The 57,671-nt window shown below is 57.4% G+C and carries 51 protein-coding genes and 1 pseudogene (1 of these 52 running past the window's edge); 27 read left to right on the forward strand and 25 right to left on the reverse strand.

From position 1 onward, the window contains the following. Positions 1-277 precede the first annotated feature (277 nt). The 11 genes and pseudogenes from AC1DKH_RS03700 to AC1DKH_RS03750 all read right to left on the reverse strand — a co-directional run. Positions 278-1,207 (reverse strand): DMT family transporter, encoded by a 930-nt coding sequence (locus AC1DKH_RS03700; protein ID WP_477797444.1) that lies wholly within the window; start codon positions 1,205-1,207, stop codon positions 278-280. A 102-nt stretch (positions 1,208-1,309) separates the two neighbouring features. Continuing rightward, on the reverse strand, positions 1,310-2,323 hold the full coding sequence (locus tag AC1DKH_RS03705) for a GlxA family transcriptional regulator (protein ID WP_477755857.1): 1,014 nt from the start codon (positions 2,321-2,323) through the stop codon (positions 1,310-1,312). Positions 2,324-2,427: 104 nt separating this feature from the next. Then, entirely contained in the window at positions 2,428-3,426 is a 999-nt protein-coding gene (locus tag AC1DKH_RS03710) for a 4-hydroxyproline epimerase (protein ID WP_477797445.1), read from the reverse strand. Between the two features lie 12 nt (positions 3,427-3,438). Next, positions 3,439-4,287 carry an ABC transporter permease gene (locus AC1DKH_RS03715; RefSeq protein WP_477797446.1) on the reverse strand — a complete coding sequence of 283 codons (849 nt, stop codon included), beginning with the start codon at positions 4,285-4,287 and terminating at the stop codon, positions 3,439-3,441. Next, positions 4,284-5,132 carry an ABC transporter permease gene (locus tag AC1DKH_RS03720; RefSeq protein WP_477761936.1) on the reverse strand — a complete coding sequence of 283 codons (849 nt, stop codon included), beginning with the start codon at positions 5,130-5,132 and terminating at the stop codon, positions 4,284-4,286. Before AC1DKH_RS03720 ends, AC1DKH_RS03715 begins: the two co-directional genes overlap by 4 nt. Next, the gene (locus tag AC1DKH_RS03725) at positions 5,129-6,247 is read right to left on the reverse strand and encodes a quaternary amine ABC transporter ATP-binding protein (RefSeq protein WP_477797447.1); all 1,119 of its coding nucleotides are present in this window, start codon (positions 6,245-6,247) and stop codon (positions 5,129-5,131) included. The genes AC1DKH_RS03720 and AC1DKH_RS03725 overlap by 4 nt, the downstream gene beginning before the upstream one ends. A gap of 74 nt (positions 6,248-6,321) precedes the next feature. After that, entirely contained in the window at positions 6,322-7,173 is an 852-nt protein-coding gene (locus AC1DKH_RS03730) for a glycine betaine ABC transporter substrate-binding protein (RefSeq protein WP_477797448.1), read from the reverse strand. Positions 7,174-7,240: 67 nt separating this feature from the next. Beyond that, complete coding sequence (locus AC1DKH_RS03735) at positions 7,241-8,587, reverse strand: NAD(P)/FAD-dependent oxidoreductase (protein ID WP_477761938.1); 1,347 nt, start codon at positions 8,585-8,587, stop codon at positions 7,241-7,243. Beyond that, positions 8,584-10,101, reverse strand: coding sequence for an aldehyde dehydrogenase (locus AC1DKH_RS03740; protein WP_477797449.1), 1,518 nt, complete (start codon positions 10,099-10,101; stop codon positions 8,584-8,586). Before AC1DKH_RS03740 ends, AC1DKH_RS03735 begins: the two co-directional genes overlap by 4 nt. Further along, on the reverse strand, positions 10,094-11,005 hold the full coding sequence (locus AC1DKH_RS03745) for a dihydrodipicolinate synthase family protein (protein WP_477797450.1): 912 nt from the start codon (positions 11,003-11,005) through the stop codon (positions 10,094-10,096). The genes AC1DKH_RS03740 and AC1DKH_RS03745 overlap by 8 nt, the downstream gene beginning before the upstream one ends. Beyond that, positions 11,002-11,145, reverse strand: a pseudogene (locus tag AC1DKH_RS03750) (GntR family transcriptional regulator); the annotation flags it as partial. The pseudogene AC1DKH_RS03750 and the gene AC1DKH_RS03745, both read right to left, overlap by 4 nt. A 607-nt stretch (positions 11,146-11,752) precedes the next feature. Between AC1DKH_RS03750 and AC1DKH_RS03755 the strand changes: the two are divergent. Further along, a complete protein-coding gene (locus AC1DKH_RS03755) occupies positions 11,753-12,988 on the forward strand; it encodes an aromatic ring-hydroxylating oxygenase subunit alpha (protein ID WP_477797451.1) in 1,236 nt (411 codons plus the stop codon). Between the two features lie 114 nt (positions 12,989-13,102). Here the strand turns inward: AC1DKH_RS03755 and AC1DKH_RS03760 are convergent, their stop codons facing one another. After that, positions 13,103-14,056 carry a LysR family transcriptional regulator gene (locus AC1DKH_RS03760; RefSeq protein ID WP_477761942.1) on the reverse strand — a complete coding sequence of 318 codons (954 nt, stop codon included), beginning with the start codon at positions 14,054-14,056 and terminating at the stop codon, positions 13,103-13,105. Positions 14,057-14,506: 450 nt separating this feature from the next. Here AC1DKH_RS03760 and AC1DKH_RS03765 point away from each other — a divergent pair, with 450 nt between their 5' ends. The 7 genes from AC1DKH_RS03765 to AC1DKH_RS03795 all read left to right on the forward strand — a co-directional run bounded on the left by AC1DKH_RS03765 (position 14,507) and on the right by AC1DKH_RS03795 (position 22,290). Next, positions 14,507-15,544, forward strand: coding sequence for a quaternary amine ABC transporter ATP-binding protein (locus tag AC1DKH_RS03765; protein WP_477760210.1), 1,038 nt, complete (start codon positions 14,507-14,509; stop codon positions 15,542-15,544). Positions 15,545-15,592: 48 nt separating this feature from the next. After that, a complete protein-coding gene (gene proW / locus AC1DKH_RS03770; protein WP_477761943.1) occupies positions 15,593-16,561 on the forward strand; it encodes a glycine betaine/L-proline ABC transporter permease ProW in 969 nt (322 codons plus the stop codon). A gap of 114 nt (positions 16,562-16,675) precedes the next feature. Further along, complete coding sequence (gene proX, locus AC1DKH_RS03775) at positions 16,676-17,674, forward strand: glycine betaine/L-proline ABC transporter substrate-binding protein ProX (RefSeq protein WP_477797676.1); 999 nt, start codon at positions 16,676-16,678, stop codon at positions 17,672-17,674. A gap of 86 nt (positions 17,675-17,760) precedes the next feature. Next, a complete protein-coding gene (locus tag AC1DKH_RS03780) occupies positions 17,761-19,110 on the forward strand; it encodes an MmgE/PrpD family protein (RefSeq protein WP_477797452.1) in 1,350 nt (449 codons plus the stop codon). A 48-nt stretch (positions 19,111-19,158) separates the two neighbouring features. Continuing rightward, complete coding sequence (locus tag AC1DKH_RS03785) at positions 19,159-20,193, forward strand: GlxA family transcriptional regulator (RefSeq protein WP_477797453.1); 1,035 nt, start codon at positions 19,159-19,161, stop codon at positions 20,191-20,193. A gap of 97 nt (positions 20,194-20,290) precedes the next feature. Then, positions 20,291-21,442, forward strand: coding sequence for an MFS transporter (locus AC1DKH_RS03790; RefSeq protein WP_477797454.1), 1,152 nt, complete (start codon positions 20,291-20,293; stop codon positions 21,440-21,442). A gap of 140 nt (positions 21,443-21,582) precedes the next feature. Continuing rightward, positions 21,583-22,290, forward strand: a complete 708-nt coding sequence (locus AC1DKH_RS03795; RefSeq protein ID WP_477797455.1) for a dimethylsulfonioproprionate lyase family protein — start codon at positions 21,583-21,585, stop codon at positions 22,288-22,290. A gap of 46 nt (positions 22,291-22,336) precedes the next feature. Here the strand turns inward: AC1DKH_RS03795 and AC1DKH_RS03800 are convergent, their stop codons facing one another. Together AC1DKH_RS03800 and AC1DKH_RS03805 are read right to left on the reverse strand one after the other, a co-directional pair. After that, positions 22,337-22,828 carry an SDR family NAD(P)-dependent oxidoreductase gene (locus tag AC1DKH_RS03800; protein ID WP_477797456.1) on the reverse strand — a complete coding sequence of 164 codons (492 nt, stop codon included), beginning with the start codon at positions 22,826-22,828 and terminating at the stop codon, positions 22,337-22,339. A 54-nt stretch (positions 22,829-22,882) separates the two neighbouring features. Further along, entirely contained in the window at positions 22,883-23,023 is a 141-nt protein-coding gene (locus tag AC1DKH_RS03805; RefSeq protein WP_477761948.1) for a hypothetical protein, read from the reverse strand. A gap of 10 nt (positions 23,024-23,033) precedes the next feature. Between AC1DKH_RS03805 and AC1DKH_RS03810 the strand changes: the two genes are divergently transcribed. Further along, positions 23,034-23,354 carry a helix-turn-helix transcriptional regulator gene (locus AC1DKH_RS03810; protein ID WP_477797677.1) on the forward strand — a complete coding sequence of 107 codons (321 nt, stop codon included), beginning with the start codon at positions 23,034-23,036 and terminating at the stop codon, positions 23,352-23,354. A 291-nt stretch (positions 23,355-23,645) separates the two neighbouring features. Here AC1DKH_RS03810 and AC1DKH_RS03815 read toward each other — a convergent pair whose 3' ends face one another. Then, on the reverse strand, positions 23,646-24,905 hold the full coding sequence (locus AC1DKH_RS03815) for a type II toxin-antitoxin system HipA family toxin (protein ID WP_477797457.1): 1,260 nt from the start codon (positions 24,903-24,905) through the stop codon (positions 23,646-23,648). After that, a complete protein-coding gene (locus tag AC1DKH_RS03820) occupies positions 24,898-25,215 on the reverse strand; it encodes a helix-turn-helix transcriptional regulator (RefSeq protein WP_477788259.1) in 318 nt (105 codons plus the stop codon). The genes AC1DKH_RS03815 and AC1DKH_RS03820 overlap by 8 nt, the downstream gene beginning before the upstream one ends. 373 nt (positions 25,216-25,588) lie before the next feature. Between AC1DKH_RS03820 and mexE the strand changes: the two genes are divergently transcribed. Genes mexE through AC1DKH_RS03835 form a run of 3 tightly spaced genes read left to right on the forward strand, consistent with a single transcriptional unit; the run spans position 25,589 to position 31,454 of the window. Then, a complete protein-coding gene (gene mexE, locus AC1DKH_RS03825) occupies positions 25,589-26,842 on the forward strand; it encodes a multidrug efflux RND transporter periplasmic adaptor subunit MexE (RefSeq protein ID WP_477797458.1) in 1,254 nt (417 codons plus the stop codon). An 11-nt stretch (positions 26,843-26,853) separates the two neighbouring features. Then, complete coding sequence (locus tag AC1DKH_RS03830) at positions 26,854-30,033, forward strand: efflux RND transporter permease subunit (protein WP_223453878.1); 3,180 nt, start codon at positions 26,854-26,856, stop codon at positions 30,031-30,033. Further along, positions 30,033-31,454 carry an efflux transporter outer membrane subunit gene (locus AC1DKH_RS03835; RefSeq protein ID WP_477797459.1) on the forward strand — a complete coding sequence of 474 codons (1,422 nt, stop codon included), beginning with the start codon at positions 30,033-30,035 and terminating at the stop codon, positions 31,452-31,454. Before AC1DKH_RS03830 ends, AC1DKH_RS03835 begins: the two co-directional genes overlap by 1 nt. Before the next feature lie 206 nt (positions 31,455-31,660). On the opposite strand, the gene AC1DKH_RS03840 is transcribed toward AC1DKH_RS03835, so the two are convergent. From AC1DKH_RS03840 to AC1DKH_RS03850, 3 genes are read right to left on the reverse strand one after another with little or no spacing between them, the layout of a single operon-like run. After that, positions 31,661-32,608: an HlyD family secretion protein gene (locus tag AC1DKH_RS03840; protein WP_477797460.1), complete on the reverse strand. Its 948-nt coding sequence runs from the start codon at positions 32,606-32,608 to the stop codon at positions 31,661-31,663. 4 nt (positions 32,609-32,612) lie between these two features. Then, entirely contained in the window at positions 32,613-32,813 is a 201-nt protein-coding gene (locus tag AC1DKH_RS03845) for a DUF1656 domain-containing protein (RefSeq protein WP_108217534.1), read from the reverse strand. Continuing rightward, complete coding sequence (locus AC1DKH_RS03850; RefSeq protein WP_477797461.1) at positions 32,803-34,938, reverse strand: FUSC family protein; 2,136 nt, start codon at positions 34,936-34,938, stop codon at positions 32,803-32,805. Before AC1DKH_RS03850 ends, AC1DKH_RS03845 begins: the two co-directional genes overlap by 11 nt. Before the next feature lie 185 nt (positions 34,939-35,123). Here AC1DKH_RS03850 and AC1DKH_RS03855 point away from each other — a divergent pair, with 185 nt between their 5' ends. Together AC1DKH_RS03855 and AC1DKH_RS03860 are read left to right on the forward strand one after the other, a co-directional pair. After that, positions 35,124-36,179, forward strand: coding sequence for a tetratricopeptide repeat protein (locus AC1DKH_RS03855; RefSeq protein ID WP_477797462.1), 1,056 nt, complete (start codon positions 35,124-35,126; stop codon positions 36,177-36,179). 45 nt (positions 36,180-36,224) lie between these two features. Next, the gene (locus AC1DKH_RS03860; RefSeq protein ID WP_477756357.1) at positions 36,225-36,347 is read left to right on the forward strand and encodes a hypothetical protein; all 123 of its coding nucleotides are present in this window, start codon (positions 36,225-36,227) and stop codon (positions 36,345-36,347) included. 4 nt (positions 36,348-36,351) lie between these two features. On the opposite strand, the gene AC1DKH_RS03865 is transcribed toward AC1DKH_RS03860, so the two are convergent. The 4 genes from AC1DKH_RS03865 to AC1DKH_RS03880 all read right to left on the reverse strand — a co-directional run bounded on the left by AC1DKH_RS03865 (position 36,352) and on the right by AC1DKH_RS03880 (position 42,407). Further along, a complete protein-coding gene (locus tag AC1DKH_RS03865; protein WP_223458099.1) occupies positions 36,352-36,729 on the reverse strand; it encodes a response regulator in 378 nt (125 codons plus the stop codon). Further along, on the reverse strand, positions 36,726-37,988 hold the full coding sequence (locus AC1DKH_RS03870; RefSeq protein ID WP_477797463.1) for a hybrid sensor histidine kinase/response regulator: 1,263 nt from the start codon (positions 37,986-37,988) through the stop codon (positions 36,726-36,728). The genes AC1DKH_RS03865 and AC1DKH_RS03870 overlap by 4 nt, the downstream gene beginning before the upstream one ends. A 94-nt stretch (positions 37,989-38,082) precedes the next feature. Continuing rightward, positions 38,083-38,898: a CheR family methyltransferase gene (locus tag AC1DKH_RS03875; RefSeq protein WP_477755935.1), complete on the reverse strand. Its 816-nt coding sequence runs from the start codon at positions 38,896-38,898 to the stop codon at positions 38,083-38,085. A 17-nt stretch (positions 38,899-38,915) separates the two neighbouring features. Then, a complete protein-coding gene (locus AC1DKH_RS03880; protein WP_477797464.1) occupies positions 38,916-42,407 on the reverse strand; it encodes a response regulator in 3,492 nt (1,163 codons plus the stop codon). 256 nt (positions 42,408-42,663) lie between these two features. Between AC1DKH_RS03880 and AC1DKH_RS03885 the strand changes: the two genes are divergently transcribed. From AC1DKH_RS03885 to AC1DKH_RS03940, 12 genes are all read left to right on the forward strand, one after another. Next, positions 42,664-43,026 carry a response regulator gene (locus AC1DKH_RS03885; RefSeq protein ID WP_477797465.1) on the forward strand — a complete coding sequence of 121 codons (363 nt, stop codon included), beginning with the start codon at positions 42,664-42,666 and terminating at the stop codon, positions 43,024-43,026. 74 nt (positions 43,027-43,100) lie between these two features. After that, on the forward strand, positions 43,101-44,393 hold the full coding sequence (locus AC1DKH_RS03890) for a glycosyltransferase (RefSeq protein WP_477797466.1): 1,293 nt from the start codon (positions 43,101-43,103) through the stop codon (positions 44,391-44,393). Positions 44,394-44,583: 190 nt separating this feature from the next. Then, on the forward strand, positions 44,584-45,501 hold the full coding sequence (locus tag AC1DKH_RS03895; protein WP_477797467.1) for a phosphatidylinositol-specific phospholipase C domain-containing protein: 918 nt from the start codon (positions 44,584-44,586) through the stop codon (positions 45,499-45,501). Between the two features lie 116 nt (positions 45,502-45,617). Further along, positions 45,618-46,523 carry a helix-turn-helix domain-containing protein gene (locus tag AC1DKH_RS03900; protein WP_477797468.1) on the forward strand — a complete coding sequence of 302 codons (906 nt, stop codon included), beginning with the start codon at positions 45,618-45,620 and terminating at the stop codon, positions 46,521-46,523. A gap of 319 nt (positions 46,524-46,842) precedes the next feature. Further along, entirely contained in the window at positions 46,843-48,153 is a 1,311-nt protein-coding gene (locus AC1DKH_RS03905) for an ABC transporter substrate-binding protein (RefSeq protein ID WP_477797469.1), read from the forward strand. A gap of 157 nt (positions 48,154-48,310) precedes the next feature. Further along, positions 48,311-49,237 carry a carbohydrate ABC transporter permease gene (locus AC1DKH_RS03910; protein WP_477797470.1) on the forward strand — a complete coding sequence of 309 codons (927 nt, stop codon included), beginning with the start codon at positions 48,311-48,313 and terminating at the stop codon, positions 49,235-49,237. Positions 49,238-49,245: 8 nt separating this feature from the next. Next, positions 49,246-50,076: a carbohydrate ABC transporter permease gene (locus tag AC1DKH_RS03915; RefSeq protein WP_477797471.1), complete on the forward strand. Its 831-nt coding sequence runs from the start codon at positions 49,246-49,248 to the stop codon at positions 50,074-50,076. A 130-nt stretch (positions 50,077-50,206) separates the two neighbouring features. After that, positions 50,207-51,310 carry an ABC transporter ATP-binding protein gene (locus AC1DKH_RS03920; protein ID WP_477797472.1) on the forward strand — a complete coding sequence of 368 codons (1,104 nt, stop codon included), beginning with the start codon at positions 50,207-50,209 and terminating at the stop codon, positions 51,308-51,310. Positions 51,311-51,326: 16 nt separating this feature from the next. After that, the gene (locus tag AC1DKH_RS03925) at positions 51,327-52,799 is read left to right on the forward strand and encodes a mannitol dehydrogenase family protein (protein WP_477797473.1); all 1,473 of its coding nucleotides are present in this window, start codon (positions 51,327-51,329) and stop codon (positions 52,797-52,799) included. A 75-nt stretch (positions 52,800-52,874) separates the two neighbouring features. Further along, positions 52,875-54,371 (forward strand): xylulokinase, encoded by a 1,497-nt coding sequence (xylB, locus tag AC1DKH_RS03930; protein ID WP_477797474.1) that lies wholly within the window; start codon positions 52,875-52,877, stop codon positions 54,369-54,371. A gap of 13 nt (positions 54,372-54,384) precedes the next feature. Further along, positions 54,385-55,329, forward strand: a complete 945-nt coding sequence (locus AC1DKH_RS03935; protein WP_477797475.1) for a carbohydrate kinase family protein — start codon at positions 54,385-54,387, stop codon at positions 55,327-55,329. A 295-nt stretch (positions 55,330-55,624) separates the two neighbouring features. Further along, a complete protein-coding gene (locus AC1DKH_RS03940; protein ID WP_477753813.1) occupies positions 55,625-55,891 on the forward strand; it encodes a DUF2790 domain-containing protein in 267 nt (88 codons plus the stop codon). 97 nt (positions 55,892-55,988) lie between these two features. Here the strand turns inward: AC1DKH_RS03940 and AC1DKH_RS03945 are convergent, their stop codons facing one another. Next, a complete protein-coding gene (locus tag AC1DKH_RS03945; RefSeq protein WP_477797476.1) occupies positions 55,989-56,255 on the reverse strand; it encodes a DUF1652 domain-containing protein in 267 nt (88 codons plus the stop codon). A 281-nt stretch (positions 56,256-56,536) separates the two neighbouring features. Between AC1DKH_RS03945 and eco the strand changes: the two genes are divergently transcribed. Next, complete coding sequence (eco, locus tag AC1DKH_RS03950; RefSeq protein ID WP_477797477.1) at positions 56,537-57,019, forward strand: serine protease inhibitor ecotin; 483 nt, start codon at positions 56,537-56,539, stop codon at positions 57,017-57,019. A 51-nt stretch (positions 57,020-57,070) separates the two neighbouring features. Here eco and ilvA read toward each other — a convergent pair whose 3' ends face one another. Then, on the reverse strand, positions 57,071-57,671 hold the 3' portion of the coding sequence (gene ilvA / locus AC1DKH_RS03955) for a threonine ammonia-lyase, biosynthetic (RefSeq protein ID WP_477797478.1). It continues 413 nt past the right edge of the window; the window shows 601 of its 1,014 coding nt (coding positions 414-1,014); its start codon lies off the right edge, out of view — the gene reads right to left on this strand; its stop codon occupies positions 57,071-57,073.

Below are 57,671 nucleotides of genomic sequence, written 5' to 3' on the forward strand. Positions count from 1 at the left end.
AGATTCGCAGTCACCCGCGACACCCTTGCCTCTGGCTAACACTTCCCCTTGCCGGGTGTGTAGAGGACTTTCACCTCCAAGTCACCAGCGTGGCCACCACAGCCAAACTGGTTGCGCTTATGCGCAACGCGCCATGCCTGGCGCACAATACAAAACGCCCGATGCGGTGCATCGGGCGTTTTGAGGCTGAAACAGGTGTAAACCTATTTCAGGACTAGACACCGTGCTCATCCAGGAAACCAACCACACATTGATTACTTCATACATTCAGGTACGTTCACACCTTTGCTTTAATCGCATACAGCCCCCCGATAATCACCAACGCTGCGCCGACAACCACCCAGGTATCAGGGCGCTCGGCAAAAACGATTACACCAACCAAAGTGGCGAACACCAGAAGCGCATAGTTGAAAGGCTGCAGGGTAGAAGCGGTCGCGTACTTCAGTGCTTGAATGAGGAGAATCTGAGCGACTACTCCCGTCAATGACAGGATCCCCATCAAGAAGCCCTGGACCGGAGTCGGAGAAACCCAGGCTGGCAGCCCCACAAATGTAATTGTCAGGGCACCCACACTTGCCATAAAAAGCATGTTCGTCGCAAAGGAATCGTGCTGGCTAATCCGGCGCGTCAGTACATTGAAGAATGCGAACCCTAAAGCAGACAGCAAGGGAATCACGGCCGCGAGTTCAAAGACGCCCGCGCCTGGTCGCAGGATGATCAGTGTGCCGGTGAACCCTATGGCAGCAGCGATCCAACGTCGTAGCCCGACAAACTCTCCTAGCAGGCCCCCCGCCAATGCCAAAGTCATCAGAGGGAATACCGCATAGAGAGCGTGCATTTCAGCCAAACCTAAATATCGTAACCCGACTGCAAACAGTACTATTTCACCAACGGCTAACAGGGCTCGAATGATTTGGAGCCAAGGGTGTTTACTGCATAAAGACTCCTTGACCCTACCTTGGTAGGCGGCATATCCGAAGGCAAAAACGACAAACACCCAATAACGCACCATGACCAGTTGGGCAACCGGGAAGTCTTTGACAAGCACCTTGGTTATTCCGTCCTGGCTCGCAAAGATAAGCATTGAAAGCAGGCATAGGAAAATCCCGAGTTGAGGCCTTGCGACCCCAGGACTAGCGGCAACGGTGGGCGTCGTTAAGTACGCCGTGTTTTTTGTTTGACCGCTCTTCAATCGCACCTCGGTCATGCCCCTCCTCCTTAAAATTTCAGCAACTCCGGTTTGGAGCGTTACAGCAGCCCGCAGTCGCGGTTAAAGACCACCAGTCACTGAGGATTGATCGCGCGTTCTTTACTTCACCAACCGCGTTTCTCTCGAAGGCCGGTAACCAAAATACGAGCTGTAGCATTTGCTGAAATGGCTCGGTGAAACAAAGCCGCATGCGACCAGCACATCAACCTGAGACAGCTCTGTGTGCTGAAGCAAGCGCCGTGCTTCGGTAATGCGCAATTCCAGGTAATACCGTTGCGGCGTGGTACCCAGTTGCTCTTTGAACAAGCGCTCTATTTGTCGACGGGAACGTCCGGCATATACCGCCAGTTGGTCCATTTGCAACGGCTCTTCCAGGTTGGCGTCCATCAGTTTGACCACCTCTTTGAGGGGGGCGCTCAACGAGATGTTCTGTGTCGGTTTGATACGCCGATACCGCGACTCTTCGAAAGACAGAATGTCTTCGATGCCCTCGACAAGCGCCTTGCCATGCAGCCCTTTGATCCATTCGAGAGCCATATGATAAGCACCCGCCGGACTCGAAGCCGTGAGCCGGTCTCGATCCATGACAAATGCTTCACTGGTGACATGCGTGACTTTGGAAATTTCTGCGAGCGCAGGTCGGTGCTCGGGATGAATCGCACAACGATACCCTTCAAGCAAACCTGACACGCCCAAAAACCACGCCCCATTCCACAGCCCGGCCAGGGTGATACCCAGTTCCGATGCCGTTTTGAGAATGCTGATCAGCTCGTGATTGACTTTGAGTTCGGTGCGATAGCCGCCGCAGATGACCAGCAAATTAAGGTCTTTGAGTGCTGCGACGTCCAAACGCGCATCCGGTCGAATGACCAGGCCAAGGTCGCTGGTGACCTCTCCGTCCTGCACCCCGAAGGTTCGTGAAGAGAACAACGTAGGCCGCAAAAGGTTGGCAGTGACAATCGTATCGAGCGCTTGCGTAAATGCAGGCAACGAGAAGTGTTCGAGCAGTAAAAATCCTGCCCGGGCATGAGCCGTCGGCTCGCTCCGAGTCTCTTCCAGATAGCGCAGGTTTTTACCTTTCATACACCCGCTGAAATCTCGTCGTTCGATCACTTTACGCCTCGCTTTTTTTACACTGACAAATGCAGCCTTTGTGCAAACCAAGGTTGAATCTGCGTCTGCGAAGAATCAACCGCTGACGCCGTGACCAAACTGTTTTATGCGAGCTGGAACCCGTGAGCCAGAGGGTCTTTATCATCGACGAAAATGGTGTTGTGACCTATCACCTCAGCCCAGCCGCTGACACTTGGCTTCATTGCGTCGAAGGTTCCGACTTTTACCGACGCCTCAACCTTTCCTTCGTAGATCGTACCAATCAGACTTTCAAGTCGGTAAATGTCGCCGACATTCAGCCGCCCCTTTGCGAAGAGCTGAGCCATCCGGGCCGAGGTACCGGTACCACCGGGAGAACGATCAATAGCTTTATCACCGTAGAATACTGCACAGCGGCCATGCACGGTTCTACTGTGTGGTTTGTCACACCAGATAATGTGGTGAACACCACTGATTCTGCTGTTCTCAGGATGCACAGGGTCACAAATAACCGAGAGCGCTGCACGCAGCTTCTGGCTCAACCTCACGATGTCAGCCGTCGTCTGCCCTTCGAATCCAGTCCAGCACTCCTGTGGTTCGACCACCGCATAGAAATTCCCGCCGTAGGCGATGTCCACCGTAAACGTACCAATACCCGGTACTTCCACCACCACATCGGCGCTGTGCAGGTAGCTGGCTACGTTGAACAAGCGAATCGACTCAACAAATTCGCCGCCCATGGTGTATTCGACATCGACCCGTCCCGCCGGTGTTTCAATCGCCAGTTTTCCCGGCTCACGAGGTGTCACCAAGCCCTCTTCAATGACCACGGTCGATAATCCGATGGTGCCCGCTCCACACATCGGCAGGCAGCCGCTGACTTCGATAAACAACGCACCGAAGTCGCAGTCGTCACGTACCGATGGATAGATGATGACGCCGGACATGATGTCGTGCCCCCGGGGCTCGAACATCAACGCGGTGCGTACCCAGTCGTGGTCACGCACGAAAATATCGCGCCGCTGCGCCATTGAAACCGACGGCATCAGCGGCGCTCCGCCCGCTACGACCCGAACCGGATTTCCGCAGGCATGTGAGTCAATGCAAAAAAAACTACGTCTCATGCTGAAGCCCTTTCAAAGAAGTTTGTTGGGGGAATGACGCTGCAACGCACCGCGTGACAGTCGATCCAACAGCAGAGCAATAGCGACAATGGCCAGTCCCGCTCGAAGGCCCAAGCCCATCTCCATTCTGGAGAGGCCTCGGGTTACTTCAGCCCCCAGACCGCCCGCCCCCACCAGACCAGCCAGCACCACCATCGCCAAGGACATGAGGATGCATTGGTTCAGGCCTACCAGCAGCGTGGGTGCGGCTGTCGGCAGTTCAATTTTGAACAGAATGTCTTTAGGTGAAGCACCGGACGCCTGGCCCAACTCAAGGAGATCCTTGGGCAGCTGCTTGAAGGCCAGGGTCGTCAATCTGAGCATCGGCGGGATGCCGTAGACAATCGTTGCGATGATCGCGGGCACCCGTCCCAAGCTGAACAGCATCACTGCGGGGATCAGGTAAACCCAGGGCGGCACGGTTTGCATGATGTTCAGAATCGGCAGCAACGCTTCATCTACACGCTTCACCCGGGCGGCCAGAACCCCCAACGGGAAAGCGATGGCAACGGAGATCAGGACCGACACACTAACGAGCGCGATCGTCTGGATGGACGCGACCCAAAGGCCAGCGAACAAACAGAAAGCCAACATCAGCGCAGCGAAAACAGCGACTCGCTTATTGGCAAAAAAGAAGGCCGCGACAACGACAATTCCGATGAATAAATACGGATGGGGAGCAAGCAGCGTTCCCTCCACTGCGCCGAGTACCCCCTCAACGACCTGACTGATCCCTTTGAACAAGCCATGTAAATTCGTGTTCAGCCAATCAACGGCAGGAGCCAGGTAATCGCCTGGAGAAAATTGAATGTGCGTTGTCATTGGGAAGCCCTCACCCGCGCCTGTGCAGCACTCTGCGCCAGACGATCCAGGATCATGGTCAGGATAACGATAGCGATGGCCGCATTGATCGACTTGGCGATATCCAACGTACGGATGGAACCGTAAATCGCCTCGCCCAAACCGCCCGAACCCACAATGCCGGCGATGACGACCATACCGAACGCCATCATCAGGCTTTGGTTGACACCGGCCATGATGCTGGGCATGGCGAATGGTAAGCGGATCTTGAAAAACATCTGCATTCCAGTCACGCCGCTGGCATCTCCCAACTCGATGAACTCCTTGGGTGTCATGCGAATACCCAGGGAAGTCAGTCGTAGCGCAGGGGGAAGCGCAACGATAAAAGTCGCCAACAGCGCCGTGGCAGGGCCGTAGCCGAGCAGTGCAATGGCCGGTAGCAGGTAGATGTAGGGCGGCATCGTTTGGATCAAATCCAGACAAGGATCAACCACACGATCAAAGGCCGGCGCCAGACCGGCAATGACCCCCAGCGGAATGGCGACAACCAGTGCCAGGACAGTCGCTGTGAGCACCAGGGCAAGCGTGCTGACTGTCTCTGGCCACAAGCCGATGACGTCGCAAAACAACAAGGCCAAACCTGCGAGAGTCGCAAAGCGAACGCCAGCCACACGCCAGCCAATCAACGCCATGACAATCGCTACGGCGTAGTGCGGTGGATAGGCGATACACCACAGCACGCCTTCGTAAATGCCCTTCAGCACCGCATTGACGGCATCGAACACGAACTCGCCATTATCCGAAAGCCATTCCAGTCCTGCATCAATGGAGGTATCAAACTGACTGGAAAAATCCGGCGTGCTCATGCGGACGCCTCCATCGCATTGGCAGTTGCTACGGACGCAGACTCGTTGGGAATACCTTGAACGCCACGCAGCAGATCACGGGGCGTAATGATCCCCACCACTGTTCCGTTATCGACGACGGCAAGCGCGTCGCGCACGGACTTCATCGTCAAACCGATGAGTTCATCGATATCGGCGTCAAGCGAGGTTTTGGTGAGCCTGGAAATGTCGCAAGTCGGATGTGCTGCCTTGTAGGCCTGGACAGACGTCATGACCGAGTGAGCCTTGACCAGATGCAATCGGGAAATGCCGGCGACGAATTCCGCCACGTAGTCGTCAGCCGGGTTGAGCACGATTTCCTCGGCGGTGCCAACCTGAATGATGGCGCCATCTTTCATGATCGCAATGCGGTCACCAATGCGGATGGCCTCGTCCAGGTCGTGTGTAATAAACACCGCGGACTTGCCCAGCTCCTTGGTCAGCTGGCGGAACTCATCCTGCAACTGTCGGCGAATCAGCGGATCAAGCGCGCTGAACGGCTCATCCATCAAAATCACTTCTGGATCGGCAGTCAGTGCACGCGCCAGTCCGACCCGTTGTTGCATGCCGCCGGACAGTTCGCCTGGATAGCGTGAAGTCCACTCGCTCAATCCAACCTTCGCCAGCGCCAGCTCGGCCACTTTGTAACGCTCGGCCTTGCCAACACCCTGCACTTCCAGGCCAAACGCGGTGTTCTCAAGAACCGTACGATTGGGCAGCAAGGCAACGCTCTGAAAGACCATACCGATATGCCGCGCCCTCACCTCTCGCAACTGTGCGGGTGACAAGGATGAAACGTCCTTGCCTTTGACCAGCACCTTCCCCGAGCTCGGGGTGATCAGCTTGTTCAGCAACCTTATAAGGGTGGATTTGCCACTGCCGGACAAACCCATGATGCAAAAGATTTCCCCCCGGCGAACCTGGAGACTGACATCGGAAACCCCGACCACACAGCCATGGTTTTGCAGGATCTGGGTCTTTGAAAGACCCTGCTGGACAACCGCATCCATGGCTGCCGGTGCACTTTTACCGAAGATTTTCCAAACCGACTGGCAATCCACCAGCACTTCGTCAGTATTAATTGTGGCCATTGTCATTTCGCAATCCATCGAACCAGTTGTTTGCTGGTTTTTTAATTAATCAAAGGGCGGCAGTGGCAAACAAACAAAACTTAATAGTTCTTGATATTTCCCCAACGATTTACAAGGTCTGTATGACTATCAATCCAGCCCTTGATAGCCTCGTCCATGGTCTTGCCATCCTTGACTTCAGCATTCATTGCGGTGATGTCCGTGATGGGCACATAAACACTGGCCATCAGTTCGCGCGCACGCGGATTGGCTTCAGCGAAGCCTTTGTGCCCGATCCAGTAATAACCCTGCAATGGCGGGAAGACCCCTTTTGGATCTTTCAAGAATTTGAGATCAAATTTCTTGGTCATCCAGGAAGGATCCCAGACGGTTACCGCCACCCATTCTTTTCGATCGACTGCCGACTTTAAAGCCGCGGTCATTGCCGAAGTACTGCCTTCGACCAGCTTGAGCTTGATGTCGTACGCTTTGACCACGTTGTTCGCGTCACTCATCAAACCCGAACCAGGCTCGATGCCAATGATTCTGTTCCCCAGTTTGTCCGCGTTTGCGTTCAGCTGTTCAATGGAGTCGATGTCTACGTAACTGGGTACTGCCATGCCCTGATAAAGACCAAAGGAGACCGGTGACAGCTTCTCGATTTTGTTCTTGTTCTTTTTCCAATAATCGGCGGCGGCGTAATCAATCTGGGATGCCAACACCTGAATATCCCCTTTACTGAGTGCAGCGTAGGCGATACCCCACTCGGAAAACTCCACGATTTTTACGGTATACCCAGCGTTCTCAAGTACCTTCTTGGTAATGCCGGTAATGGGCACCAAATCCTCCCAGGACATGGTCCCCATTACTATGTTTTTTTCTTCTGCCTGTGCCTGCAAACTCATCATGCCCACCAACGCGAGCGCGCAGAATGCCTTCCAGATATTTCTCATGGATTATTCCGTTCTTATTAGTGACTTGTTAAACGGCCTTTATAGGAAAAGCCGACAACTTAACTTATTAACCTTCTCGCCCGGCCCAAAACTCATGCCAACGAATAACCGAACTGACGCCCAGCTTCGTTATTATCTTGGGGGGTAACCTGCTGGGTCCTGGTGCGTGACTGAAACTGTCCAGAAAATCAGAACGTGTACCCGAAGCCAACTCCGCCGCCATTACACCTGCCAGGGTGCTCTTGACCGTTCCCAACCCATTTTCGCAGCAAGCCGAATACAGGTTTTCTTCGATCTCGCCAAATGCAGCGGCGCTGTTACGACTCAAACACAGACGACCGGCCCAACTGAACTCCAACGCAGTGGATTTCAATTCGGGAAAGCGTGCATCCAGGGAATGTCGCTGTTCTTTGGCAACCGCAGCTACACGCTCTGGGGTGACCTGGATACTCGGGTCATAGGTGAATTTTGTCCGGATGACGATACGTGAGAGACCGTCTGTAGAGATTTTACGAACAGTCGCTCCCATTGGATCAGCCGGCAACAAGGCCCACCTGGCTTTTCCTGGTACATCTTTCCTGAATTCATCATCACTGTACGCTGCCGTCATGGAGGCGTAAGTGAAGACGTGCAGCAGGCGTCCTTGAAAATGGCCAAAGTCTTCAATGTGGCCGTTGACCGCCAGAATGACCTTGGGTGCGCGCACCACCCCGTTATGAGACCGAGCAGTCCAGCTGGTACCTTGCCTGGACAACTCAATGATTGGAGAGCGCTCATAAAGAGTGATTTCCCCTTCGAGCCCCGCTGCCAGGTCTCTGATGTATTGCGCAGGCTGAATCAACACTGCGCCGGGGGTATAGATCCCACCTTGGTAATAGGTTGACCCAGTGATTTCACGCATTTGCGCTGCATCAAACATCTCGAACTTTTCGCCAATGCGCTCAAGGGATTTGGCGTAATTGACGTTCAGCTTCAAGCCCCGCTCAGTGGCGGCCGCGTTGATCTTCCCTGAAGGATCGAAGGTGTCTGCAGACATGCCGTACTCGCGTGCGGCTTGCGCAGCAAAATCAATCGCGAAACGATTTTGCGTGATTTCCAGAGCCGTTGCAGACTCACTGGCAACGGAGTACTCCCCGGACGACAGACTGTGCGGCACATCGATCATGAAGCCAGAGTTTCTGCCTGCTGGCCCCTTGGCGACTTCATGAGCATCGACCACGACAATGCTGTCACCCGGGTGTAACTGTGAAAGTCTGCGAGCAGCGGACAGGCCGGCAAAACCGGCGCCGATAATCAGCCAATCCGCCGTCACGTTTCCATCAAGCATGCGGACAGGCGCAGTGCGTGCGGAAATCGCCTCCCAACCTGAAACCCCGGTGTCTACCGGCAGGCGCTTGATGGTATGGGTGCTCATTTTTCGGTCTCTTCATCCGACCGATCAGACACATCGATCCAGATGGTTTTGATTTCGGTGTACTGGTCGTGGGCAAAAATGGATTTGTCCCGGCCACCGAACCCTGATTCCTTGTAGCCGCCGAAAGGCGTCGACGCATCGCCCTCACCAAAGCAGTTCACAGTGACAATGCCGGCGCGGATTTCTCGCGACAACTTGATCGCCCGACGCAGACTGCCGGTATAAACCGAGGCCGCCAGGCCGTATACCGTGTCATTGGCCAGGGCAATAGCTTCAGAGATCGTATTGAAGGTGGTCACCGAAAGAATCGGGCCGAAGATCTCTTCCTGGAACAGCCGGTTGTCTCGACCGACACCGTCAATCACGGTTGGCTCTACGAAGGCACCGTCTTTGGTCGCACCACCGTAAACAACTTCAAGCTTTGCGGCGGTGGCGTGCTCAAGGTACGACTTCACTTTTGCGAAATGCTCTGGGCTGACCAGCGACCCTACGCGGTTTTGCGGATCAAGTGGGTCGCCCATCTTCCATTCGCGGATGTAGGCGCCCATGCGCTCCAGCAGCTCGTCTTTAACAGACGCGTGGACGATCAGGCGCGAGGTCGCGGAGCAGTTTTCGCCCATGTTCCAGAACGCGCCGTTGACGACATGCTCGGCCACACGATCCAAGTCTTCGGCATCATCCATCACTACCGCCGGATTTTTCCCGCCGCATTCGAGCACGATGCGTTTCAGGTTCGAATCGGCTGCGTAATGCAGGAAACGGCGGCCGGTCGCAGTGGAGCCGGTGAAGCTCACCATGTCGACGTCGTTATGCAAGCCAATCGGCTCGCCGACCTCTTTGCCCGTGCCGGTCACAATGTTGAGGACACCGGCGGGTATACCGGCTTCAAACGCCAGCTGAGCGACACGTAACGTGGTCAGCGACGTTTGTTCGGCAGGTTTGACGATGACCGAGCATCCTGCGGCGAGCGCCGGGCCGATTTTCCAGGCCAGCATCAGCAGCGGGAAGTTCCAGGGCAACACGCAGCCCACCACGCCGATCGGCTCCCGAACGACCATGGTCAGCGCGTCGCTGCCCACCGGGGCGGTGTTGTCATAAATCTTGTCGATGAGTTCCGCGTGCCAACGCAGGGTGTGGATGGTGTCCGGCACATCGACCAACTGACACTCACTAACAGGCTTGCCGCTATCGAGGCTTTCGAGGACGGCCAGTTCGTGTTGATGGCTTTCAAGCAGGCTCGCAAACTTCAGCAGAACAGCTTTGCGCTCCCTGGGAGAAATCGATCTCCAGCGTCCATCCTCGAAGGCCTCTTTGGCGTTACTCACCGCAAAGTCGACATCCTCGGACGAACAGGCAGCGACGTCTGTCAAAAACTCACCCGTTGCCGGGTTGTTCGTGGCGAAGGTTTTGCCAGAGATCGCGGGCTTGAACGCGCCATTGATGAACGCCTTGGATGGCAGCGAAATGTCTTTAGCCAGAGCGGCATATTCGGCCTTGCTCAGAAGATCACCCATGGCAGGCTCCCGAAGTAATGTTGGCTACGTTGCGTTTAAGTTCGGTAATGACCGACGCGAAACTCTGCTTTTCGTCCGCTTCAAGTGGCTGCAATGGCAGGCGCACGTTACCGACTTTCAATCCGGCGACTTCGCAGCCGTACTTGATCGACTGCACGAACTTGCCACCGTCCAGGGCATTCATCAGCGGCATCATTGCCGACATGATTTGACGGCCTTTGTCGAAGTTCTTTTCGATCACGCAGGCTTCATAAAGCGCAACGTGTTCCTTGGCCAGGAAGTTGGAACCTGCGCACACCCAACTGCGGGCGCCCCAGGCAAAAAACTCGAGGGCCTGGTCGTCCCATCCACAGGACAAGGCGATGTTGGGAAACTGCCGGGCCAGCATATGCACCTGGCCCATGTCGCCGGAACTTTCCTTGATGGCGACGACGTTTTTCGATTGACTGACACGCGTGAAATATTCTTCATCCATCGAAACGCACATGCGCCCCGGATAGTTGTAAAGCATGATCGGCAAGTCCGCTGCGCGATCGATCGTGAGCGCGTGAATCGCGTTTTCCTGTGAGGTTGGCAGCGCGTAAGGCGGGGACGTAACGAGAATGGCGTCCGCTTTGATCGATTTGGCATCCTTGGCGTACTGAACCGCATCTTCGGTACGAATCGCCCCGGTACTGACGATCAGTTGCACCCGAGTGCCGATCACATCTTTGGCGTAGGCCGCCAACTCGGTGCGTTCTTCCGAAGTCTGCGCATAATACTCGCCGGTCGACCCGCCGATAATAATGCCGTGCACCTTCGCCTCTATCAGCGACTCCAAAACTTCCGAGTACACATTCCAGTCAATCTCCCCATCAGAGTTATAAGGAGTTACTGCTGGCGTATAAATACCTTCAAATTTCAAGATAAATGCTCCGAATGCGGGTTAGGTGGAAGATCAACGAACGCGTCAGCCTTGATGCCTTGAGGCGCGATAAACATCTCCATGTTTTCACGGGACAGTTCCCAGTGTTCAAACACGAGATAAACGACGGCGCTTTGGTTAACTGTTGAATCCAGACTGGCATGGGCCAAGAAGGCGGTCAATAGAGTGTATTTCCGGCGTATACATTTCTAGAGGGATGCTTCACTCGTTATTAAAAATACTTTTTTCTTTGTTTTCAATGACTTGAATTTCCCCCATCAGAGCCGCGACGTCAATCGATAACATTTGTTTATGCATTGATAAGAGTAAATGTTTCTTGTTGATGCATCATTGCCGTCGTAGTCTTACAACAGCGATATTCTACCGACGAATTGGCGGCGAAGCTCACTTGTACACTCGTCCCATTAGTTAGGGTCCGTTTGCCCGGGCTCGACTAAGGTACTGTAGAAATATTGCTATCGATGCAAACATCGGCATTTAAGAATTGTCTGCATTAGTAAGGACTCAGAAACGAAATGAGTGCACGGATGGCACCACCATCCAAGAAGGCACATTTTTCGTAAGACGCTTCCTGGACGTGGCAAACCGTTCCGGTTCGCGGATAGAAGCAGCACGGTTTGATGGTCTTGCATCCACAGACGGTACTGCGAACTCAAGACCGTTTAGCCTCATCTCGCTGAGCTGGCTGAATGTGTCGCCCCCTTGGTATTTTGGAGTGTGTTGACCGTGAGCACTAAATCGGCAGTTTCAAATCTAATCGCGCAGCGCAAGCCTGACCATGCGCTGCCAGGTGCCCTCTATAGCGACCCAGACGTTTACAGGCAGGATCTGGAACAGATCTGGCACAAAAGCTGGATCTTCGCAGGGCATACATTTGAGCTGGAGAAGTCGGGTCAGTACCTGTCGCTGCAAATCGGCGATTACCCTGTCGCCATCGTGCGCGGCGCAGACAAGCAGATTCGTGCATTCCACAACGCCTGCCGCCATCGCGGTTCCAAGGTGTGCCCGCAAGCTAGCGGCAAGGTCGCCAAGCTGGTGTGCCCTTACCACAAATGGACATTCGAGCTGGATGGCAGACTGCTTTTCGCCGGGAACATGGGGGACGATTTCGACAAGTCACAGCATGGTTTGAAACCCGTGCATTGTGAGGTCGTCGAAACCTACATCTATGTGTGCGTCGCTGACGTCGCCCCTGACTTTTCTTCATTCAGAAAGTCCGTCACCCCTTTCGTTGCGCCTCATAACCTGGACGACTGCAAAGTCGCGTTTGAGTCGAACATCATCGAGAAAGGCAACTGGAAACTGGTTTTCGAGAACAACCGCGAGTGTTACCACTGCGATTTTACTCACCCGGAATTGATGCACTCATTCGTCGACAACCCATCAGTGGGTGGCGCCGGCGGTGATGAGGACCTTGAACTCAAAGAGCATTGGGATCGTTGCGAAGCGGCAGGCCTGCCAAGCCGATTGGTCATGGACGAAGACGGTCGCTTCCGCATGACGCGCATCCCCCTGTTTTCCGGGGCCGTCAGCTACACAATGGATGGCAAGCCTGCGGTTGGCGGTCGCTTGGACACAACCGGTGAAGCCAACATCGGTGCGCTGCTTTATTTCAACTACCCATCGACCTGGAACCACTTTCTGGGCGATCACGCGCTGAGCTTCCGCGTTCTGCCCATCGGTCCGGGCGAGACGTTGGTCACTACAAAATGGATCGTCAAGAAGGACGCGCAGGAAGGTGTCGACTACGACATCGATCGCCTGACCAAGGTTTGGCTTGCAACCAATGACCAGGATCGCACCTTGGTGGAAGGCGCACAGGTAGGGGTCAGCTCCCCTGCTTACGAGCCGGGCCCGTTATCGGTGGCTAGCGAAATTGGTGTGTGTCAGTTTGATGACTGGTACTGCAAAACGATGCTTGAGCAACTCAATGACACGATCCCGTTAAGGTCTGTCGGCTAAGTGCAAAACTGCCGGTGGTGAGCACCACGAATGATCACCACCGGCACACCCAAACCTCTCCCCTCTGCGCAAACCGAGTCACTGCCCAGCCAGCACTCCTATCTTCTAAACGGCTCAGGAAAACTGGGCGAGAATCCAGTCTCGTAGTCGGCAACACGCTTCGTCGTTCACCCGGTCTTCACGGAAAGTCAGATAATGCTGGCTTTCATGGAGAACCACTTCCTGATCGACTGGACGAACCAGTGATCCGTTTTCGATTAGATTCGCAACCAGATGATTCCATCCAAGGGCTACACCCTGGTGGGTCAAAACCATACTTATCACCAGGTTGTAGTCGTTTGCATTGAAAACGTGAGGGCTATCGTGAGGCCGCTTTTCAATATCGACATCGTGATAGGCCAGCCAAACGCCCCAGTCGACGTGCTCCGCTACCTGGGATCGGCCATAGGGGCTGAGATTTAGCAGAACCCCATCGCGCAACCCTTCCAGGCTGGACAGCTCAGGATGCTCCTCTTTATATCGAGGTGTGCACACCGGGTAGATGACGTCATGAAACAACGGATAACTACGATAACCATCCTGAACCTTGGCCATCTTGGTGATGAAGATGTCGGGGGTTACACCGGGTTCCATCGACAAAAAGTTTTGAGTGGTCACCAGATTCAGATCGATATCAGCGTTCTGAGTGAAAAAACCCGGCAGTTTGGCTGCTAACCAAAGAGCCGAAAACGCTGGGGAACAGCAAAGCGTCAGCGTTCGCTTGCCTGCATTGTTGGTGCGAATGCGTTCCGCTGCCTGGGAGATGTTTACGAAGGAAAGCTGCGCAGCATCGAAAAAAATGGAGCCGGCCTCAGTCAGCTCGACCGCTCGACCGACCCTCTTGAACAGATCAACCCCAAGGTACGTCTCAAGCTCTCGAATCTGACGACTGATTGCCGCTTGAGTAACGCACAGTGCCTCTGCCGCTCGCGTGAAACTCTGGTATTTGGCGGCCGCTACGAATGACTTGACTGCTTTCAGAGACGGCATTTTCAGCAACGTCATATCTGGATCGATGTGCTTAACCATAACCTAAAGTATTTAATGTCCGGTTCGGGGCCCCTTGGGAGGACCTTAAAGGAGGAGATCGGCGGGAGGGTTCCACCTGGGAGTGCATGCTTGAGAGTAGCTGAAAGAGAAGGTCTACAACAGGGAAAACGGCGCTTCGCTGAACAACAAACACTGGCGGCATCGAAAACGGATATCAACGCAGGATCGATAACATAGCGTTATTGATTGGTCAGAAGAAATGTTGTTAGACGCTGACTCTATTAGGTAATAACTTGTCACTCAAGGCACTGCCAAATTCAGCGTCGATAAAACAAAAATAATAAACATCACATAATAAAGAGGATGGTCACAATGACTAATTCCCAACTCTTCTCCCAGCTTGACTGCCCCCAAAAGCACCGTCTTAACTGATCAAGACACGTATACCTAAATTCTTGATCTTACGCCGTAATTGCAACAGGAGGGGTTATGAGTCTTGGTGACGAGATACTCTCGGTAAAAAACATTTACAAAGTCTTTGGCCCTCAGCCGAAGCTCGCGATGGAGATGCTGGCTCGCGGTGCTGACAAGAATGAAATTTTCAGCAAAACCGGTCAAGTCGTTGGCGTTTTTAATGCCAGTTTCTCCGTAAAACGTGGAGAGATTTTCGTCATCATGGGTCTTTCCGGTTCTGGAAAGTCGACGATGGTGCGGTTATTCAATCGACTGATCGAGCCAACCTCTGGAACAATCCATCTTAACGGACAAGAAATCACCGGTCTTTCGGACGCCGACCTTCTTAGCGTTCGTCGCAAAGACATGAGTATGGTGTTTCAGTCGTTTGCGCTGATGCCACACATGAGTGTGATCGACAACGTTGCTTTCGGTCTGGAAATCTCTGGTGTCGAGGAGAGCGAGCGGCATAAGCGTGCACTTGAGGCACTCAAACAGGTAGGTCTCGAGGGACACGCCTACAGCTATCCGCACCAGCTGTCTGGCGGTATGCAGCAGCGCGTGGGTTTAGCCCGGGCCCTGGCCAATGACCCTGCAATCTTGCTGATGGACGAAGCCTTCTCTGCTCTCGACCCGTTGATTCGCAGCGAAATGCAGGGCGAATTGATCCGCCTGCAAGCAGAACAACAGCGCACCATCATCTTTATCTCGCATGACATTGAAGAGGCAATTCGCATCGGCCATCGCATTGCGATCATGGAAGGTGGCCGCGTGATACAGATCGGTACTCCACAAGAGCTGCTTTGCAACCCGGTGAATGATTACGTCAAAGCGTTCTTCAAAGGTTTCGATGCCTCGAAGATTCTGAAGGCTGGCGATGTTGCCAAGATCTGTGCTGAGCACCCTTACGCCAAGGACCAGTCCACACCTACGCTGCAGGCTGACGCTCCACTTCATGACGTCTTTCACATCGTCGCCAATGCCGTTAACCCGGTTGCCGTGCTGGATCGCCAGGGTGTTTTCAAAGGCACGATTTCCAAGAGCCTACTGCTCCAGACAATGAGCCGTCACTAATAGTCTCTATTTGTTGGCTTGCCAGGCTCAGACATTCAGGTGATTAGCATGAACGAATTCAGTCTTCTAGACCCGTTTCAATCCATCAACGTCCCCTTGGGCCAATGGGTAGAGGTCGCCCTAAATTTTCTGGTACAAAATTTCCGTGAGATATTTCGTTCGATAAGATGGCCAATTGATCAAGTTCTGAACGGCATTCAATATGGATTGCTGTCTATTCCTCCGTCGATTTTCATCATTGCTGCAACGCTATTCGGCTGGCAGGTGGGAGGAAAAAAAATAGGCATCCTCTGCTTCGTTACCCTCTCCCTTTTAGGGGTGATCGGCGTGTGGAATGACGCGATGATAACCCTCGCGCTGGTGCTCACTTCACTGTTCTTCTGCGCGATTATTGGCATACCGTTGGGAGTCCTGTGCGCCCGTAGTAACCGATTGGAAATGCTTCTTCGCCCGGTATTGGACGCGATGCAAACGCTGCCAGCGTTCGTCTATCTGGTACCCGTCGTCATGCTGTTTGGCATCGGAAACGTACCGGGGGTGTTGGTCACGATCATCTTCTCGGTGGCGCCGCTCGTCAGGCTTACTAACCTGGGAATCAGGCAAGTGCCAGAGGATAAGGTCGAGGCAGCCAGAGCCTTCGGATGTACCCCACGTCAAATGCTGATGCGAGTCCAGTTTCCGTTGGCCGCCCCTACGATCATGGCTGGGTTGAATCAGGCGTTGATGTTGTCACTTTCGATGGTTGTGATCGCATCGATGATCTCGGTGGGTGGACTGGGTCTGATGGTACTTCGCGGTATTGGGCGCCTCGATATGGGCCTGGCGACCGTGGGTGGCCTGGGCTTGGTTTTACTGGCGATCTTCCTTGACCGCCTGACCCAGGCAATGGGCGAGCGCAGCAATAGAGCAACCAGAGGCGAACATTGGTACCAGACAGGCCCTGTAGGGGTGTTGTATCGCCTGAAAAGACAAAGTGTCGTTAAAGAAGAAATAGATATCAGGCCAAAGAAAAGTTAGCCCGCGTAGCAGCGCGCCCCCTGAACCTAATAAAAAGCTGGCTCCTTAAACCACGCAAGGTAGACGATAATGAATTTCACACAATGCACAATGAAACAAAAATTTATTCGTTCTATGGTGCTTCTAGCATTAACGGTATCACCTGTTTTCGCATCCGCTGCGACAGCGCAACAACCCGGCCAAGGGATATCAATCACCCCCATCTTCCCGTCCATCGCCGAAGAGCGATTTCGCGGAGAGATTGCAATGGCGGGCCTTAAAGAGCTGGGGTACAAAGTTCAGACTCCCAAGGAGACCGAGTACTCCACCATGTTTGTTGCGATCTCTGGTGGCGATGCTGACTTCACGGTACATATGTGGGAGACGCTGCATGAGGCTTTTTACAAGAAAGCCGGTGGCGATGACACGATGTTGAAATCCGGCGATATTATGCCGGGTGTTTTACAGGGTTACATGATCGATAAAAAAACGGCTGATGAGCACCACATTACGTCTATCGCAGATTTGCAGAAACCGGAGATTGCCAAGCTGTTCGATGGCGATGGTGACGGTAAAGCGGACCTGACGGGTTGCAACCCCGGTTGGGGCTGTGAACTGATCATTGCACACCATATGAAAGCCTATGACCTGAACAAGACCGTTTCAAATAACCAGGGCTCCTATTTTGCCCTGATGGCCGACACCATTGCTCGTTATAAACAAGGCAAGCCGATTCTCTATTATACCTGGGTACCTCAGTGGATTTCCGGTGTACTGGTCGAAGGCAAAGATGTTGTGTGGCTGACCGTGCCGCGTACCGATCTTCCGAGTGGCAAGAACGATACCAATACTACATTCAATGGCAAAAACCTGGGTTTCCCGGTAGACGTCGTCAAAGCCGTTGTTAACAAAGAGTTCGCCGAGAAGAATCCGGCGGCGGAAAAGTTTTTGTCTGAAATGCAGATCACCACCGACGACGAAAGCGCGCAGAATCTCAAAATGCACAATGGTGAGAAAAGTGCAGCTGACATTACGCGCCATGCCTCGGAATGGATCGCCGCTCATCGCGCAAAGTACGATAGCTGGATAGCAGACGCCCGCGCCGCTGCAAATACCGCCACCGCAAAGAAGTAGTCTGGTCATCTAAAGCTGCGTAAAGGTTGCCCCTCGCCGGGCAACTTTTTTATCCGTTTCGGCGTTCATCATTCAGGAATCATGAAATGCAATTGTATTCATTCGTCCAGAATTTCAGTTACAAGGACGCGCCCCTGCATACACGCGAGCTGGTTAAAACTTGCCTGCTCGACATCATTGGTGTGGCCGCCGGAGCCCGCGACAATCAAACCAGCGTTATGCTCAAAACTTACGCTGACACCCACTACTCAGCCAACAAGCTGTCCAGCCGCCTTTGGTTCGACGGCAGAGCCGTACATCCATTGGGGGCCGCTTATGCAGGCGGCTTCAGCGTAGATAGCCTGGATGCACATGAAGGTCACTTCACATCCAAGGGGCACGCGGGTGCAACTGTTGTCCCGGCCATTGTTGCATTGGTAGACGCGTATCGCAGTCAAGGCAAAGACATCAGCGGCGAGGAGTTCCTCAGCGCACTGTGCATTGGTTACGAGACGGCCTTGCGTGCGGGCCAGGCCTTAATGGCCACTGCCCCGGAATATCATGCCTCAGGCGCGTTTTCCGGAATCGGGGTCGTTTGTGCGGGAGCCCGCCTGCTGAAACTGGATGAAACGACGTTTCGTCACGCGCTGGGTATCGCGGAATATTTTGGCCCGAGGTGCCCGATGATGCGCCTGGTGAGCTTTCCGACGATGTTGCGTGATGCCCACGGCGCCGGGGCGTATGCCGGACTGAACGCACTACTGATGGCACAACTCGGTGTCACTGGCGCTCCAGCCGCCACCGTCGAACCTTTGGAGATTTCCACTTTCTGGCAGGACATCGGAGCCCGTTGGGAGATCGACGAGCAATATTTCAAACCGTGGCCGGTATGTCGCTGGGCGCAACCGGCGCTCACGGCCATGACCGATTTGATGCGAGCACATCCAGTTATCGCTGCTGAGTTGATCGAGACTATTGATGTCGAAACTTTCCATGAGTCTGTGTGCTTGCAGGGGCATTTTCCGAAGAATGCGGACGAGGCCCAATATGCGCTAGCGTTCCCGCTAGCTGCCTTGATCGTTCGCGGGAAGCTGGGACCAAAAGAGGTCACCGGGGATTCCATTCATGCGCCGGACATCTTGAACATCAGCGGGAAGATAACCCTTCATGAGGCGCCCGACCTGTCCGCCAGGTTCCCGGAGGAAATTCTCTCCCGCGTCACGGTTACCCTGAAAGACGGCACGCGTCTTACGAGCCCGACCGCGACGGCCAAGGGCGACCCCGGCAACCCTATGTCGAGTGCCGAACTCACGGCTAAATATCATTTGCTGGCTGATGACAGCTTGGGATCCACGCTCAGCAATGCGATCAAGAACAGTGTTGAAGCACTTCCTGAGAGTGATGACTGCCAGTCATTCTTTGATTTGTTGCTGTCTGCTCCAAAAACCGCTGTCTAGATTGCGCAACGGTTTCGTAGCTATTGGTAAAGGTGTCAAAGAGGATTTATGCCATTCGTATTCGAGAGCGTGCTTAAAGACAAGAACATGGGGTACTCCTATACGGCGCAGAAACCATCAATGCCGCAGGCGGTGACTCGTGTAGCTTTCGTGCTTTTGAACAATTTCTCGATGATGTCGTTCACCGGCGCTATCGATGCGCTGGTGACCGCAAACTTGATTAGCGAGACACCGGCATTCGAAGTGTTGACCGTTGGTATCAAAAGTCGTCTGGTCATGAGCGATCTGGGAATTGCAATTTCAGCAGACCTGGAGTTATCCCAATTGCCAGATCGTATCGACGTTCTCATCGTCGCAGGTGGTTTACGGGTGAAGTTGATCAGCGATCCGATATTACGGCGCAAGCTACGTAACGCCGCCTCTCTTGGTGCGACCATGGGCGGTTTGTGGAACGGCGCCTTTTTCCTGGCGGAAGCTCAGTTAATGGACGGTGTCGAGTGTGCCTTCCATCCGGACGGGCGAGCGATGATGGAGGATGTCTTCCCCAAAGTCCTGGTCTCTTGTCGAACTCACGTCATCGATAGAAATCGCATAACGTGCGCCGGCGCTAGCAGTTCGTTACGAATGATGCTGGAACTCATCACCGCTAAACAAGGCGTGTCGCTGACCCATGCTGTCGAGGAAATACTCAGCTGCGATCAAACCCCTGAAGTCTCTGGGATATCGACGGTCATCGTTGACTCTGACCCCACCTTGCCACAAACCCTGAAGCTCGCTTTAGAACTGATGCAAAAGAACATCGAAGAGCCGCTTTCCATCGACGAACTGGCCGAATGCGTGAACATTTCCCGACGACAATTGGAGCGCCGTTTCTGCCGTTTCGTCGGCGCCACCCCCACACGTTACTACCTGGAACTGCGCTTGACTCGAGCGCGTCAGCTTATTCTGCAGAGCAATCGGCCGATCACCGATATCGCGATCGCGACCGGCTTTTGCAGTTTCGCCAACTTCCATATGCGCTTTCGTGACTTCTTTGGCGTAGCGCCAAGTAGCTATAGAGCGACGTATGAGCGCAGGCGTTAGTTTTCCGAAACGCAAGCACGCAAAAAACCAAAGAAATCCGCAAAGTCTAAGCCGAGCAAATGATGGTTAACATCATCGATAAGGATTACCGAGAATTATGAATGCTCCATCGTCAGTGTTGATACCGACGGCTAACTACAGCGAGCGGATGTCTACGCGCATTGCCTTCCTCATCGCGGGCTTACTCATGTCCGCTTGGGCGCCTCTGGTTCCATTGGTAAAGGCACGCGTTGGTTTGGACGATGGTGGCTTGGGGTTGCTGCTTCTCGGCCTTGGCGGCGGATCTATTGTAGCCATGCCGTTTGCTGGATATCTCACTGCGCACCATGGATGCCGACCGGTCGTCATCTGGGCAACTATTGCACTGTGTGCCGCTCTTGCGCTTTTGAGCACCGTGGTTTGGCTGCCTGGCCTGGTGATAGCTGTCATTATCTTCGGCGCCAGCATGGGCATGCTTGATTGCGCCATGAACATACAGTCCGTCATCGTCGAGAAAAACAGCGGGCAGGCACTTCAGTCCGGCTTCCATGGCCTTTACAGCGTCGGAGGTATATTGGGCGCCGGGGCGATGACCGCTTTACTGACCTTCGGCCTGGATCCACTGATGGCTGCGCTCTGTATCGTTGCCACAGTTTTGGGAGCACTTTACAAGGCTGCACCTGCTTTGCTGACTTATGGCACTGAACGTGGCGGGCCATTGTTCGCGGTGCCCAGGGGTATCGTGCTGTTTTTAGGGGCGCTCTGTTTCATCGTATTCCTCACTGAAGGTGCAATGCTTGACTGGAGCGCGGTCTTCCTTGTCTCGAATCGAGGGTTAGAGCCGAGCATCGCCGGTTTGGGCTACGCATCCTTCGCCGCTGCAATGACGGTGGGCCGCCTGACGGGAGACGCCATCGTCAGCAAACTAGGCGGCGTGCGCGTAGTTGCGCTAGGCGGGCTCTGCGCAGCCGCAGGCATGCTCGTGTCGCTTGGAATCGATGGCTGGCCCGCGTCCCTGGTCGGCTATGCCCTGGTCGGGGCTGGCTGCTCGAACATTGTCCCAGTGATCTTTACCGCTGTAGGCCGGCAACAACGTATGCCACAGGCGGTTGCCATCCCCGCTGTCATCTCGATGGGCTACGCGGGCATTCTGATAGGTCCCGTATTTATTGGGGCAGTCGCCCATCTAAGCACCTTGTCATTCGCTTTGGGCTGCCTGATTGTTCTGTTGGTTTTTGTCAGTACAACAGCTCGAATACTTCGCAATTAACCGATTCTTTTCAAGCGCGGCAAGGGGAACACCCTGTATGAAAGAGCTGCTCGCTGGCCGTGAGTAAGGTGCCCTCACCTTGGCAAATCAAAGGCGTTTCCCACAGCGACCCGCGCTGTCTATTCGAGAGGTAAAGGGCTATGCAATCCAACTGCAATGTGTCGGAGCAAGAACTCCTGATGCATGGAGTGATCATGCGGGAGGCACTCCTGCGAATCCTTGCCCGTCATTCCCCACTTTGTGGGATCGACGGCGGGGATACTGAAGCCTGTGTTCGCTCCTTGTCTGATGCCCACTTGAACGTCGGCCTGCCTCCCTTCAAGGGCAATCCCCTGCCCTCGTCCTTGCACTCCACGGTCTCACAGGCGTTGTCTGACGCGCCCAGAATTGAGCGTGACTTCAATACTCTGCTAACAGCGCTTGAACCCCTTCTACGCAATAGCCGTTGGATAAAGCGATTCGCTACTGAAGGGGATGATGCCGGCTTTGAAGAAAAACATCGGCATGCATTGATTCTCGGAGAAGGCGCTCTGTTCGAATGCTCAACGATGACAGTGGGTCTGGCTGTGATGGCGCCCAACCTGTGCTACCCGTTCCATACGCATCCCCCTGCAGAGTTCTACGTCGTTTTATCAGAAGGCGATTGGTACCGGGAAGATGTCGGATGGTGGAACCCGGGGCCTGGCGGTGTGGTGTTCAACCCCCCATCAGCGGTCCATTCAATGAGGTCTACCCACAAGCCGCTGCTAGCACTATGGGGACTGATAAACGAATCGTCACAGCCCATTCGTGAACGCAAAACTTCAGCGGATCTGGTGTTCCCTGGCGGACGATCAGAGCAGCCGTAATCCAGCATTCGCTTAGTTACATCGGCAGCCACCCGTCAACTCGGATCTAAGTCACACATATTGAATGCCGAGCCGCCTTGGTCGCGGCATAGACCGAATGCAGCGGGGAGCCCTTTTTGTGCGCCACCGAGGCGTTGAGGATTACCGACGCCCCCTCGCTGAGCAGCGGCAGCGCCTTTTGCACGGTGAAGAACAGACCGCGGACATTGGCGTTGAACTGCCTGTCGAAGTCCTCCGGCGTCACCGCCTCGAACGACGAGAGACTGCTGACGCCCGCGTTGGCGAACAACACATCGATCCTGCCCAAGCGCGTGCCGACTTCAGCATAGAGGGCGTCCAGTGCTTCCAGATCGGAAACATCCGCGACGATGGCCACGGCGCTTTCGCCAATTTCGGTGGCGGCTTTATCGAAGGCGGATTCGGTGCGGCCGACGATGACGACTTTTGCGCCTTCCTCGGCGAACAGCTTCGCTGAGGCGAGGCCGATGCCACTGCCGCCGCCTGTGATTACAGCGACTTTTCCAAGTAGTTTTCCCATTTCATGTACTCCTTGCATCGATAGGGTGTGATAAAGCGCGTCGCACCGGCGCGGTTACGTCTGGAACAGCGCGAAGGTGAGGAACATGTCGAGGTAGCCAGGCATCACGCCCTCCGCCAGCACGCCAACCATCGACACCTGGCCACTGCTTGCCGGGCTGCCCCATCGCCAGCTGGCGCAAACGCTGCACCGCATCCATGCAGCCCTGGCGCACCCGTGGACGCTGGAGCAACTCGCCCGTGACGCCGGGATGTCGCGCTCCACCTTCGCGGCGCTGTTCAAGTCGGTCGTCGGAGTGCCGCCGCTGACCTACGTCGCGACGTGGCGTATTTATCGTGCCAAGCTCATCCTCGCTGCCGGCCACTCGATCGCAGCTGCGGCGCAGCAGACGGGATACGGCAGCGACATCACACTCAGCCGCGCGTTTAAAGCCGCGACCGGCGTGTCACCTGGACAATGGCGGCGCGAGCGGCGGACTTCCGGCCGCAATGATCCGCAGCCTGATAGATTGGTGACGCTAACTTAACTCGGGTTTGAAGTTGACCTGCCGATGGTCGTGGCGCTATCCGGGGTAAGGCTGAACCCCGTGAGCAATTGCCCATCGTAGGGAGCGACAGGGGCAAAACCAGGGGCATGTTCATGACTCTTCGGCCTGTAAAGTCGAGATAGAGCCCTGGTGAAATGTTCTTCGGGGATCCGGACAGTCTTTAAGTTGCCTGGCGAGAGATCATCAGGGTTAAATCTCCATTCTCGAACAATGGATGCTTTCAACCCTGAATGCAGAGATGAAGGGCCGATTCCTGCCCTCCAAATGGTGTTAGCGCAGCTGGTCGATGTTCTCGTCGATTCGGCCTTGAATGGTATCCAGGGTGTCTTGGGTGATCACGCGTGGGTACAGGTTCTCGGCGATGGTCGCAAACTGGCTCGCGACGTTGCAAATTTTGTCAATGATGCCGCCAGCAGTCTCCACTGGGACCTCTGCTTCGCCTGCAAGTCTGAGCATCGCGTCTCGATCAATCTCCAAGGCCTCGCCCATCACGTCCATCTGGTGATAACCGCCCGGTCCCTCGCAGAAAGTCACATCGTAGGCCGGCGCCAGCTGCCATGCACCGGACGGCGACATGACGTAGGCGAAGTTTTTGGGGTGGTCGTCCCGGTTGTTGAATGCAACATTGAAGACGGCGCGCTCGAAGGCGATAGCTTTCTCTCGCACATCGTTGGTGCACATCTGCGTCGCACGCAAGAAGTTGACATAGTCCAAGGACCCCGGTGACTTGTAGTCGGCCCCGGTAAAGACTGCAAGGCTTTGCATGGGCACGCGCTTGCCGTCCATACGATCAAAGCGCTTACTCGCGAAGGCTGCCAGCCCGTTGGGCAGACTGAAATGCCGGGTGTCCGGGGTCTGGATGCCGCACATGCGCAAGCACTCGGCATAGACCATTTCGATAGCACACACCTCGGGATGTTCTTCTTTTGCCGGGAACTTGATGAGCCAGGCTTCAAAGCCCGGCTTGGCGGCGGTGGTGAAGGCTCCACTTTGAGGATCGCGATAGACCAACGCCTTTGGCCTGGCGCCTTGAGGGGAGCCCCCTACCAACAGTAACGTCTGCAGGAATTCCCCACCTTCCCCATTGAGAACTTCCTGAATCTCAGCCGCAAGCAGCTCAAGGGGGATATGCGCTTGCGGCTCCTGCCCTTCGGGAGCCACGGGCTCGAACGACATTGCCCCCATGGCATTATTGCCAACATAGGCCAGCCGCTCCAGAGGTCCTATGCGTGCTGTGTTGCGGCCGCGGCGCCTGAACAACCGGTCCTTCAGCAGCAGGCCCCAACCGTCAGGCAACGAGTCATAGATAGGCCCTGGCAGGCCCAACTGATGGGACGGAAAACCTCGACGTAGTTGGGGGCCGTCCAATGGAAGTGTGTAGGACGACAGCTCCAGGCCTCTGCTCTTCGCTTCATTGCTGTACTCAAACACAATCTGTGGGCGACCGGTGATAGCGGTCGTAGACACAAGCGTGCCCCACAGCCAACGTTCACCCCACCCCTCGTAGTAGACGTCAACCTGCTCAAGCATTATCGGACTTCCTCTTGGTGCGATGACGATTGACAGTGTTTTCGTATCTGCGAATGTCTTCAAGGCTATCGAGCTTTGGCAAGAACAGTCCTTCGAGTTCCTTGGTTCGTCCAAGGACCATGGCCACTCGGACCACATTCTCGAACCCGACATTGCGCCCAGCTTCAAGGTTGGAAACGGTATTGGTCCCGATACCGGCGCGACCGGCCACATCGGCTTGCGTCATCTGCAAAGCCAGCCGTTCCGTGCGCAGACGATTGCAGAGCCGCTTGACGATTTCACTCGGCTTGCTGAAGCTTAAATCCAACATAATGTGTGTTCCGACGCTATACGCTACTTAATACCCGCAATTATGGAATTAACCAGCATCCAGTTCAAGGCGAGTAATTCCCTGAAACTGTGCTTTATATAGGTACTGTAGCCATTACACACAGTTTATTGGAATTAATGCTACTTACGGGAAGATTCGACCATGACTCAGTCCTAAGCCGGACCATTGCAGAAATGGAAACACACAATTTCCATCAACCGGGTTGATCGCCCCCTGACACAAGGCGCAGGCTAGAGGGCTGGCTTGGGTCTCATATCATTCCGAATGATAGTTACCTTCGCCCCATTCGATTCGTCCGATACAAACCCGCCGCGCATCATTCGCCAATCTCAACACATTGGCGGATGCATCCATGGAACAGTCACTCAAACATTTGCGCTTCCCCTTGGCTTTGTTGGCCCTAGTGGTGATCAGCGCTTGCGGCAAAGCCCCGGAAACCGCCGCCAGCATGCCAGCAGCCAAGGTCAGCGTGGCCAAGGTGCTGGAACAACCGGTCAACGAGTGGGACGAATTCACCGGCCGCCTCGAAGCGCCGGAAACCGTCGAGATTCGTCCACGGGTCTCCGGCCAAATCGATGAAGTGGCGTTCACTGAAGGCGCCCTGGTCAAGAAAGGCGACCTGCTGTTCCAGATCGACCCGCGTCCGTTCCAGGCTGAGGTCCGCCGCCTCGAAGCCCTGGTTGCACAATCGCGCGCCAATGCCACCCGCAGCGAAAACGAAGCCCAGCGCGGTGAGCGCCTGCGCACCAGCAACGCCATTTCCGCTGAACTGGCCGATTCGCGTACCAGCGCCGCCCAGGAAGCCCGCGCCGCCGTCGGCGCTCTTCAGGCACAGCTGGACCTGGCCAAGCTGAACCTGAGCTTCACCCGCGTCACCGCACCGATCAGCGGCCGCGTCAGCCGTGCGGAAATCACCGCCGGCAACCTGGTGACCGCCGACACCACCCCGCTGACCAGCGTGGTCTCCACCGACAAGGTGTATGCCTACTTCGACGCGGACGAGCGTGTGTTCCTCAAGTACACGGAGCTCGCTCGCCAGGGCAAGCGCGGCGCCACCACCCCGGTTTACATGGGCCTGTCCAACGAGGACGGCAACCCGCACCAGGGCGTGATGAACTTCGTCGACAACCAGGTCAACCCGAAAACCGGCACCATCCGTGGCCGCGCCGTGTTCGACAACAGCGATGGCAGCTACACCCCGGGCCTGTATGCACGCCTGAAACTGGTGGGCAGCGGTACGTACAGCGCCATGCTGATCAACGATGAGGCGGTCGGCACCGACCTGGGCAAGAAGTTCGTGCTGGTGATGGATGCCGACAACAAGACCGCCTACCGCGCGGTGGAACTGGGTCCGAAGATCGAAGGTCTGCGCATCGTGCGCAACGGTCTGAACAAGGACGACACCATCATTGTCAAGGGCCTGCAACGGGTGCGCCCTGGCTCACCGGTCACCCCTGAGGTGATTCCGATGGCCAGCGAACAAACCCTCGCGGCTCTCGCACAACAACGCCAAGCGCTGGAAGCCAGTAACCTGCCTCAAGTCGCACCTGCCAAGGTTGCGCCGGGTACGGTTGTGAAACTGGCTGCCACGACCCCACGCGGTTAAGGGATTCCAAGATGAATTTTTCCCAATTCTTCATTTCGCGGCCGATCTTCGCAGCGGTGCTGTCGCTGCTGATCCTGATCGCCGGTGCGATCTCGCTGTTCCAGTTGCCGATCAGCGAATACCCGGAAGTGGTGCCGCCGACCGTGGTGGTCCGCGCCAACTTCCCGGGTGCCAACCCGAAAGTCATCGGCGAAACCGTGGCCGCGCCGCTGGAACAAGCCATCACCGGCGTCGAGAACATGCTGTACATGTCCTCGCAATCCACCGCTGACGGCAAGATCACCCTGACCATCACCTTTGCCCTGGGTACCGACCTGGACAACGCGCAGGTGCAGGTGCAGAACCGCGTGACCCGCACCGAGCCGAAACTTCCCGAGGAAGTGACGCGCATCGGTATCACCGTGGACAAGGCGTCGCCCGACCTGACCATGGTGGTGCACTTGACCTCGCCGGACAAACGCTACGACATGCTGTACCTGTCCAACTACGCCCTGCTCAACATCAAGGATGAGCTGGCGCGCCTGGGCGGTGTCGGTGATGTGCAGTTGTTCGGCATGGGCGATTACTCGCTGCGTGTATGGCTGGACCCGAACAAGACCGCTTCGCGCAACCTGACCGCGACCGATGTGGTCACGGCAATTCGCGAACAGAACCGTCAAGTGGCGGCCGGTGCGCTGGGTGCGCCGCCAGCACCGAATGCCACGGCATTCCAGCTGTCGGTCAACACACAGGGCCGTCTGGTCAGTGAGGAAGAGTTCGAGAACATCATCATTCGCTCTGGCGACAACGGTGAAATCACTCGTCTGAAGGACATCGCTCGCGTCGAACTGGGTTCGAGCCAATACGCCTTGCGTTCGCTGCTGAACAACCAGCCGGCAGTGGCGATCCCGATCTTCCAGCGTCCTGGTTCCAACGCTATCGAAATCTCCAATGAAGTCCGGGCCAAAATGGCCGAACTGAAGAAGAGCTTCCCCGAAGGCATGGACTTCAGCATCGTCTATGACCCGACGATCTTCGTGCGCGGCTCCATCGAGGCGGTGGTTCACACCCTCTTCGAAGCGCTGATCCTCGTGGTGCTGGTGGTGATCCTGTTCCTGCAGACCTGGCGTGCTTCGATCATTCCATTGGTCGCTGTGCCGGTATCGCTGATCGGTACCTTTGCCGTGATGCACCTGTTCGGCTTCTCGCTCAACGCCTTGTCGCTGTTCGGCCTGGTATTGGCGATCGGCATCGTGGTGGACGACGCCATCGTGGTGGTGGAGAACGTCGAACGGAACATCGAACTCGGACTGACTCCGGTTGAAGCCACCAAACGCGCCATGCGTGAAGTGACCGGCCCGATCATTGCCACGGCGCTGGTGCTGTGTGCGGTGTTTGTTCCGGCGGCGTTCATCTCCGGTTTGACTGGCCAGTTCTACAAGCAGTTCGCCCTGACCATTGCGATTTCCACGGTGATTTCGGCCTTCAACTCCCTGACCCTGTCGCCTGCTCTGGCCGCGGTATTGCTCAAGGGTCACGACGCGCCGAAAGACCGTTTCTCCAAGGTGCTGGACAAGATTTTCGGTGGCTGGTTGTTCCGTCCGTTCAACCGCTTCTTTGAAAAGGCCAGCCATGGTTATGTCGGCACCGTTGCCCGCGTGATCCGCTCAAGCGGTATCGCCCTGCTGCTGTACGCCGGCCTGATGGTCCTGACCTTCTTCGGTTTCTCCAGCACCCCGACCGGTTTCGTCCCCGGCCAGGACAAGCAATACCTGGTGGCCTTCGCGCAATTGCCGGATGCCTCGAGCCTGGACCGTACCGAAGACGTGATCAAGCGCATGTCCGACCTGGCCTTGAAACAGCCGGGCGTGGAAAGCGCGGTGGCCTTCCCTGGCTTGTCGATCAACGGCTTCACCAACAGCCCGAACGCCGGCATCGTGTTCGTGACCCTGAAACCGTTCGACGAACGTAAAGACCCGAGCATGTCTGCCGGTGCGATTGCCGGTGCCTTGAACGGCCAATACGCGAACATCCAGGAAGCCTACATGGCGATCTTCCCGCCGCCGCCGGTACAAGGCCTGGGCACCATCGGTGGTTTCCGCCTGCAGATCGAAGACCGGGGCAACCTGGGCTACGAAGAGCTGTACAAGGAAACCATGAACATCATCAACAAGAGCCACAACGTGCCGGAACTGGCCGGCCTGTTCACCAGCTACACGGTGAACGTACCGCAGGTCGATGCCGCCATCGACCGGGAAAAAGCCAAGACCCACGGCGTGGCCGTCAGCGACATCTTCGACACCCTGCAGATCTACCTGGGTTCGCTGTATGCCAACGACTTCAACCGCTTCGGGCGCACCTATCAGGTCAACGTTCAGGCCGAGCAACAGTTCCGCCTCGAATCCGACCAGATCGGCCAGCTGAAGGTGCGTAACAACAAGGGCGAGATGATCCCGCTGGCGACCTTCATCAAGGTCAGCGACACCTCGGGTCCCGACCGCGTGATGCACTACAACGGCTTCATCACCGCTGAAATCAACGGTGCGGCAGCCCCCGGCTACAGCTCCGGCCAGGCCGAAAAAGCCATCGAGAAACTGCTCAAGGAAGAACTGCCGAACGGCATGACCTACGAATGGACCGACCTGACCTACCAGCAGATCCTGTCCGGCAACACCGCGCTGTTCGTGTTCCCGCTCTGCGTACTGTTGGCGTTCCTGGTGCTGGCGGCCCAGTACGAAAGCTGGAGCCTGCCACTGGCGGTGATCCTGATCGTACCGATGACCCTGCTGTCGGCCATCACCGGGGTAATTGCCTCTGGTGGCGACAACAACATCTTTACCCAGATCGGTTTGATCGTATTGGTGGGGCTTGCCTGTAAGAACGCGATCCTGATCGTCGAGTTCGCCAAGGACAAGCAACTGGAAGGCCTCAACCCGCTGGCGGCGGTTCTGGAAGCTTGCCGCCTGCGACTGCGGCCGATCCTGATGACCTCCTTCGCGTTCATCATGGGCGTCGTGCCGCTGGTGTTCTCCAGCGGTGCCGGCGCCGAAATGCGCCACGCCATGGGTGTGGCAGTGTTCTCCGGGATGCTCGGGGTGACCTTCTTCGGTCTGTTGCTGACGCCAGTGTTCTACGTATTGATTCGTAACTTTGTCGAGCGCGGCCAAGCGCGTAAAGCCGCCAAGGCCGCCCTGAAGCTGGAGTCGCATTGATGAGTTTGAAAGCCTTCCTGCCGAGCCTGCTGGTACTGGCCCTGAGTGCCTGTGCCGTCGGCCCGGACTACAAGACGCCAACCACCGAGGCGGCCAATATCACGACCGCCACCGATGGCGCCGCCGGCCAGAAGAACTTTGACCGCTCGCGTTTCGAAGGCATCTGGTGGCAGCAGTTCGAAGACCCGACCCTCAACCAGTTGGTGACGCAATCCCTGCAAGGCAACCGCGATCTGCGCGTCGCCTTCGCCCGCTGGAAAGCGGCGCGGGCGATCCGTGATGACGTCAGCAACGACGCCATGCCGACCATCACCAGCCGCGTCAGCAGTGACCTGGGCAAAGGCCAGATCCCGGGCCAGGCCACCGGCCGGGTCAACACTGAGCGCTATGACCTGGGCCTGGACATGGCCTGGGAAATTGACCTGTTCGGCCGCATCCAGCGCAACCTGGAGTCGGCCAACGCCGAGCAACAGGCGTTCGAGGCCGATCTGTACCAACTGCAAGTCACCATGATTGCCGAACTGGTGGATTCCTACGGCCAACTGCGCGGCGCGCAACTGCGGGAGAAAATCGCCCTGGCCAACCTGCAGAACCAGCAGGAGTCGCGCAAGATCACGGTCAGCCTGCGTGATGCAGGCGTCGGCGATCAGCTCGATGTGGAGCGCGCCGATGCGCGACTGGCGTCGGTTGAAGCCAGCGTGCCGCAACTGCAGGCCGAACAGGTTCGGCAGAAAAACCGCATCGCCACCCTGCTGGGTGAACGTCCGGACAAGCTGACCGTGGACCTGAGCCCGAAAGACCTGCCGGCGATCGCCAAGGCATTGCCGATCGGTGATCCGGGTGAACTGTTGCAACGCCGTCCGGACATTCGCAGTGCCGAGCGCCAATTGGCGTCGGCCACGGCACGTATCGGCGTGGCCAAGGCTGATCTGTTTCCACGGGTCAGCCTCAGCGGCTTCCTTGGCTTTACGGCCGGGCGCGGTTCGCAGATCGGTTCCTCGGCGGCCAACGCCTGGGCGCTGGGCCCGAGCATTACTTGGGCGGCGTTTGACCTGGGCAGCGTCAAGGCCCGGTTGCGCGGTGCCGACGCCGATGCCGAAGGCGCCCTGGCGACCTATGAGCAACACGTGTTGCTGGCCCTGGAAGAATCGGAAAACGCCTTCAGCGACTACGGCAAACGCCAGCAACGCCTGATCTCGCTGATTCGCCAGAGCGAGTCCAGCCGTTCCGCAGCCGATCTCGCCGAGATCCGTTACCGCGAAGGCACGGCCGATTTCCTGGTGCTGCTCGACGCCCAACGGGAACGCCTGGCCGCCGAAGACACTCAGGCCCAGGCTGAAGTCGAGCTGTATCGCGGCATCGTCGCGATCTACAAGGCTCTCGGTGGCGGCTGGCAGCCGGAGACGGTCGCCAGCAACTGACCCGATGTTTTAATGCGCTCCTTTGGTTGGCCGCAGCCAACCAATTTCCTTGCCCTGCGTCTCATTCGGTCGCGGGGCTTTTTTTGCCCAGGACTTACCCATCCCCTGTAGGAGCTGCCGAAGGCTGCGATCTTTTGATCTTGATCTTCGCGGGTCAAGTACACAAAAAGATCAAAAGATCGCAGCCTTCGGCAGCTCCTACGGGGTTAGCGGTGTTCTTCGACGGTCACGGTAGCCGTGGTCCCCGCCCTCAGGTTGTTTTTACCGGCATAGTCGGCATCGATCTCGATCCGCACCGGCACCCGTTGCGCCAGCTTGATCCAGGTGTAACTGGGGTTGATATTCGCCAGCAGGCGGCCACCGGGCAGGTTTTCCCGGTCGGCAATGGCAAAGGCGATGCTCTGCACTTTGCCGCCGAACGTCTCGCCACTCATCAACTCGATCTTGACCCGGTCGCCCTCCCCGATCCGCGGCAACTTGGTTTCTTCAAAGTAACCGCTGACATAGAACGAATCGCTGTCCACCAACGCCAGCAATGGACCGCCGGCCGAGGCGTAGTCGCCCTCCCGGGTCAGCAGATTGGTGACATATCCGGTCACCGGGGAGACAACGTGGGTACGCTGTAAATCGAGCTCGGACTGGGTCAAGGCCGCGATGGCCAGTTGCACATTAGCCTGGGCCAACACCAGGTTGGCCTGATTACGCAGCAAGTCAGCCTGGGCCACCGACACGTCGGTGTTGGCTTTTTCCCACTCTTCGCCGGAAATCGCCGAACGATCCTTGAGCGTACGCCGCCGTTGCTCTTCGCTCTGACGTTGTTTGAGCAACGCTTCGCTGGCGGTAATGGTCGCCTGGGCCTGCCCGAGCGAGGCTTTCGCCACCTCAACGGCACGTTTGGCATGCTCCACCGCCAGGATGTAACGCGCCGGATCGATCTCCAGCAACGCCTGGCCTTTGTTCACATGCTGGTTGTCCTGCACGGTCAGGCCGACGATTCGCCCCGAAACGTCGGCGGATAAGGTCACCACATCGGCACGCACCCGGGCATCCCGGGTCCAGGGGGCGCGGGTGTAATGCTCCCACGCAAACCAACCCAGGATAACGGCCAGCAGTACCACCGCCAGCGTCGTGAGTCGGGAAAGGATGTTCTTCAAGGCATCAGGCTCCCATCACCAGGATCAACGTGGCGCAGACGCAGACGTATAGCGCGCCTTCGAACAACGCTTCGTGCCAGACAAACTGCAGCACACCGAGGCGCCGCAACGTCCAGTCCAGCAGCAGGAAAATCGGCACGCCCAGCAGCAGCGCCTGAGCAATCGGGGGCAGGTAGGCACCACCCACTTCCAGATCAATGGGCAAGGACAGGGTCTCCTTCAAGGCCTGCGGGTTGAAAGTAGCCGCGGTAGCGCTCGACGAACGACACCACGATCAACAGCGACACGCGCATACGGAACACCGACCACAAGTGCTCATGAACATCGGTATGCAGGGCATCCAGTTCGTCGCCCAGGGTGTGGAGGCTATCCAGCACCAGCGCCACTTCGACCCCGGGCCGACCGGCGACCAGCCTCCCCGTTTCCCGCACTGTCGAGAACAGGCGACTTTGCAGATCCGGACTCAGCAGTGCGTTGTTCTGCCCCTGCTGCCTGAGCTGATTCAAGGCAATACCCAGTGCCATGCAGGCCAGGCTGACCTGGAACCGCTCACGCGATTGAGGCTCCCGGGTCGCCGGCAGCAGCCCCAGCATCATGGTCAGGCGATCGACCATACGGCTCTCGAACGCAAACTGCTGCTCATCGGTCGCCGAGGTTTTCAACAAGGCGTACACCTGCTCGCAGCTCTCTTTGTGGAGCCGGCGCATGCGCAAATCCGGCATGAACGGAAAGATCAACGCATACACACTCAACGCCAGCACGGTCGCGCAGGTATAAGCGCCGGCAAACTCGAACCACTGGATCGCGGTGTTCTGGCCAATCCCAACGTTCAACGGGCCGAGCAACAGAAAAGTCGTGAGCCCCAGGCCAATGCCGGTACCTGTAGTGGCGGGACTGGCCAGGCCCACCGCAACGGCATAGAGCAAGGGCGCCAGCAACAAGGCAAGCATCTCGAAATTGCTGATCATCGGCACAAACATGAACTGAAGCAGTGCCGAGGCCACCAGCGCCAGCCCGAACCCCCGCGCATAGCTTTGAACGGCCAGCAGCGGCCGGGGAAACGTCGACATCAGCGAACACAGGATGCCCACCAGCACCATCGCGCCTCGCGCACCGTCCCAACCGGTTTCGATCCAGATCAGGCCGGCGATCAACAGCGCGGAAAAGGCCCGGACGGCATTCATGGTCGCCAGGGTGAAGTCCAGGTGCAGCGGGTTTTCCCGCCCGCGAAACACGCTGCTGGCGGGTCGCCCGCTCTGGATGGCATCACTCAACTCCAGAATCTGCTCAAGTTGCTGCAGAAGGCGTGCTTGCTCCCAGCGCAACGACCAGGCCAGCGAGCGCAAGGTGGCCGGCAGCGGCTCAGTCAATTGTTCGGCCCTGTAGGCCAGCTCATCAAAGCGTTGTTGCAGCGACGTGAAATGATGGCGCTTTTCACTGGACAGCGAACGCCCCTGCCGCGCCAGTTCATCGAGAAAGGCCAGTTCTTCGGCGCGCAGCCGTTGAATTTCTTCAGGCAACTCGCCCTCCCAGCGCTCGGTCAACAACAACCGCTGGTGGCGCAAGGCGGTCAACCGCGCGGTCAACAACACCAATTGATTGCCCAACAGTTGCACCAGGCCGTTGGCACTGCGCAAGCGCGGGGCATCGTAATACATGTGCCGGCGCACACCCTCCAGGCCGCTGATCTGCCCCAACAGCTGCATTTGTCGGTGCTGGAAATCCGCTTCGCTCTCTTCGGTGCGGATGACGGCGCTGGCATGGGTGGCCAGCAATCGGGTGATTTGATCGATCTTCGCGAAATAGTCCCGGGCCACGGCTTCCGGCCGGGCGGTGAGCAGGCTGACCACGCACACACAGGCAACCGCCAGCAAGGTTTCGGTGAGGCGGGTCACCGCCAGCAAAAAGGTGCCGTCCTGATCGGGAATCGCCAGCAATGCGATGACCACGGCGGTGTAGCCACTGAGCACGAATGCCCCGGAGCTGGTGTAGCGCAACAGTGTGCCACCGGCGGTGCACAGCGCCAGCCACAGGGCCAGGGTGGTGATGAACGGCAACGGTGCCTGCGCAAATATCGCCATGATTGCCACCGCCACGACCGCCCCCATGGTGGTACCGATGACTTGGCCAAAACTGCGCGCCAGCACCATGCCGCCCAGTGGCTGGCTGATGATGACCACGGCCATGATCGACCACTTGGGTTGGTCCAGATCGAACAAAAACGCCAGATACAGTGTCAACAAACCGGCCGCGATGGTTCGCAGGGCAAACAGCAACACCCCGGGGCCGGGGTTGAGCATGGCCTTGAAGTACTGCAACAACGCTTGCATGGGAACACTCGTCGAGACACCTCCAGCAAGCGTAGTCACTGCTGCGGGGCCTCGACAGGTTTTGCTGTCGACACCGCTTGCAGGCCCATTGAATCGCCAGTGAGCGTCGTCAAGGTTTGACTCAAAGCCTGGCCTGACCGAAGCTGGCGACCTTTGCAAAAGCTCGCCAGCTTCCGGATTCCTGCATGCCCAAGTCCCGCCGCTATCTGTTTATCAGCCTCTTTGCCCTGCTCGTCATCGGCCTGGCGTGGGTTTCCCTGCGCAATACCGCCCCGGTGGTTCCCGAAGCCATACAACATGGCTACAGCGAAGCACTGGCGGCTACCCGGGGTGGTCAACCCGGTGCCGCACGGGTGCTCTATCAGCAATTGGGCCGTCCGGACCTGTCCCCCAAGCGTCGTGTCTGGTTGCATGCCGAGCTGCCCAACTATCCAAGCTCGGTGGCCCTGAAACTGGCAGATGCCGACCTGCAGAACGAGTCGCCCGAGGTCCGTATCGCTGCGATCAGGAGTATCAGCGGCCTGGTACCGAGCGGCCAGCGCAGTCTGCTGCTGGGGCCATTGCTCGATGACCGCGAACAAAGCGTGCGGCTGGCCGCAATCAACGCGCTGCTGGGTTTGTCTCCGGATGAACTCGGCTTGTATTTCGGGCCGCTGGAGCAAGCCATCGATGCCTGGGAGCAAGTGCTCAAGAGCGAGCCGCAAAGCGCCGATAACCAATACCAACTGGCCCGGCTGCACCTGCACAACGCCGAGCTCAAGGAAGCGCAACAGGCGCTGGACAACACCCTGCGCCTGGCACCGGACAACCTGCCGGCGCTGGTGCTGCAAATCGAAGTGCTGGATAAACAGGGCCAAAACGACGCCGCCCGGCAGTTGTTGGCCAGGCAACTCCAGGCACAACCCGATTCGGCCTACCTGCAACATGCCCTGGGGCTCTGGCTGCTGCATCACGAGCAAAGCGAATTCGCCCTGCTCGGCTTGTCCAAAGCCGTTGAACTCGAGCCCAATAACCGGGATTACCGTTACGACCTGGCCACCACATTGCACAGTGAGCAAGAGCTCGAAGCGGCGCAGAAACAGTTGCAGGAAATCGTTCAGCGCCACCCGAACGACCGCAAGGCCCGGGTGCTATTGATCAATTACTGGAAGGAAAGCGGCCAACTGCAAAACGTACAGGTCCTGTTGGCCCAACTCGAACAGATGAACCCCGACGATCCGGCGTTGCAACAAGGGCTTTGACCCCGACTGACATTTCGTTTAACCGTCGTCCCGGCCCAGGGTCAAGTGAAAAGGCAGCCCGTTGCGGCAGTGCGCGGCGGGTTTCTCGATCCGGGCATGCAGATGATCACCAAGCCCTTTACCTTTGATCTGTTGACGGCGAAGGTGCGGGAGATGATCAGCGCCTGAATGCTTATGAAAGCATGTCTTGCATCAGTTCCTGCAATTTATCCAGATCGAAAGGTTTGTCCAGGATCGGCGCCGTGCGGGTGATCGGGCTGTCGGTCTCACGGATTTCCTGGGCATAGCCGCTGATGAAAATCACCTTGAGTTCCGGTCGCAGCTTCACGGCGGGTTCGGCGATCTGCACGCCGGAGATGCCACCGGGCAGGCGGAAGTCGGTGATCATCATGTCCAGGTGCGGTTTGCTCGCGAGGATTTCAAAAGCCTGCTCGCCGTTTTCCGCCTGCAACACGCGGTAACCCTCGCCCGACAGATAAGCGGACAGCACCATCAGAATCGAGGGATCGTCCTCGACGACGAGTACTACATCTTGTGCATCTTCGCTCATGGGAAGCCTTTGTTCGGTCGATTGCTGCTGATACGACCGTGGGGTCGATCAGAGGTTGCGTTTATCTGGCTGTTTTCCTGCAGCGGCAGACAAACGCGAAACAAGGCGCCTTCGTCAATCCTGCTCTGGACCGTAATAGTACCGCCATGGGCGGTGACAATCTGTTCTGAAATAAACAATCCCAGGCCCAGTCCGGCACCGATATGTTTGGCCGATACCCGTTCGAACTGCTGGAAAATCCGCTTCTGGTTTTCTTCGCTGATACCGATCCCCTGGTCCTGCACGTCCACCAGCGCCCGGCCCTCTTCACTGTAGACTCTCACCGAGACCAGGCCCTTGGCCCCGTAGCGCAAAGCGTTGCTCAACAGGTTGGAAATCACCTGTTCAATACGAAATTCATCCCAATTTCCGATCACCGGTTGCTCGGCATCCAGCGTGACCGACGCCTCGGCGGCGTCGATTTGTTGGGAAAAGTTGTGCATCACGTCGCGAACCAGCGTCGAAAGGTCGAAACACGTCGACCGGATCGACAACTTGCCGGTGCGAATACGCGAAACGTCGAGCATGTCTTCGATCAAGCGTATGAGGCTTTTGATCTGCCGTTCGTCGCGGTCGACCATGGCGTGCATCTTGTCCAGGGTGAAGGCGGCGGCGTTGTCCCGGGCCAGGTGCATCTTGCGCAACTGGGTTTCCAGGATCAGGCCGTTGAGTGGCGTACGGACTTCGTGGGCGACGATGGACATGAAGTCATCGCGCATGCGCACCGCCTGCTCCAGTTCCAACTGGGTGTTTTGCAGTTGCTTGAGCAATGCCTCCTGCTCACGGCGGCTTTGCTCCAGGGCCAGCACTTGTTCCTTCATCGCCTTGCTCTGGCGATACAGGTCGACGAACACATTGACCTTGCTCTTGACCGCGAGGATGTCCAGCGGCTTGTGCAGGAAGTCCACGGCGCCGCTTTCATAGCCCTTGAACGCGTAGTTCAGTTCACGCCCGGCGGCGCTAACGAAGACGATCGGAATATTCCTGGTTTTTTCTGTACCGCGCATCAACTCGGCCAGCTCGAAACCGTTCATGCCGGGCATCTGCACATCGAGGATGGCCATGGCGAATTCGTGTTGCAACAGCAGGGACAAGGCTTCGTCGGCGGACTGCGCCTTGTACACGATTCGGTCCTTACGCTTGATCAGCGCTTCGAGCGCCAGCAGATTCTCCGGCAGATCGTCGACGATCAGCAGATTGGCCTGGATATTACTTAGCATGCGATTCGTTCCAGCTCGACAGGCAGACGGCCGATGCCACCGGCCCAGGCACCGATCACGATCGCTTCGATAGCCGGCAAGTTCGTTGCACTGTTCATGATTTTCGGTAGATCCGCTCTTGTTTGACCAGCGGCTCGAACTGATTGCCGAAGGCTGAAAAATTCGGGGTTTCCTTACTGCCCAACACCAAAAAACCGCGATGGCAGAGGGATTCATGAAACAGTCCGAATGCCCGATCCTGAAGTTTTTTATTAAAGTAAATCAGTACGTTACGACATGAAATTAATTGAGTTTCTGAAAATACGCTGTCCGTCGCCAGGCTGTGATCGGCGAAGGTCACGTTCTCGCGCAGTGTCTTGTCGAAAATCGCGTAGCCATAAGCCGCCGTATAGTAGTCGGCAAAAGAACACTGGCCACCGGCCTGCTGGTAATTAGCAGTGTAGGCGCGGACATTCTCCATCGAGAAAATCCCTTGCCTGGCCTTTTCCAGCGAGCGCGGATTGATGTCAGTGGCGTAGATGATCGTGCGGTCGAGCAAGCCTTCTTCGCGCAGCACAATGGCCATCGAATACACCTCTTCACCGGTGCTGCATCCGGCGATCCAGATCTTGAGCGAAGGGTAGGTTCGCAGCAGCGGCACCACTTCTTTGCGGATGGCCAGGAAGTGCGAAGGGTCGCGAAACATTTCACTGACCGGAATCGTCAACAATTGCAGCAGTTGCATGAACGCGGTGGGATCGTGGAGGACCTTTTCCTGCAACGCCGAGATGGTATTGCACTCGAACTGACTCAACGCATGGTTGACCCGGCGCTTGATCGAAGCGCCGGAGTAATCGCGAAAATCGTAGCTGTACTTGAGGTAAATCGCCTCGATCAACAAGCGCAATTCGATTTCGCTGTTTCGCTCCATTGAAAAATTGCGCTCCACTAGATACGTTCCACCTTCGGTAACCACACACGAATCAGCGAAAACAGGCGATCCAGGTCGATGGGCTTGGCCAGGTAATCGTTGGCGCCGGCCTGCCGGCAGCGCTCCTGGTCGTCCTTCATGGCCTTGGCCGTCACCGCGATGATCGGCAGCTTGCGCCAGCGCGGGTCCTTGCGGATTTCAACAATGGCTTCGAAACCATCCATCCGCGGCATCATTACGTCCATCAACACCAGATCGATGTCTTGCACCTCATTCAATCGTTCAATCGCTTCGCGGCCGTTGCGACCAATGACCACCACTGCGCCTTTTTGCTCCAGCGCACTGGTGAGGGCAAAAATGTTGCGCACATCGTCATCCACCAGCAGCACTTTGCGGCCCTCGAAGACCTTGTCGCGGCTGCGAGCGACCTTGAGCATCTTCTGCCGTTCATGGGACAACCGCGATTCGACTTTGTGCAGAAAAAGCGTCACCTCATCCAGCAGCCGCTCCGGTGAGCGTGCGCCCTTGATGATGATCGAACGCGAATACTTGCACAGTTCAGCCTCTTCATCCCGGGTCAGGTTGCGCCCGGTATAGACGATGACCGGTGGAAAGGAGCAGAGGTCTTCGGTGGACATGCGCTTGAGCAGGTCATTACCGAGCATGTCCGGCAGTTTGAGGTCGATGATCATGCAATCGAAAACCGAGGCCCGCAGCAGGTCCAGCGCCTCCTGCGCCAGGCCAACGGCAGTGATCTCGAGGTCATCGTCGCCGATCAGGCGGGCAATGCTGTCGCGCTGCAAGTCGTCGTCCTCGACCAGCAGCACGCGCTTGACCTTCTGGGTCAGCTTGGCCTCGAGGCGTGCAAATACGTCCTTGAGTTCCTCGCGGGTGGTCGGTTTGACCGCATAGCCAATGGCGCCCATGTGCATCGCTGCTTCAACCCGGTCCTCGACCGAAATCACATGCACCGGGATGTGCCGGGTTTCGGCGTGTTCCTTCAGGCGTTGCAGCACGGTCAGGCCGGAGTGATCCGGCAGGCGCATGTCCAGCAGGATCGCGTCGGGGATGAACGTCTTGGCCAGGTCGTAGCCTTCGTCGGCGCCATGGGCCACCAGGCACTGATAACCCAGTTCATGGGCAAGGTCGTAGAGGATGTGCGCAAAGTTCGGCTCATCTTCCACCACCAGAATGCAGCGGCTGGTGAACGGACCGTTGTTGCGATCGTCGTCGAAACGCGGAATGTCGATGTCGGCCATCAGTGGCGACAATGTAGGCGGCAATACACTCGGCGCAGCCGCCACAGGAGCGGCTCGCATCAGTTCGACAGGCCCTTCGCCCGGTTCTATGTATTGCTGTGGCAAGACCAGGGTAAACACACTGCCCTGCCCCGGCGTGCTGGTCACACTGATGGAGCCGCCGAGCAAGGCCGCCAGATCACGGGAGATCGACAAACCCAGTCCGGTGCCGCCATAACGCCGATTGGTGGTGCCATCGGCCTGACGGAATGCCTCGAAAATGCTGTCGTACTGCTGCGCCGCAATGCCGATCCCGGAATCACGGACGCTGAACGCGATGCCGTCGTTCGGCACCGTGGCGACGGACAGGCACACGCTGCCGCTTTCAGTGAATTTGACGGCGTTGGACAGCAGGTTCTTGAGCACCTGCTCCAGGCGCTGGCGGTCGGTGAACAGCATCAGCGGCGCGCCGTCCTGCACATCCAACTGGAATTCCAGCTGTTTGTCCGACGCCAACGGCTGAAACAGACCGCGCAGGCCCTCGACCAGACGCGCCACGCTGGTGTTCTCCGGACGGATCTCCAACTTGCCGGCCTCGACCTTGGAAATGTCCAGAATGTCGTTGATCAGGTTGAGCAAGTCATTGCCGGCGGAGTAGATCGATTCGGCGAATTTGACCTGCTCGGCGCTGAGGTTTTCCTCCGGGTTTTCCGCCAGCAGCTTGGCCAGGATCAACGAACTGTTCAGCGGCGTGCGCAACTCGTGGGACATGTTGGCGAGGAATTCGGACTTGTACTGGCTCGAGCGCTGCAACTCTACGGCACGTTCTTCGAGCTGGATCCGGGCCTGATTGAGCTCGGTATTCTTCAGCTCCATGGCGTCGCGTTGCTCGGCCAGAGCTTGTGCCTGTTCGGCGAGCTGTTCGTTGGTCTGCTCCAGCTCCACCTGCTGGATTTCCAGGTGCGCCTGGGACTCCTTGAGAATCCGTGACTGTTCTTCGAGCTCTTCGTTGGCGGTCTTGAGCTCTTCCTGCTGAACTTGCAACTCTTCGTTGAGTTGCTGGGTTTCGGCCAACACCTCCTGCAAACGCTGACGATAGCGTGCAGCCTCGATCGAGGTGCCGATGTTGCCGGCAATCAGCTCAAGCAATTCAATGTCACGGTCCGTCAGTGAGCGCAGAAAGCCCAGTTCGATCACGCCATTGACCCGCTCGTCATCACTGGTGGGCACCACCAGCACACTGCGCGGCAAACCTTCGCCGAGGCCGGAGCTGACTTTGAAGTAATCAACCGGTACCTCGTCCAGGCGAATCAACCGTGCCTGTTGCGCCACCTGGCCGACAATGCCTTCTTCGCTGTAAATCTGCTGCTCCCGCTCTTCTTGCTCACGGGAAAACCCGTAGGTGGCGATGCGTTTGAGGCCGCCGTGGTCTTCGCGCACATAAATAGCCGCCACGGCGGTGCCAAGGTACTGCGCACAAAATTGCAGAATATTGCGTCCCAGCAGGCTCAGGCTCAACTGTCCCAGCACCTGCCCGGCGAGTTGAGTCTGACCGTTGCGCAACCAGGCTTGCTGCTCCAGGCGATGGGCGCTGGCCTGTTGGGCAGCGAGGTTGACGCCGTAGCTTTGCGAAAGATTGAGCAAATCGCGGCGCCCGACATACGCCAGCAAGCCACTGACGCCGGCAATGAACAACAGATAGAGGCTGATACTCCAGACTGTGGTGCGCCGCACGTCTTCATTGCGAGCGGTGCGCAGTTGTTGCTCGGAGTCGATCACGTCCTCGAATTGCTTGCGAATTTCATCGGTCAGGCGTTTGCCGCGTCCGGCCTTGACCACGGCGCGATAGTCACCGCTGCTGCGCTGCAAATCGATCAGCGATTGCGCGTAGCTGGCCCATTCCAGCTGCAATGCCTGCAACCGCAGCAAGCGGTCAGTCTGCACCGGGTTGTCGGCGGTCAGCTCGAGCAAGGTGTTGAGGGCCACGGCAATTCGCGGTTTGGCGGTTTCGTAGGGATCGAGGAAATGTTCGTCGCCACTGAGCAGGAAACCGCGCATCCCGGTTTCCAGGTCCACGGTCAGCTTGAGCGCTTCATTGGCGTTATTGATCACCCGGTCGGTGTGTTGCACCCACTGGATCGTCGACAGTAAATAGCTGATCAGCGAAACGAAGAACACCGCGCTGATGAGGCCCAGACCCAACGGCAGGCTGATGTTGCGGCTCAGGAGTTTACGAAATCGTTGCTCATCAACCGTGGACGCGGAGGTCATGGGTCAGGCCTTGTCGAACTGTCGGGATGCAAGGAGTTTGCCGCAAAACTGGCACATTGATCCAATTTTCTGACATGGTTTCGCGCAAGGTCCTACATTGCGCTGCGATCGCGCAAAGCGGCGGGTTATCCTTGCGTGACCTGCGCCGCACTCTTTTTTGCATCGCGTCGGGAACTTGTCGGGATCCGCCACTTACTGATGCAAGAAGCTGGTATTTTCGAACGCTGGCAATGCCAATTTTATCGGGAATCTCACTATGTCATCCGTCAACGGCTCCACCATCCTTGTCGTCGAAGACGATGCCATCGTGCGCATGCTGATCGTCGATGTACTGGAGGAGTTGGAGTTCAAGGTGCTGGAAGCCAATGGCAGCGAGCAGGCGCTGGAGACACTCAAGGACTTGAGCCAGCACATTGATCTGATGATGACCGACGTGGGCCTGCCGAACATGGACGGCCGCGAACTGGCCAATGAAGCACGTGATTTACGTCCAGCCTTGCCGATCCTGTTTGCCAGCGGTTATGCCGAAACCATCGAAGTGCCTCAAGGCATGCACTTGATCGGCAAACCGTTCTCCATCGATCAGTTGCGCGACAAGGTCAAAGACATTCTCGAGTGACGTTGCGATCCGCTGTGGTTTAATGCGCGCCTTTTTCGTCCCTGCCCTGTCTTCGCTTCAAGGAATTCCCGTACATGAACCAGCCCCGCGCAACCAAAGTCCTGGTCATTGGTTACGTCTGGCCCGAGCCCCGCTCTTCCGCGGCCAGCGGGCATGTCATGCAAATCCTCGAGGTTTTCCTGCAGCAAGGCTGGGACATCACGTTCAGCAGCCCGGCGGGCTTCGGCGAACAACGCGCAGACCTGACGGCGTTGGGCATTCGCGAAGTGCCGATCGAGCTGAACAGCAGCAGTTTCGACGAGTTCATCAGCGAACTGGCGCCGGACATCGTGTTGTTCGATCAATTCATGATGGAGGAACAGTTCGGATGGCGGGTCGAGAAGCATTGTCCCGATGCCCTGCGCGTGCTCGAAAGTTGCGACCTGCAAAGCCTCAGGCATGGCCGGCATCAACGCCTCAAGGAGCGTTTGAAAACCAGTGATGACAACAATGACTTCAGTGGCCTGTTCGCCCAGGCAGAGCGTGAAGAATTTGAACACATGGCCAACACCGATCTGGCAAAGCGCGAAATCGCCTCGTTTTATCGTTGTGATTTGACGCTGATGGTTTCCGAAGTGGAAATCGAATTGCTGGTCGAGCAGTTCAGGATTCCACGCAACTTGTTGCACTGGTGCCCATTGATGGTCGATCTTCCGGCCAGCGCACCGGTAGCGTTCGAAGATCGGGCGCACTTTCTGCATATCGGCAACTTTCGCCATGCACCCAATTGGGATGCGGTGCTCTGGTTGAAAACCGCGATCTGGCCGCTGATTCGCGAGCAACTACCCAGCGCTCAATTGCATATCTATGGTGCCTACACACCACCCAAGGCCACTGCGCTACATAACGCGGCGCAGGGGTTCCACGTAATGAACTGGGCAGAGGACGCCTTGCAGGTGATGTCGGCGACGCGGGTGTGCCTGGCGCCCTTGCGTTTTGGCGCAGGTATCAAGGGCAAAATCGTCGATGCAATGCTCTGTGGCACACCGAATGTGACGACGCCAGTCGGTGCGGAGGCGATGCATGGCGAAGAGACTTGGCCCGGTGCAGTGACCCGTTCGGCACGCGAGTTCGCCGATCATGCCGTGCAACTGCACAACGACAAGGCCCTATGGTTGAGCGCCCAGAATCAAGCCCGCGCTTTGTTGGCCAGTCGCTACCAGCCGTCCATTCATGGCCCGGCGTTGATTGAACGGCTGGTTGCTTGTCAGCGGCACCTGTCCGACATTCGGCGAGATAACTTTACCGGCAGCATGTTGCGCCATCACCACCACAAAAGTACTCAATACATGGCGCAATGGATTGAAGCGAAAAACCGGGCCCAATGAGTCGCCGAAAATAACCCTGTATAAAACTCACTAGATAACTTATTAACAATACGAAACACCCCGCCACTCCTGCCTGAGTCGCATGAGTGGCTTTCCTGTTTTTTAGTTGCTATAAAACCCCTCTCCGCCAAATGCGATAAAGCATTTAGCGCATAAACAACTGTATCCAACCCACTTGCACGGACGCACTATGGACGACAATAACGAAATACAACCAAGCTTTGAGTATGGCAACTATAAACCCACACTCAACGACTGGATGAGTAATATTCCAATCATCGAAAACTTGACGCTCGGCGAGCTGATTTTGCCTGGCGCACATAATACCGGCTCAGACAAGAACGGTAACTATATCTGGGCACCAACCATGCACTGGGCCGTCTGCCAAAACGAATCGTTTTATTATCAACTGATGAACGGCGCCAGGGCATTCGACATCAGACTTGAATTTGACATGAATATCAGGAATGGCAATAGTTACTCGTATTTTTACTTTCACCATAACGGAATACGCTCCTATCGCGAGCTCTCTCAGCTCGCTCAGGATATCTCCAGCTTTCTAGTGCATAATCCCGATGAGTTCATAATCCTCGACTTCCACAAACTGGAACGTGGAAATCGTCCCGTTAACTTCAAGGAATTCAGTGACCGCCTCGTGCGCAGTTTAGGCGAACTCATCATTCCTCCTGAACACAGCCGCAAGACGCTTGGACAGTTGAAACGCATCAGCAGGACTCAACGGGTACTGCTCGCCGCCGATCATCACCCGCACCTGGACCCACAAGCCTTTTGCAGGAGCGTTCAACATAAATGGAGCGGCTCCGCCATCACCGATGTCCAATACCTCGAATCTTTTATTGAAACCGTCATGACGACCCCTCCCTCTTCAAGTTTCCCATGGTCTCTATCTGCCACCGCTTACTCCGTCGTCGGTGGCCCGGTTAGCATCCCCAAAGAGCTGAATGATTGGTTCGATGTAAACAAACCATGGATTCACAAATGCAGCATTATCAATGTGGATTTTTTTGAAGAGTCAAACCTGGTTCACAACTGCCGCGCGGCAAACGTAATGAAGGCCCAATCCCGCCTCAAGCAACAGCGGCCATGAGGCAATGGTGCGCGGTTTTTTGATATCCGCCTGGGCGTACGTTCAAACGGCAGAGTAGCGTTATCCATCCGGCTGGAGGCATGATCAGGGCGGGATAACAACACAAGCGCCCTGACATGACCCGCACCGCCAGAGTCACCGATCCTTCCTATGAATTGATGGACGACCACAACGGGTTGTCCATCATCTACCGTCAGCATGGCTTTCCCTGCCCGCTGGTGCGCTGGCATTTCCATAAGGAATACGAGTTGCACCTGATCGTCGCCAGTTCCGGCAAGGTGTTCATTGGCGATTACATCGGCAACTTCTATCCGCAAACCCTGTTCCTGACCGGCCCCAACCTGCCCCACAACTGGATCAGCCAGGTGGCCGAGGACGAAGTGGTACCCAAGCGCGACATGCTGGTCAACTTCACCGACGAGCTGTTTGAAAGCGGCCATCAGGTGTTTGCCGAACTCAAGACCCTGGCGCCGCTGCTGGAGCGCGCGCAATACGGCATCGAGTTTCGCTGCAAGCACACCATCGCCCAGGCCATGGACTTGATGCAGCGCATCGCCGAAACCAGCGGCATCACCCGGCTCGGGCACTTTTTCATTCTGCTGGAGTTGCTCGCGGCCACCGACGACTACCAATTGCTCTCTGGCGCCACGACGCCACAACTGGCCGACGAGCACAACATCGATCGCACCAACCGCGCGGTGGATTATATTTTCGCTCACTACGCCCGGGACCTGACACTGGAAGAAGTCGCCGAGCACCTGGGCATGAAGCCCACGTATTTCAGCCGCGTATTCAAGCAGGCCACCGGGCGCAATTTCGTCGAATTCGTCAATCGCCTGCGCATCAGCAAGTCCTGCGAGTTGCTGGCCGATGGCGACAAGCCGGTCACTGACGTGTGCTTCGAATCGGGCTTCAACAATATTTCCAACTTCAACCGGCGCTTCCAGCAACTCAAGGGCATGACCCCGTCGCATTATCGGCGGTTGGTGGTGCAGCGGCTGACCGAGCAAAACCTGGGTTAAAAATCAAAAGATCGCAGCCTTCGGCAGCTCCTACCGCTGGAATGCGCCCTCCTGTAGGAGCTGCCGAAGGCTGCGATCTTTTCTCTGCTAAAAGCTATAAAACCTGTACGGATTCAATACCCCTCCTTCGCTGAAAAGCCCTTCCCTGCGCCTACCTGCCAAAACCCCAGTGCAAAAAAGTATCGATCAAAGTGCGATGGATGATTTGTCTCGCCCTCCATTGAAGGATGTAATCAGTGCACATTCTTCCCTCCGCAGGAAGACACAAAAACAATAACTGTCCTTCTGTAACCCATTGGGTGCAGAAAAGGAGTGCACGATGCAACCTTCAGTAAAAGCTCTGCTCGCCCTCACCTGCATGACCCTCAGTAGCGCCAGTCTCGGCGCCCAGACCCTGACCATCGCCACCGTCAACAACAGCGACATGATCCGCATGCAAAAGCTTTCGAAAACCTTCGAGGCCGAGCATCCGGACATCAAGCTCAATTGGGTGGTGCTCGAAGAAAACGTCCTGCGCCAGCGCCTGACCACTGACATCGCCACCCAGGGCGGGCAGTTCGACGTGCTGACCATCGGCATGTACGAAGCCGCACTCTGGGGCGCCAAGGGCTGGCTGGCGCCGATGAAGGATTTGCCGGCCAGCTACGCCCTCGACGATGTGTTCCCGTCGGTGCGCGAAGGCCTGTCCGTCAAAGGCTCGCTGTATGCGCTGCCGTTCTACGCCGAAAGCTCGATCACCTACTACCGCACCGACCTGTTCAAGGACGCCGGCCTGACCATGCCCGAGCGCCCGACCTGGGAGCAGATCGGTGAATTCGCCGCCAGGCTCAACAAACCCGAGCAAGAACAGTACGGCATCTGCCTGCGGGGCAAGGCCGGCTGGGGCGAGAACATGGCGCTGATCAGCACCGTCGCCAACGCCTACGGCGCTCGCTGGTTCGATGAACAGTGGCAGCCGCAATTCAACGGCCCCGAGTGGAAAAGCGCGCTGAATTTCTACGTCGACACCATGAAGAAATCCGGCCCGCCGGGCGCCTCGAGCAATGGTTTCAATGAAAACCTGGCGTTGTTCAACAGCGGCAAATGCGCGATCTGGGTCGATGCCAGCGTCGCCGGCTCATTCGTCACCGACAAGGCCCAGAGTAAGGTCTCCGATCACGTCGGCTTCACCTATGCGCCGCATCAAGTCACCGACAAGGGCTCGGCCTGGCTGTACTCCTGGGCACTGGCCATTCCCACCAGTTCCAAAGCCAAGGAAGCAGCGAAAACCTTCAGCGCCTGGGCCACTTCCAAAGAATACGGCGCACTGGTCGCGGAAAAAGACGGCATCGCCAACGTGCCGCCGGGTACCCGGGCCTCGACCTACAGCGAGGCGTACATGAGCGCTGCGCCATTCGCCAAGGTCACGCTGGAATCACTCAAGGCCGCGGACCCGAGCAAGCCGGGCGCCAGGCCTGTGCCGTATATCGGCATCCAGTTGGTGACCATTCCCGAGTTCCAGGGCATTGGTACCCAGGTCGGCAAGTCCTTCTCTGCAGCGTTGATCGGCCAGACCACGGTCGACCAGGCATTGGCGGCGGCCCAGCAAACCACTGAACGCGAAATGAAGCGCGCGGGTTATCCCAAGTAACACCGTATCCAATGTGGGAGCGAGCTTGCTCGCGATGAGGCCATGACATTCAACAGTGATGTCGGCTGACAGATTGCTATCGTCGGAACGCCGCCCGGAGCAAGCTCGCTCCCACAGTTGATCTTCATATGCCTGTAATTAATCGGTTCTGATCACCATGAATACATCAACTGCCAAAGCTCACATGGACATTGTCCAACCCCAGCGCAAACGCCGCGTGACCGATCCCGGCTGGTTTCTGGTCAGCCCTTCGGTGGCATTGCTGCTGTTGTGGATGATCGTACCCCTGGGCATGACCCTCTACTTCTCGACCATCCGCTACAACTTGCTCAATCCCGGCGAGAACGCGTTCGTCGGGCTGGAAAACTTCACTTACTTCCTCACCGATTCGGGCTTCCTGCCCGGCGCCACCAACACGCTGTTGCTGGTGGGCAGCGTGCTGCTGATCAGTGTGGTGTTCGGCGTGCTGATCAGTGCGCTGCTGGAGGCCAGTGAGTTTTTCGGTCGCGGCATCGTGCGGGTGATGCTGATCTCGCCGTTTTTCATCATGCCCACGGTGGGCGCGCTGATCTGGAAGAACCTGATCTTCCATCCGGTATCAGGGATTCTCGCCTACGTCTGGAAGCTGTTCGGTGCGCAACCGGTGGACTGGCTCGCACACTACCCGCTGCTGTCGATCATCATCATTGTCTCGTGGCAATGGCTGCCCTTCGCGATCCTGATCCTGATGACCGCCATGCAGTCCCTCGACCAGGAACAGAAAGAAGCCGCGCGCCTGGACGGTGCCGGACCCATCGCGATTTTCTGGCACTTGACCCTGCCGCACCTGGCGCGGCCGATTGCGGTGGTGGTGATGATCGAAACCATCTTCCTGCTCTCGGTGTTCGCCGAAATCTTCACCACCACCAACGGCGGCCCCGGCTACGCCTCGACCAACCTCGCCTACCTGATCTACAACCAGGCGCTGGTGCAGTTCGACGTCGGCATGGCCTCGGCGGGCGGCTTGATCGCCGTGGTCATCGCCAACATCGCCGCGATCATTCTGGTGCGAATGATCGGCAAAAACCTGACCGACAAAGCCTGAGGCCTGCCATGACTCTTCAACAATCCCGTCGCCTGCAAAGCCTGCTGCTCGGTACGTTGGCCTGGGCCATCGCGATCCTGATTTTCTTCCCGATCTTCTGGATGGTGCTGACCAGTTTCAAGACCGAAATCGATGCCTTCGCCACGCCGCCGCAGTTCATCTTCACGCCAACGCTTGCGAACTACCTGCACATCAACGAGCGCAGCGACTATTTCAGTTTCGCCTGGAACTCGGTGGTGATTTCCTTCAGCGCCACGGCCCTGTGCCTGCTGATCGCGGTGCCTGCGGCCTACTCAATGGCGTTCTACGAAACCCAGCGCACCCGAGGCACACTGCTATGGATGCTCTCGACCAAGATGCTGCCGCCGGTGGGCGTGCTGATGCCGATCTATCTGCTGGCCAAGAGTTTCGGCCTGCTCGATACGCGCATTGCACTGATCGTCATCTATACGCTGATCAACCTGCCGATCGTGGTCTGGATGATTTACACCTACTTCAAGGACATCCCCAAGGACATCCTCGAAGCCGCGCGCCTGGACGGCGCAACGCTGGCGCAGGAAATGCTCCGGGTGTTGCTGCCCATCGCCAAGGGCGGCCTGGCGTCCACGGTGCTGCTGTCGCTGATCCTGTGCTGGAACGAGGCCTTCTGGTCGCTGAACCTGACCTCGTCCAAAGCCGCACCGCTGACCGCGTTGATCGCCTCGTACTCGAGCCCCGAAGGGCTGTTCTGGGCCAAGTTGTCGGCCGTCTCGACCCTGGCCTGTGCGCCGATCCTGATCTTCGGCTGGATCAGCCAGAAACAACTGGTTCGCGGCCTGTCGTTCGGCGCCGTGAAATGAATCAAAAGCAAAAGATCGCAGCCTTCGGCAGCTCCTACACAGAGCCCCCAAGCACCACGACTCCCCTGTAGGAGCTGCCGCAGGCTGCGATCTTTTGATCTTAAACAACAACAAACGGAGGCCCATCACCATGGCCAACCTGAAAATCAAGAATCTGCAAAAAGGCTTCGAAGGCTTTTCCATCATCAAGGGCATTGACCTGGAAGTGAACGACAAGGAATTCGTGGTCTTCGTCGGCCCGTCGGGTTGCGGCAAATCCACGTTGCTGCGGCTGATCGCCGGGCTGGAAGAAGTCAGCGGCGGCACCATCGAACTCGATGGCCGCGACATCACCGAAGTGAGCCCGGCCAAGCGCGACCTGGCGATGGTGTTCCAGACCTACGCACTGTACCCGCACATGAGCGTGCGCAAGAACATGTCGTTCGCCCTCGACCTGGCCGGCGTGGCGAAGGCCGAGGTGGAGAAAAAGGTCAGCGAAGCGGCGCGCATCCTCGAACTGGGGCCGATGCTGGAGCGCAAGCCCAAGCAACTGTCCGGCGGCCAGCGCCAGCGCGTGGCGATTGGCCGGGCCATCGTGCGCAACCCGAAAATCTTCCTGTTCGACGAACCGTTGTCCAACCTCGATGCCGCCCTGCGCGTGCAGATGCGCCTGGAACTGTTGCGCCTGCACAAAGAACTGCAAGCCACGATGATCTACGTGACTCACGATCAGGTCGAAGCGATGACCATGGCTGACAAAGTGGTCGTACTCAATGGCGGCAAGATCGAGCAAGTCGGCTCGCCGCTGGACCTCTATCACCAGCCGGCCAACCTGTTTGTCGCGGGGTTTCTGGGCACACCGAAAATGGGCTTTCTCAAAGGCAAGGTCACACGCACCGACAGCCAGGGTTGCGAAGTGCAACTGGACGCCGGTACCCGCATCAGCCTGCCCTTGAGCGGCAGGCATCTGAGCGTCGGGAGTGCGGTGACGCTGGGCATCCGCCCCGAGCATCTGGAACTGGCCAAACCCGGCGACTGCACCTTGCAGGTCACCGCCGATGTCAGCGAACGCCTGGGCAGCGACACCTTCTGCCACGTTCTGACCTCGTCCGGCGAAGCCCTGACCATGCGTGTTCGCGGCGATCTGGCCAGCCGTTATGGCGAAACCCTGAGCCTGCACCTGGATGCGCAACACTGCCATTTATTCAATGCCGAAGGCGTGGCACTGACCCGCCCGCTGCGCGTTGCTGCCTGATTTCAGAGAGCCTGCGATGAAACTGAACAAACATAACCTCAGCCGCCTCGCGCCTGAAGTGGTCCTGCCCGCCTACGCGTTAGGCGATACCCGCCAAGGCATCGCGCACATCGGCGTCGGCGGTTTCCATCGCGCCCACCAGGCGTTTTACACCGATGCACTGATGAATACCGGAGAAGCGCTGGACTGGGCAATCTGTGGTGTCGGCCTGCGCGCCGAGGACCGCCGCGCCCGTGACGATCTCAAGGAGCAGGACTACCTGTTTACCTTGTTCGAGCTTGGTGATGACGACGACACCGAGGTGCGGGTGATCGGGGCAATTCGCGACATGTTGCTGGCAGAGGACGATGCCCAGGCGTTGATCGACAAACTGGCCAGTCCCGAGATCCGCATCGTCTCGCTGACCATCACCGAAGGCGGTTACTGCATCGACGACAGCACCGGTGAGTTCATGGCGCACTTGCCGCAGATTCAGCATGACCTGGCGCATCCGGAGGCGCCGAAAACCGTGTTCGGTTTCCTCTGTGCCGCACTGGCCAAGCGTCGCGCCGCCGGCACGCCGGCCTTCACCCTGATGTCCTGCGATAACCTGCCGCACAACGGTGCCGTCACCCGTAAGGCGCTGCTAGCCTTCGCCGCCTTGCACGACGGCGAATTACGCGACTGGATCGACGCCAACGTCAGTTTCCCCAACGCCATGGTCGACCGCATCACGCCGACGACCAGTTCCCGGCACCGCCTGCAACTGGCCGACCAGCATGGGGTGGACGATGCCTGGCCAGTAGTCTGCGAACCCTTTGTGCAATGGGTGCTGGAAGACAAGTTCGTCAACGGTCGCCCGGCCTGGGAAAAGGTTGGCGTGCAGTTCACCGACGACGTCACGCCCTACGAAGAAATGAAGATCAAGCTGCTCAACGGCAGTCATCTGGCGCTGACGTACCTGGGATTCCTCAAGGGTTACCGCTTCGTCCATGAGACCATGAACGACCCACTGTTCGTGCGCTACATGCGCGCCTACATGGACCTGGATGTGACGCCGCAGCTGCCGGCGGTGCCGGGAATTGACCTGGCCGAGTACAAGAACACCCTGGTGACGCGCTTCTCCAATCAGGCGATTGCCGATCAGCTTGAACGGGTGTGTTCGGACGGCTCGTCGAAGTTTCCGAAATTCACCGTGCCGACCATCAATCGCTTGATCGCCGATGGCCGTGAGACCAGGCGCGCAGCGTTGGTGGTGGCGGCGTGGGCGCTGTACCTCAAGGGCGTGGATGAGCATGGCGAGACCTATTCGATCCCGGACCCACGCGCAGCGTTCTGCCAGACGCTGGTGGCCGATGATGTGTTGATTACCCAGCGATTGTTGGCGGTCGAGGAGATTTTTGGTACGGCGATTCCCCGCTCGGCGGAGTTTGTCGCGGCGTTCGAGTGGTGTTGCAACAGTTTGCGGGATTTTGGGGTGTCGCGGACGTTGGAACGGGTGCTGGCGTAGGCCCTGCGGTGAGTCTGCTGCCGCCATGAATGTTGAATGCTCACTGATATCGACCTGACGATCCAAGGATCCTGCATGACAACCCGACAACTCTTCCTCGGCATCGACTGCGGCACCCAAGGCACCAAGGCCATCATCCTCGACGCGATCAGCGGTGAAGTGCTCGGCCTGGGAGCCGCCAGCCACAGCCTGATCAGCGGCCCCAATGGCTGCCGCGAACAGGACACCCGTCAGTGGCTGGAAGCCTTCGCCACTGCCACCCGCCGTGCGTTGCTCGCGGCCAAGGTCGATGGCCAGTCGATCCTCGGCATTGGCGTCTCCGCTCAGCAACACGGCCTGGTGCTACTGGACGATCAGGGCCAGGTATTGCGTGCGGCCAAGCTCTGGTGCGACACCGAAACCACCCCGGAAAATGACCGCCTGCTGGCCCATCTGGGCGGCGAAAAGGCTTCACTGGAACGCCTCGGCGTGGTCATCGCGCCGGGCTACACCCTGTCCAAACTGCTATGGACCAAAGAGCAGCATCCCGAGGTGTTTTCCCGCATCGCCCGCATCCTGCTACCCCACGACTACCTCAACCATTGGCTCACCGGCCGCAGTTGCAGCGAATACGGCGATGCCTCGGGCACCGGGTATTTCAATGTGCGTACGCGCCGGTGGGATTTGCAATTGTTGCTGGACATCGACCCGAGCGGATGCCTGCAAGCCGCGCTACCTGAGCTGATCGATGCCCATCAGGCGGTCGGTACGGTTCTGCCGGGTATTGCCGAACACCTGGGCATCAACCCGCGGGCACTGGTGTCCAGTGGCGGCGGCGACAACATGATGGGCGCCATTGGCACCGGCAACATCCAGCCCGGTGCAATCACCATGAGCCTCGGCTCGTCCGGCACGGTGTACGCCTATGCCGATCAACCGAGCGTCGCCGCGGATGCCGCAGTCGCCACGTTCTGTTCTTCCAGTGGCGGATGGTTGCCATTGATCTGCACCATGAACCTGACCAATGCCACCGGTCTGATTCGCGACCTGCTGGACCTCGACATCGATCAGTTCAATGAGCTCGTTGCCCAGGCGCCGATCGGTGCCGAAGGTGTGAGCATGTTGCCGTTTTTCAACGGGGAGCGGGTGCCTGCCCTGCCCCATGCCAGTGGCAGCCTGTCGGGTCTGACCATGACCAATCTGACCCGGGCCAATCTGTGCCGCGCGGTGGTCGAAGGCACGACGTTCGGTTTGCGTTACGGACTGGACCTGTTACGCCACAATGGCTTGCAAAGCCGCAGCATTCGGCTGATCGGCGGTGGTTCGAAAAGCGCGGTGTGGCGGCAGATCGTCGCCGACACCATGAACACCCCGGTGATCTGCACCGAACAAAGCGAGGCCGCGGCTCTCGGTGCGGCGATCCAGGCGGCCTGGTGCGTATCCCGGGCGAACAGGCACGAACACAGTCTGGCGGACTTGTGCGAGCGTTGCGTGAAGCTCGACCCGGCCAGTGAAACCCTGCCGGTCGCCGACAATGTACACGCCTGTCAGCAGGCGTATGAACGCTATCAACAGCATGTCGCAACCCTTTGAAGAGTGAACAACTATGTACCTGGTGTGTGGCGAAGCGCTGTTCGATTTTTTCAGTGAAAACGACGCCAGCGGTCTGGCTTCCAAAGTGAACTTCAAAGCCATTGCCGGTGGTTCGCCGTTCAATGTGGCAGTGGGCTTGCGCCGATTGGGCGTGGACGCGGCGCTGTTGGCCGGGTTGTCCACCGATTACCTGGGGCGGCGCCTGCTGCAAGTGCTGCAAGATGAAGGCGTGTGCCAGGACTACCTGCTGGATTTTGCCGCGCCGACCACCCTGGCGATGGTCGCGGTCGGGGCCAATGGCTCACCGCAGTACAGCTTCCGTGGCGAAGGCTGCGCGGATCGACAATTGCAACCGGAGCACCTGCCGCCACTCGGGCCTGAGGTACGCGGCCTGCATATCGGTTCGTTCTCCCTGGTGGTGCAGCCGATTGCCGACACCCTATTGGCACTGGTGCGCCGGGAAAGCGGCAAGCGCCTGATCAGCCTCGATCCGAACGTGCGCCTGAACCCGGAGCCGGACATTGACCTGTGGCGTGCACGGATCGCGACGCTGGTCGAACTGGCTGATCTGATCAAGGTCAGCGACGAGGATCTGCATCTGCTGTACCCCGGCCAGGACCCGGCGCAGGTGATCGAAGGCTGGTTGCAGCACCGCTGTCAGCTGGTGTTCCTGACCCGGGGCGGCGATGGCGCGAGCGTGTTCAGCCGGGTTCACGGTTCGTGGTCGGCTCCTGCCTGTGCGGTAAAAATCGCCGACACCGTGGGCGCGGGCGATACTTTTCAGGCGGCGCTGATTACCTGGCTGACCGAACAGCAGCTGGACTCGGTGGAGGGAGTGAAACAACTTGGCCGCGAGCAGATCGACCGCATGCTGAAGTTCGCAGTGCAGGCGGCCGCGTTGACGTGCAGCAGGACCGGGCCGGATTTGCCTTATCGCAAGCAACTGGATTTGCGCTGAGTTCGAAGGCCTCTTCGCGAGCAGGCTCGCTCCTACAGTAGATTCATGTCCGACAGCGATCCAATGTAGGAGCGAGCCTGCTCGCGATGACTTTCCATCAGGCGCCCGATGGTCTTAACTGATACACAGGATCGCGCATTCGCAACAGACGGCGTTCAGCCGGGTTAACCCTCGCTTAACCGTGCGGTCCAACACTTCACTGGACCGCACGCCCTCAGACTGCTCTGACGCCCAGTGCGGCAAGTTCGACAAGCAACACATCGAACTGACTTTCCGTCCGCACCGGAGATCGCTGATGAACACTCGTACCCTGCTGGTTACCACCGCCCTCGCCTGCACTGCGTTTGCCGGCCTGGCTCAGGCCAATGACACCACTGACTCTCAAGCCGTGCCCTATCACTACGGCATGCCATTGCATGTCAGCAAAGTGATTTCACTGACCGAGCCGGACACCCTTGAGTGCAAAGTGGTAAATGCCCAGATGAAGTACATTGATGACAGGGGAAAACCCGCAGAAATTACCTACCGTAAACTTTCCGACGCCTGCGAGAACCAGAGCTGAGCGAAAAGTCTGATTTGCCGACGGTTGCCGTTGAACTGGCGCTGGGCCTGGCGTTCCTCCAGACCCGGCGCGTGTCCGTGGAACTCGAAACCGCAGGTTAAAGCGCTTTGCCCAGCATCGAGTGGGGATCGACCTCGACGTGATGCTGTTTGGAACGCAGCCGGGCAATCAACTCGTTGATTTCCCGGCAACCATTGAGCCCGGAAGCATCAATGCCGGTGACCAATAGATCCAGGTGATCGGTTTGCCCGTCTGCATAGACCTTGACGGTCATCGACAGATCCGGTGACAGCGTGCACTGGCAGCGCACGGGCAGAAAACTGCTTTCGATGATGTTGCGAATTTCCAAGGCAGAAAGAAACATGGCGACTCCCTCCTATGTGAGACTGCCAATAACGGTCAATGCTCGCTCATATGAAATCCCGGCAAGCTTCAAGGACAGATACAGCATAAATCATGCTCCGGATTTCGCTGTGCAGCTCATCGGCAATTCATGGGTTCAGGCAAGATACCTGTAAAGCCTGTCATGCCGTTTGCAATATACACCCCTTGTGACCTTGAAATTTGCACGCTGGGCGCCACGGGTTTGCATTCACTGCACACCACAGTAAAAATGCCGCCCTTCACTTCAAGCAAGGAGGCATCATGAGTTCTTTGACCGTTAACGCTTGCGCAGCGCTAGCCGCACTGGGGCTTGCCGGCCTGGCGCACGCCGCCAAACTCGAAGGCACCGCGCCCTATCCGAAGGCCGAAAGCGGGTTTACCCGCCAGGTGATTCACCTCGCACCACAGACCCGGGAAAACGACTTCCAGGTCGAGATCCTGGCCGGCAAGACGATGACCGTCGACTGCAATAACCCGCGTCTGGGTGGCATTCTCGAAGAGAAGAACCTCGAGGGTTGGGGCTACCCGTTCTATCGCCTGGAAAAAGTCATTGGCCCGATGAGCACGCTGATGGCCTGCCCGACCGGCACGAGCAAACAGGGTTTTGTACCGGTGGTCGGTGACGGCTTCCTGCTGCGTTACAACAGCAAGCTGCCGCTCGTGCTGTACGTGCCCAAGGACATCGAAGTGCGCTATCGGATCTGGTCGACATCGGCCAAGGTCGAGAAAGCCGTGCAGGAATAACCCGGCCATCCGGCGGACCCTCGCGGAGTCCGCTGTCGACCTGCCCGGGCGTCATACCGGGGCGCCACTCAACGCGGCGCGTTCGGCCACGTGCCCAAGGCTGTCGAAGTTGATATTGGCACCCGAGTCGATCGCCACCAGGGTCTGCCCCAAGGCACCGGTTTGCGCGACGTATTTCTTGATCCCGGCCACCGCCAGCGCACCGGAAGGTTCGGTGATCGAGCGGGTATCGTCGTAGATATTCTTGATTGCGGCGCAAAGTTCATCATTGCTGACCGTCACCACGTCATCAACGCAGAACCGGCAGACCTCAAAACCGTAAGCGCCGATCTGCGCCACCGCCACCCCATCGGCGAAGGTACCGACGCTCGGCAGCACGACCCGTTCGCTGGCATGCATCGCCGCTTGCAGACACGCGGAATGCTCCGACTCGACGCCAATGATGCGAACTTCCGGCCGCAAGTATTTGACGTAAGCAGCGATACCCGCGATCAGCCCGCCGCCGCCCACCGGCACGAAGATCGCATCCAGCGGCCCCTGATGCTGGCGCAGGATTTCCATGGCCACCGTGCCTTGCCCTGCGATCACATCGGCATCGTCGAACGGCGAAACAAAGGTGCGACCGGTTTCCCCGGCCAGGTCCAGTGCATAG

It is taken from the genome of Pseudomonas sp. 05L36 (genome assembly GCF_056398125.1).

Coding starts and splice junctions, on each gene's coding strand:
- AC1DKH_RS03700 (WP_477797444.1), bottom strand. CDS start 1,207: ATGACCGAGGTGCGATTGAAGAGCGGTCAAACAAAAAACACGGCGTAC.
- AC1DKH_RS03915 (WP_477797471.1), top strand. CDS start 49,246: ATGACTCTTCAACAATCCCGTCGCCTGCAAAGCCTGCTGCTCGGTACG.
- AC1DKH_RS03715 (WP_477797446.1), bottom strand. CDS start 4,287: ATGACAACGCACATTCAATTTTCTCCAGGCGATTACCTGGCTCCTGCC.
- AC1DKH_RS03870 (WP_477797463.1), bottom strand. CDS start 37,988: ATGCTAAGTAATATCCAGGCCAATCTGCTGATCGTCGACGATCTGCCG.
- AC1DKH_RS03735 (WP_477761938.1), bottom strand. CDS start 8,587: ATGAGCACCCATACCATCAAGCGCCTGCCGGTAGACACCGGGGTTTCA.
- AC1DKH_RS03740 (WP_477797449.1), bottom strand. CDS start 10,101: ATGGGTGATCTTCTGAGCAAGGCCGAATATGCCGCTCTGGCTAAAGAC.
- AC1DKH_RS03795 (WP_477797455.1), top strand. CDS start 21,583: ATGCAATCCAACTGCAATGTGTCGGAGCAAGAACTCCTGATGCATGGA.
- AC1DKH_RS03905 (WP_477797469.1), top strand. CDS start 46,843: ATGCAACCTTCAGTAAAAGCTCTGCTCGCCCTCACCTGCATGACCCTC.
- AC1DKH_RS03785 (WP_477797453.1), top strand. CDS start 19,159: ATGCCATTCGTATTCGAGAGCGTGCTTAAAGACAAGAACATGGGGTAC.
- AC1DKH_RS03805 (WP_477761948.1), bottom strand. CDS start 23,023: ATGCGGTGCAGCGTTTGCGCCAGCTGGCGATGGGGCAGCCCGGCAAGC.
- AC1DKH_RS03925 (WP_477797473.1), top strand. CDS start 51,327: ATGAAACTGAACAAACATAACCTCAGCCGCCTCGCGCCTGAAGTGGTC.
- AC1DKH_RS03725 (WP_477797447.1), bottom strand. CDS start 6,247: ATGACAATGGCCACAATTAATACTGACGAAGTGCTGGTGGATTGCCAG.
- AC1DKH_RS03895 (WP_477797467.1), top strand. CDS start 44,584: ATGGACGACAATAACGAAATACAACCAAGCTTTGAGTATGGCAACTAT.
- AC1DKH_RS03815 (WP_477797457.1), bottom strand. CDS start 24,905: ATGCTTGAGCAGGTTGACGTCTACTACGAGGGGTGGGGTGAACGTTGG.
- AC1DKH_RS03730 (WP_477797448.1), bottom strand. CDS start 7,173: ATGAGAAATATCTGGAAGGCATTCTGCGCGCTCGCGTTGGTGGGCATG.
- mexE (WP_477797458.1), top strand. CDS start 25,589: ATGGAACAGTCACTCAAACATTTGCGCTTCCCCTTGGCTTTGTTGGCC.
- AC1DKH_RS03830 (WP_223453878.1), top strand. CDS start 26,854: ATGAATTTTTCCCAATTCTTCATTTCGCGGCCGATCTTCGCAGCGGTG.
- proW (WP_477761943.1), top strand. CDS start 15,593: ATGAACGAATTCAGTCTTCTAGACCCGTTTCAATCCATCAACGTCCCC.
- AC1DKH_RS03835 (WP_477797459.1), top strand. CDS start 30,033: ATGAGTTTGAAAGCCTTCCTGCCGAGCCTGCTGGTACTGGCCCTGAGT.
- AC1DKH_RS03910 (WP_477797470.1), top strand. CDS start 48,311: ATGAATACATCAACTGCCAAAGCTCACATGGACATTGTCCAACCCCAG.
- AC1DKH_RS03800 (WP_477797456.1), bottom strand. CDS start 22,828: ATGGGAAAACTACTTGGAAAAGTCGCTGTAATCACAGGCGGCGGCAGT.
- AC1DKH_RS03885 (WP_477797465.1), top strand. CDS start 42,664: ATGTCATCCGTCAACGGCTCCACCATCCTTGTCGTCGAAGACGATGCC.
- AC1DKH_RS03720 (WP_477761936.1), bottom strand. CDS start 5,132: ATGAGCACGCCGGATTTTTCCAGTCAGTTTGATACCTCCATTGATGCA.
- AC1DKH_RS03760 (WP_477761942.1), bottom strand. CDS start 14,056: ATGGTTAAGCACATCGATCCAGATATGACGTTGCTGAAAATGCCGTCT.
- AC1DKH_RS03780 (WP_477797452.1), top strand. CDS start 17,761: ATGCAATTGTATTCATTCGTCCAGAATTTCAGTTACAAGGACGCGCCC.
- eco (WP_477797477.1), top strand. CDS start 56,537: ATGAGTTCTTTGACCGTTAACGCTTGCGCAGCGCTAGCCGCACTGGGG.
- xylB (WP_477797474.1), top strand. CDS start 52,875: ATGACAACCCGACAACTCTTCCTCGGCATCGACTGCGGCACCCAAGGC.
- AC1DKH_RS03880 (WP_477797464.1), bottom strand. CDS start 42,407: ATGACCTCCGCGTCCACGGTTGATGAGCAACGATTTCGTAAACTCCTG.
- AC1DKH_RS03710 (WP_477797445.1), bottom strand. CDS start 3,426: ATGAGACGTAGTTTTTTTTGCATTGACTCACATGCCTGCGGAAATCCG.
- AC1DKH_RS03890 (WP_477797466.1), top strand. CDS start 43,101: ATGAACCAGCCCCGCGCAACCAAAGTCCTGGTCATTGGTTACGTCTGG.
- AC1DKH_RS03820 (WP_477788259.1), bottom strand. CDS start 25,215: ATGTTGGATTTAAGCTTCAGCAAGCCGAGTGAAATCGTCAAGCGGCTC.
- AC1DKH_RS03875 (WP_477755935.1), bottom strand. CDS start 38,898: ATGGAGCGAAACAGCGAAATCGAATTGCGCTTGTTGATCGAGGCGATT.
- AC1DKH_RS03765 (WP_477760210.1), top strand. CDS start 14,507: ATGAGTCTTGGTGACGAGATACTCTCGGTAAAAAACATTTACAAAGTC.
- AC1DKH_RS03940 (WP_477753813.1), top strand. CDS start 55,625: ATGAACACTCGTACCCTGCTGGTTACCACCGCCCTCGCCTGCACTGCG.
- AC1DKH_RS03865 (WP_223458099.1), bottom strand. CDS start 36,729: ATGAGCGAAGATGCACAAGATGTAGTACTCGTCGTCGAGGACGATCCC.
- AC1DKH_RS03790 (WP_477797454.1), top strand. CDS start 20,291: ATGAATGCTCCATCGTCAGTGTTGATACCGACGGCTAACTACAGCGAG.
- AC1DKH_RS03935 (WP_477797475.1), top strand. CDS start 54,385: ATGTACCTGGTGTGTGGCGAAGCGCTGTTCGATTTTTTCAGTGAAAAC.
- AC1DKH_RS03900 (WP_477797468.1), top strand. CDS start 45,618: ATGACCCGCACCGCCAGAGTCACCGATCCTTCCTATGAATTGATGGAC.
- AC1DKH_RS03850 (WP_477797461.1), bottom strand. CDS start 34,938: ATGCAAGCGTTGTTGCAGTACTTCAAGGCCATGCTCAACCCCGGCCCC.
- AC1DKH_RS03920 (WP_477797472.1), top strand. CDS start 50,207: ATGGCCAACCTGAAAATCAAGAATCTGCAAAAAGGCTTCGAAGGCTTT.
- proX (WP_477797676.1), top strand. CDS start 16,676: ATGGTGCTTCTAGCATTAACGGTATCACCTGTTTTCGCATCCGCTGCG.
- AC1DKH_RS03945 (WP_477797476.1), bottom strand. CDS start 56,255: ATGTTTCTTTCTGCCTTGGAAATTCGCAACATCATCGAAAGCAGTTTT.
- AC1DKH_RS03855 (WP_477797462.1), top strand. CDS start 35,124: ATGCCCAAGTCCCGCCGCTATCTGTTTATCAGCCTCTTTGCCCTGCTC.